We start from the raw sequence: 56,756 nt of genomic DNA, 5'->3' as shown, positions 1-56,756 counted from the left end.
ACCGTCGACGAGCTCGTGGCGGTGCCCGTCATCGGGCATCGCGTCGAGGTCGGCACGGGTCAGCGGTCGGCTCCGCGGCAGCGTCGTCACGGCGTCCATGGTGCCTCCCGGGGGTCACGGCCACACCATCGCCTGCCCCGGTGACCCCGTGCCCGGTTCATCCACAGGGCCGGGAGGGGACGCCGTCGTCCGCCGTGGCACCGGGAAAGGGCCCGCCGCGGCGCAGGGACGAGACGGTACGAATACCGCCGTGGCACGAAAGGGCCCGGCGACCGCGTGGTCGCCGGGCCCTTCACCCGTGGGAGTGCGCTGCGTGCTGGCGGCAGGCCGTCAGCTCTCGGGCTGGAGCTGGCCGCCCCCGCCCGCGCCGCCGCCCTCGGGCGCCGTCGGCATGTCCCGCTGCTCCACGGTGGCGCCGTGGCCCACCTTGACCGGCTCGGGCTTCTCGATCTCCCCGGCGGGCACGCCGGTGAAGATGAACTCGCCGAGCAGGCCCTCGCCCTGGGCGTCGACCATGATCTTCTGGCCGTGCTTGAGCTCGCCGAACAGGATCTTCTCGGACAGGACGTCCTCGATCTCCCGCTGGATCGCGCGGCGCAGCGGCCGGGCACCGAGGACGGGGTCGTACCCGCGCTCGGCCAGCAGCTCCTTGGCGGCCGGGGTGAGCTCGATCGTCATGTCCTGGTCCCGCAGGCGGGTGTCCAGGCGGGCGATCATGAGGTCGACGATCTGGACGATCTCGTCCTCGGACAGCTGCGGGAAGACGATGACGTCGTCCACGCGGTTGAGGAACTCGGGCCGGAAGTGCTGCTTGAGCTCCTCGTTGACCTTCGTCTTCATCCGCTCGTAGCTGTTGGACAGCTCGCCCTGCGCCTGGAAGCCGGTGAGCAGGCCCTTGGCGATGTCCCGCGTCCCCAGGTTGGTCGTCATGATGATGACGGTGTTCTTGAAGTCGACAACCCGGCCCTGGGAGTCGGTGAGGCGGCCGTCCTCGAGGATCTGCAGCAGCGAGTTGAAGATGTCCGCGTGGGCCTTCTCCACCTCGTCGAACAGGACCACGGAGAACGGGCGACGGCGCACCTTCTCGGTGAGCTGGCCACCCTCCTCGTAGCCGACGTACCCGGGCGGGGAGCCGAAGAGCCGGGAGACGGTGTGCTTCTCCGAGAACTCCGACATGTCGAGCTGGATGAGCGCGTCCTCGTCCCCGAAGAGGAACTCGGCCAGCGCCTTGGCCAGCTCGGTCTTCCCGACGCCGGTGGGGCCGGCGAAGATGAACGAGCCGCCGGGCCGCTTGGGGTCCTTCAGCCCCGCGCGGGTGCGCCGGATCGACTGGGACAGCGCCTTGATGGCGGCGTCCTGGCCGATGATGCGCTTGTGCAGCTCGTCCTCCATGTGCAGGAGCTTGGAGGACTCCTCCTCGGTGAGCTTGAACACCGGGATGCCGGTGCTCATGGCCAGCACCTCGGCGATGAGCTCCTCGTCCACCTCGGCGACGGCGTCCAGGTCGCCGTTCTTCCAGGACTGCTCGCGCTTGGCGCGGCGCTCGCCCAGGGTCTTCTCGTCGTCGCGCAGGCGCGCGGCGCGCTCGAAGTCCTGGTCGTCGATCGCCGACTCCTTCTCGCGGCGGACCTCGGCGATGCGCTCGTCGAGCTCGCGCAGCTCCGGCGGGGCGGTCATGCGCCGGATGCGGAGCCGCGCGCCGGCCTCGTCGATCAGGTCGATCGCCTTGTCCGGCAGGAACCGGTCGGAGATGTAGCGGTCGGCCAGGGTGGCGGCCGCCACCAGCGCCTCGTCCGTGATGGACACGCGGTGGTGCGCCTCGTACCGGTCGCGCAGGCCCTTGAGGATCTCGATGGTGTGCGCGAGCGTGGGCTCGGCCACCTGGATCGGCTGGAACCGGCGCTCCAGGGCGGCGTCCTTCTCGATGTGCTTGCGGTACTCGTCGAGGGTGGTGGCCCCGATGGTCTGCAGCTCGCCGCGGGCCAGCATCGGCTTGAGGATGCTCGCCGCGTCGATGGCGCCCTCGGCGGCCCCGGCCCCGACGAGGGTGTGGATCTCGTCGATGAACAGGATGATGTCGCCGCGGGTGCGGATCTCCTTGAGGACCTTCTTCAGCCGCTCCTCGAAGTCACCGCGGTAGCGCGAGCCGGCCACCAGGGAACCGAGGTCGAGGGTGTAGAGCTGCTTGTCCTTGAGGGTCTCGGGCACGTCGCCGCGCACGATGTTCTGCGCCAGCCCCTCGACGACGGCGGTCTTGCCGACGCCGGGCTCGCCGATCAGCACGGGGTTGTTCTTGGTGCGCCGGGACAGCACCTGCATGACCCGCTCGATCTCCTGGGTCCGGCCGATCACCGGGTCCAGCTTGCCCTCGCGGGCGGCCTGGGTGAGGTTGCGGCCGAACTGGTCGAGCACGGCGGAGCCGGAGGGCTGGCCCTCCTGCGGGCCGCCGGCGGCGACGGGCTCCTTGCCCTGGTAGCCGGACAGCAGCTGGATGACCTGCTGGCGCACCCGGTTGAGGTCCGCGCCGAGCTTGGTCAGGACCTGGGCGGCGACGCCCTCGCCCTCGCGGATGAGGCCGAGCAGGATGTGCTCGGTGCCGATGTAGTTGTGGCCGAGCTGCAGCGCCTCGCGCAGGGACAGCTCGAGGACCTTCTTGGCACGCGGGGTGAAGGGGATGTGGCCGGAGGGGGACTGCTGCCCCTCGCCGATGATCTCCGTCACCTGGGCGCGCACGGCCTCGAGCGAGATGTCCAGCGCCTCGAGCGCCTTGGCGGCAACCCCCTCACCCTCGTGGATCAGGCCGAGGAGGATGTGCTCGGTGCCGATGTAGTTGTGGTTGAGCATCCTCGCCTCTTCCTGGGCGAGGACGACCACGCGTCGGGCACGGTCGGTAAATCGTTCAAACATGTGCACTCCTCACGGGCGGCTGCCTCGGCCCGGGCCCGGCGGCGTCCAGGTCTGGGCAGCGTTCACCCAATCTAACGGCGGGGGTGGGCCCGAACTGCCCGTGTTCGCCACAGGCGTGATGCCCCGCGTCGGGGTGCGGGACGGACGCGACGGTGCTGCGCCCGGGGCGGGATGACGCTCAGCCCAGCGCCGCGGCGAAGGCGCGCAGCAGCCGGTCGTTGAACAGGACAAAGCGTACCTCGGCGACGGTGACGGGCCCGACGTCGGTGACGGTCAGGCCGCACACCTGCTGGCCGTCCCGGGCGTCCTGGCGGGCGGCGAAGGCGCGCACCGCCTCGACGCCGGTGCCCGCGACGGCGTCGGCGTCCCACCCGTAGGCGCCGGCGCTGATCGCGGGGAAGGCGACGGTGCGCGCGCCGATCTCCGCGGCCACCTCGAGCGAGCTGGTGAAGCACGCGGCGAGCAGGGCGGGGTCGGTCTCCCCACGGCGGGCGTCGGGCCCGACGGTGTGGATGACCCAGTCCGCGGGTAGGCGGTGCCCGCCGGTGGCGACGGCCCGGCCCACCGGCAGCCCGTCCGGCAGGGTGGTGCGCCGCAGCCGGCGGCACTCCTCGAGCAGGCCCGGCCCGGCGGCGCGGTGAAGGGCGCCGTCGACCCCGCCGCCGCCCAGCAGGGTGGAGTTCGCGGCGTTGACGACGGCGTCGACCGCCTGGGTGGTGAGGTCGCCGAGCAGGGCCTCGATCCGCACGTCTAGACCTCGACCAGCACGGTGACCGGGCCGTCGTTGACGAGCTCGACGGCCATGTCCGCGCCGAAACGGCCGGTGGCCACCTCGAGGCCGCGCCCGCGCAGCTCCTCGACGACGGCGTCGACGAGCGGCTCGGCGACCGGGCCGGGGGCGGCCTGGTTCCAGGTGGGCCGACGGCCCTTGCGCACGTCGGCGTAGAGGGTGAACTGGGAGACGACCAGGACCGGCGCGCCGGCGTCAAGGGCCGAGCGCTCCTCGCGCAGGATGCGCAGCTCGGCGATCTTGCGGGCGAGACGCTCGACCTGCTGGGGGCCGTCGTCGTGGGTCACGCCCACGAGGGCCACCAGGCCCGGTCGGGTGAGGGCGCCGACGACCTCGCCGTCGACCCGCACGCAGGCGGAGGTGACGCGCTGGAGAACCGCTCTCACGCCGTCGTCCTCACCAGCCGCCGGAGCGCGGGGGGCGGCGGCCGCCGCCGTAGCTGGAGACGGCGGGGCGGACGTCGGCGAGGTAGACGCCGGCGGGCACGACGGCGACGAACTGCAGGAAGCCGGTGAACAGGCCCAGGCCGAGCGGGGGCGGGATGGCGATGAACCCGACGGCCGCGGCGGCGCCGGTGAGGATCAGCCAGAACCTCTTCGTGCGCTTGCCGGCGGCGAGGAAGGCGTTGGCCGGACGGCGGGCGCAGTCGACCAGCGCCCAGACCTCCACCCCGAAGAGCACGAGGGCCAGGACGAGGAAGAGGAGCAGCTGGGCGTTGGCGAGCACGATGTGAGCGTAGGTGACGCGTCAAGCCTGGGGCGAGACGTGTCAGCCGAGGACCACCTCGCCGCCCTCGACCTTGACCGGCACCTCGGGCAGCGGCCGCGGGGCGGGTCCCTGGAGCACCTCGCCGCTGGCCGCGGCGAACCGCGAGCCGTGGCAGGGGCAGTCGAGCTCGCCGCCCTTCACCGCGACGGTGCAGCCCTGGTGCGTGCACACGGCGCTGAACGCCCGGACCGTGCCCTGCTGCGGCTGGACGACGACGACCGGCTCGCCCGCGGGGGTCTCGACCAGCACCCCGGAGCCGACCGGCACGTCGCTGACCGCCGTCAGCCGCCCGCCCGTCCCGCTCGAGGCGGACGTGCCCGACGTCGGCGCGGGCTGCTGGGGCGAGCCCGAGCCGCCGCACGCGGCGAGCAGCGGGAGCGCGACGGCTGCGCCGCCCGCGGTCAGCAGCTGGCGGCGGGAGGGCTGGGCGTCCTTGGTGGTCACGCGCCCATGCTGCACCAGTCGGCGCCCGGCGGCAGCCGAGAGGGAGCACGTTCGCCGGAAGCAGGGATCAGGCGAGCTGGTCGAGGGCCTCCCCGCGCGACATGCCGGAGACCTGGAGGGCGTCGACCGCCAGCGAGCGCAGCAGCGAGACCAGGGTCTGCTGGCGCCAGCCGGCGTCGGCGTAGCGCTCCGGGGCGAGCTCGCTGGCGACGGCGGCCAGGCGCCGGCGGGCGTCCTCGGGCGGGTCCCCGCGGCCCACCGCGGCGGCCAGCGAGCCGATCGCCCCGGCGAGGCTGTCGACGTGGACGGCGATCTCGGGCGCCGGCCCGCCCTCCTGGACCGCCGCCACCGACCGGCGGCTGACCACCCGCGCGTTGCGCATCGCCCGGTCCGTCAGGGTGCACGCCCGCGAGAGCTCCGCGACCGTCCCCCGCTCCCCGCGCAGGGAGGGGTTGACCCGCACCACCTCCCGCGCGCTGCGCGCCGCGGTGGCCCACGAGTCGAGGATCGGCTCGGACGCGCGCCCCTGGGCCAGGGCGTCGGCGGCCAGCTGCGGGTTGCCGGTGCGCAGCCCCGTGGCCAGGGTGCCGAGCAGCGCGGCGATCTCCCCCAGCGCTTCCCGGGCCAGCCCGCGCAGCCGCCGGGTGACGCTGATCGGCAGCGCCGCGGTGACGAGCAGCGCCAGCGCCGCGCCGACCAGGGCGTCGGACCAGCGCCCCAGCGCGCCGCCGGCGAGCATCGTCGCCGGCATCGCGACGATGACGATGCTCTGCACGCCCGCCTGGGTGGTCAGCAGCACGCCGCGGTCGAGGAACTTCGCCACCGAGGCCGACAGCAGGAGGACGAGGCCGATCTGCAGCACGCCGGTGCCGAAGACCTGGACGAAGACCTCGCCGAGGAGCACCCCGAGGCTCGCGCCGAAGCCCAGCTCGGCCACGCGCCGCAGCTGCCGGTCGGCGGTGTTGCCCAGCGCGACCCACGCGGCGATCGGCGCGAACATCGGCAGCGGGTGCCCCAGGAGGTGCCCGGACACCCAGTACGCCAGCGAGGCAGTCCCCGCGGCGATGAGGATCGGCACGAAGGAGTCGCGCAGGCGCCGGCCGCCGAGGCGGGCGCGGACCTCGACAAGCACCTTCCAGCGGCCCAGGACGGCCCCGCGCCGGTCCCCTCGGCGCACCGCCCGGTCGGTCATCTGCGTAGGTCGCGCCGGCGCAGCCCGGCGCCCGGCCGCTCGGCGGGGCGGGCGTCCGTGACGCCGTCGGGACGGACGACGACCTCCTGGGCGGCGGCGACCCCGTCGACGTCGAGCGCGGCGTCGGCGGGCACCGACCGCTTGACGACGGCCAGGGCCACCGGCCCGAGCTCCTCGTGCCGCACGGCCGAGGTGAGCCGTCCCACCGCCTTGTCCCCCAGGCGCACCTCGGCGCCCGGGTCGGGCAGGCGGTCGGCCGAGCCGTCGAGGTGGAGCATGACGAGCCGGCGCGGCGGACGGCCCAGGTTGACCACGCGGGCGATGGTCTCCTGACCTCGGTAGCACCCCTTGGACAGGTGGACGCCGGTGCGCAGCCAGTCCAGCTCGTGCGGGATGGTGCGCTCGTCGACCTCGCGGGCCAGGCGCGGGCGCCAGGCCTCCACCCGCAGCGCCTCCCAGGCCCAGGTGCCGGCGAGGCGGCGCCGGCGGGCCGGGGCAGCGGCGGCGGCACCGGCGCCCGCCGCGCCGGGCCCACCGGCGGCCCCGGGCCCATCGCCGGCGGGGGCGACGAAGGCGTCGACGACGTCGGCCAGGGCCTCGCGGCGCACGACGCTCAACGCCCGGTGGATGTCGATGCCCGGGTGGTCGGCGTCGGCGGGCCCGTAGGCGGTCGAGCCGGGGGCGGTGCGCGGCCAGGGGTCCTGCCAGGTGAGCACGTGCGCGGGGTGCTCCGCCAGCCGGGTCCACCCGCCCGCGGCGGTGCCCAGGACGGCGACGTCGTCGGGGCGGGCGACCTCGACGCGCAGCATGAACCGCATCGAGTCGAGGAACGCGGCGAGGGGCGCGGCGTCGGCGGCCTCGGTGAGCAGCCAGGTGCGCTCGCCGTCGTCCTGCACCGCCGCGGCGTGCTCGACGTGCCCGTTGACGTCGAGCAGCAGCAGCTCGGTGCTCGCGCCCGCCTCGAGGCCGAGGAGGAGCTGGGAGCCGAGCGTGTTGAGCCAGCTGATGCGGTCCGGGCCGGTGACGGTGACGACCCCCAGGTGGGAGAGGTCGACCAGGCCCTCCCCGCGGGCGAGCGCCCGCTGCTCGTGCACCGGGTCGCCGTAGTGCAGGGCCACGCCGGCGTCCGGGCCGGAGCCCTCCACCGCGCCCGGCCGGGCCAGCAGCGGGCTCCGGTACGCCGGGACGTCCGGCACGTGGGGTTCCTCGACGACGCTCATCTCACTCCTCCCGGCTCAGCCGGCCCGAGGCGTAGGACTGCAGCTCCCGGCCGAAGGCGGCCAGGTCCATCGCCCAGAGCAGATCGTGCTGGACCAGCCCGTACATCCGCGTGGCGCCCGACATCTCCGCGGCGGTGGCGGTGCGCACGACGGCGTCGGTGCTCAGGTCCACCCGCGGCCCGCGCACGTTGCCGACGTAGACGCTCAGGTGCCCGGACGGGTCGGCGACGATCACCTCGAGCTCGGTCGTGTCCCGCCGTGGGGTGGGCGCGGCGCTGGCCCCCGAGCCGTTGCCGCTGACCCCGGGCACCGGGGCGGCGACGGGGCGCCAGTAGGACGTCTCGGTGGACCACAGCTGGCCGGCGGTCAGCGTCGCGGCGCCCTGGGTGCCGGTCATCTCCTGGGAGATCTCCCCCGACTGGTCCTTGTCCGAGAGCCAGATGGTGGCGATGGAGCGGAGGTAGGGGCCGCCGTCGTGGTCGAAGACGATCTCCTGGACGAACGGGTGCTCGGGCACGCCCGGGTAGCCGAGCATGCCGAACCCGCGCCACCGGCCGAGCAGCCACGCCAGCGGGTAGCACTCGGGCGCGAGGTCCTCGGGGATGGTGAAGGTCATGGCCCCAGGCTAGCTCCCGGCCCGGGACCGGGCAGCGAGGCCTGCTCAGCCGCCGAGCAGGCGGGCGACGAGGTAGATCGCCATGCCGGGCACGAGCAGGGGCAGCGCCGCGGCGGCCAGCGCCGGGCGCACCCGCCGCGAGGCGGGGAAGCGGCCGAAGAGCACGTGCAGCGCCGCGGTGAGGATGCCGACCGCCAACCCGACCAGCAGCCCGGACAGCCCGCCGACGGCGGTGAGCGCCCACCCGGTGACGAGGCCGGCGACGCCGGCGACCACGGTCGCCAGGGCCGCGCCGAGCTCGGTGCGCACCGGCAGGGCGGTGCACACCGCCGCGGCCGCGATGCTGGCCGCCCCGGTGACGGTCAGCGACGCGAGGGTCAGCCCGCCGGCGGGCGCCGACCACCCGGTGGCGGAGACGACCACCGCGCAGCCGGTGACCACCCCGGAGACGGACTCCACCAGCCGGGGCCGGCCGTCGCGGCGGAGCATCTGGTGGACGAACGCGCCGATGACCGCCAGCCCGACGACGACGGCGAGTCCCGCCACCGAGCCCAGCCGCACCACGGCGGTGGCCGCCACCGCCACCACGGCGATGACCACGCCGGCCCCGCGGGTGGTGGGCAGGCCGATCAGCCGGGGCCAGCCGGCGGCGAAGACCAGGCAGAGCAGCAGGATCAGCGCGGTCAGCAGGTCCCGGGAGAGGTACCCGGCGAGCGCGAGGACGGCGGCGCCCAGGGCCGTCACGGCGGCCCGGCTGCCGGCCCCCATCACCGCACGCTCCGGCGGGCGCGCCCCTCGCCTCGCGCGCCCCGGGCCCGGTCGCGGGGCACGGAGAGTCCTCCCGCCCGACGGCAGGGGGCGGTGAAGGCGAGCACGGGCCGATTGTTGCAGATCGGTCGCGACCCGGGCGGACGGCGTCCGGCGCCCACCGCGGGCCGCCCCTCCCGTCCAGGGCCCCCGGCGACAGCGGGCTCCGCCCCGGCCCCAGCGCCCCGGGGCGGCGGGTCGCGCCCGTCCCAGGCACCCCGGACGCCGGCCCCGGTCCGGCGCCGGCGGCCACTACAGTGAGCGAATCGACGGGGGGAGGGAGGGACGATGGCCGAGCTCCTGCTGCTCACCGCGGACCCGGCGGGAGCGGCCCACGTGCTGCCCGCGCTGACCCTCCTCGGCCACCGCGTCACCGTCGCCCCGATGGCCCCGTCGGCGCTCGTCGACCACGCCGAGGCGGCCGCGGTCCTGCTCGACGCGCGCCGCGACCTCGTCGCCGCCCGGACCCTGTGCCGGATGCTCAGCGGCCCCCTCGCGGCGCCGCCGGTGCTGCTCGTGCTCGCCGAGGGCGGGTTCACCGCAGTCTCGACCACCTGGGGCGCCGCCGACGTCGTCCTGGAGTCCGCCGGGCCGGCCGAGGTCGAGGCCCGGCTGCGGATGGTGGCCGAACGCACCCAGGTGCCGCGGGCGCCGGAGGAGCCCGAGCGGGTGGAGGCGGGCGACCTGGTCATCGACGCCTCGGCCTACACCGCCCGCATCCGGGGCCGGGTGCTCGACCTCACCTACAAGGAGTTCGAGCTGCTCCGGCACCTCGCCCAGCACCCCGGCCGCGTGCTCAGCCGCGCCCAGCTGCTGCAGGAGGTCTGGGGCTACGACTACTACGGCGGCACCCGCACCGTCGACGTCCACGTCCGGCGGCTGCGCGCCAAGCTGGGCTCCGAGCACGACCAGATGATCGGCACCGTCCGCAACGTCGGCTACCGCTTCGACCCGCGCGGCCGCGACACCACCATCACCGGGACGGCGGAGCCCGTCGAGGAGCCGGCGGGGGTCGCAGAGTAGGCCCGCCTGGCCGCCGGCGGCGGGCTTTCCTCAGTGCGCGAACGCCCGCCGCCCAGGCCAGGGCCCTGCCGTACAGTGGAGCGCGACGCCGGGCCGCGAAAGCCCCGGGCTCCAACACAAGCCGCTACGAGCGGCCTTCGCGCCGACAGGCGCTCTCCGGTCCGGCGTCCTTCCTTGGCCGCCTCCGGCCGCCCGCGGCGCCGCGGCGGCCACAGCGGCGCCAGGCCGGACGGCGTGACCGGCGCCACGGCACCGGGCGTGAGCCGCGCCACCGTGCCCGCGTGGGGCGGCGCAACCGGGGCGGGGACCCGCGGGTTCTGCTCTAGCCTGAGGGGCGTTCACCCCCTCACCTCTCCAGGAGCAGCTGGTGCGATTCAGCCCGGTCCCCCGTGGCGCTCAGTTCTTCGAGCTCTTCACCGAGTCCGCGGCGCACCTGCTCACCGGCGCCGGGCTGCTCGCCCGCATCCTCGGCGCCGACCGGACCGAGCGGGCCGAGCTCGCCAGCCGGCTCGGCGACACCGAGCACGCCGCCGACGAGGTCGCCCACCAGGTCTTCACCGCCCTGGCCCAGACGTTCGTCACCCCGTTCGACCGCGAGGACATGTACCACCTGGCGACGGCGCTGGACGACTGCATGGACGCGATGGACGAGGCCGGCGAGCTCATCGTCCTGTACAGGCTCGGCGCCCTGCCCGACGGCGTCGGGGAGCTGGTGGCCCTGCTGCAGCGCTGCGCCGAGCTCACCCACGAGGCCATGCCGCACCTGCGCTCCTTCGACGGCCTGCCGGAGTACTGGATCGAGATCAACCGCCTCGAGAACCAGGCGGACCGGGTCTACCGCCGCCTGCTGGCCGGGCTCTTCGAGGACGGCGCCGACCCGCTCGCCGTCATCAAGGTCAAGGGCGTGGTCGACGCCCTCGAGTCGGCGGCGGACTCCTTCGAGAAGCTCGCCAACGGGGTCCAGACGATCGTCCTGAAGGAGTCCTGACCCGCGTGGACCTCGTCGTCGCCCTCGTCGTGGTCGTCGTGGCCGTGGCGCTGTTCTTCGACTTCACCAACGGCTTCCACGACGCCGCCAACGCCATCGCCACGTCGGTCTCCACCCGGGCGCTGACCCCGCGGCTCGCCGTGGCCATGGCGGCCGCGATGAACCTGCTCGGGGCGCTGCTGGGCACCGGCGTGGCGCAGACCATCGGCTCGGGCATCATCAGCCCGCCGTCGGGGGTTGCCGGCCTGGCCGTGGTGCTCGCCGGCCTCGGCGGTGCCATCGCGTGGAACCTCTTGACGTGGTGGTTCGGCCTGCCCTCGTCCTCGACGTACGCCCTCATCGGCGGCCTGGCCGGCGCCGGCATCGCCGCCGGCACCACCGTGCACTGGGACGTGCTGGCCGGGCTGGTCGCGCTGCCGATGGTCCTCTCGCTCGTGCTCGGCCTCGTCCTGGGCTACGTCGGCATGGTCGGCGTGCTGTGGGCGGTGCACCGCCGGGCGTTCGCGCCCACCATGCGCCGGTTCCGGATGGCGCAGAGCGTCTCCGCGGCGGCGATGGCGCTCGGGCACGGGCTGCAGGACGCCCAGAAGACGATGGGCGTGATCACCCTCGCGCTCGTCGCCGGCGGGCTGCACCAGGGCCCCTCCATCCCGCTGTGGGTCACGATCGTCGCGGCGATCGCCATCGCCGCGGGCACCTACGCCGGGGGCTGGCGCATCATGCGGACGCTGGGCCGCCGGGTCATCGAGCTCGACCCGGCCCGCGGGTTCGTCGCCGAGTCGGTCGCCGCGAGCCTGCTCTACGGCGCCGCGTACCTCTTCCACGCACCGGTCTCCACCACCCAGACCATCACCGCGGCCATCATGGGCGTGGGCGCCACCCGGCGCCTGTCGGCGGTGCGCTGGGGGGTGGCCGGCAAGATCGGCGTCGCCTGGGTCCTCACCATCCCCGGCGCCGGGCTGACCGCCGCCGCCCTCGCCGCGCTGTTCGGCCTGCTCGGCGCCTGACGACGACCGCGGTGGCCGCCGAGACCATCGCCGACTGGCCCGCGAGGTTGCCCGCCCGGGCGCGCCCGGCCGCCGTCCTCCACACGACGACGACGGCCCGGCCGGTCAGTGCTGACCGTCCGGGCCGTCGTCGTCGCGGGCACGACGAGCGCCGTCGGCGCGCCGCTCACCTGTGCTGGCGCACCCGCCGGCTCACCGCTGGCGCCCCCGGGGGCTCACCCGAAGCGGCCGGAGATGTAGTCCTCGGTCTCCTTCTTCGCCGGGGAGGAGAACATCTTGTCGGTGTCGTCGAACTCGATCAGGTGCCCCGGCTTGCCGGTGCCGGCGATGTTGAAGAAGCCGGTGCGGTCGGAGACGCGGGCCGCCTGCTGCATGTTGTGGGTGACGATGACGATCGTGTACTCGTCCTTCAGCCGGGACATGAGGTCCTCGATGGCCAGGGTGGAGATGGGGTCCAGGGCCGAGCAGGGCTCGTCCATGAGCAGCACCTCCGGCTCGACGGCGATCGCCCGGGCGATGCACAGGCGCTGCTGCTGGCCGCCGGAGAGGGAGGAGCCGGGCCGGTCGAGGCGGTCCTTGACCTCGTTCCACAGGTTGGCGCCGGTGAGCGCGCGCTCGACGAGCTCTTCGGCGTCGTGCTTGCGGATCTTGCGGTTGTTGAGCCGCACCCCGGCGAGCACGTTGTCCGCGATGGACATCGTGGGGAAGGGGTTGGGCCGCTGGAACACCATGCCGACCTGGCGGCGGACCATGACCGGGTCGACGTCGGGGGCGTAGAGGTTCTGCCCGTCCATGACGGCCTCGCCCTCGACGCGGGCGCCGGGGATGACCTCGTGCATGCGGTTGAGGGTGCGCAGGAAGGTGGACTTGCCGCAGCCGGACGGGCCGATGAGCGCGGTGATGGACTTCGGCTCGATCGTCATGTTGACGTCCTCGACGGCGAGAAAGTCCCCGTAGTAGACGTTGAGGTTCCGGACGTCGATGCGCTTAGACACGGGCGTTCCTTCCTAGAAGGGCGGCGGTGAGGCCGGCGAGGCAGGGGCGGGGGCGGGTGAGCGGCATCAGCGCTCACCCTTCGGGGCGAAGTACCGGCTCACGAGGCGCGCGGCGAGGTTGAGGAGCATGACGATCGCGACGAGGGTCAGCGCCGCGGCCCACGAGCGGTCGAGGCCGACGCCGCCCTGGGCGAACTGCCGGTAGGCGAACACCGGCAGGGTCGCCATCCGCCCCTCGAAGGGGTCGTTGTTGATGTTGGAGATGATGCCCACCGTCATCAGCAGCGGCGCGGTCTCCCCGATGACGCGGGCGATGGCGATCATCACGCCGGTGGTGATGCCGGCGATGGCGGTGCGCAGCACGACCTTGACGATGGTCAGCCACTTCGGCACGCCGAGCGCGTAGGCGGCCTCCCGCAGCTCGTTGGGCACCAGGCGGAGCATCTCCTCCACGGAGCGGATGACGACCGGCGTCATGAGCACGGCGAGCGCGACGGCGCCCATGAACGCCGAGCGGTACGCGGGGCCGACGAGGATGGTGAACAGCGCGAAGGCGAACAGGCCGGCGACGATCGAGGGGATGCCGGTCATGACGTCGACGAGCACGGTGATCGCCCGGGCCAGGCGGCCCTTGCCGTACTCCACGAGGTAGATCGCGGTGAAGATGCCCAGCGGGATCGAGATGACCGAGGCGATCCCGGTGACCCACAGCGTGCCGATGATCGCGTGCGCGGCACCGCCGGAGGTCATGTCACCGAAGACCCCGGTCATGTCGGTGGTGAGGAACTCCCAGCTGAACAGCTTCAGGCCGTTCCTGAGGACGATCCACACCAGGGAGACCAGCGGGACCATCGCCAGCACGAAGGCGCCGGTGACGAGGGACGTCGCCAGGCGGTCCTTGGCCGGCCGCTGGCCCTCGACGCGGCGGTACACCGCCCAGTTGACGACGATGAACAGCAGCGCGCCGAGGAAGGCCACGGAGGCCACGGTGGGCTGGCCGAACAGCACCATGAGGACGAGGACGAGGGCGAACGAGCCAGCGAGGACGGCCCACGGCGTCCAGCCCGGCAGCCGGCCGGCGCGCGTGGTGAGGGTGGAGGTGGTGGCGGTCATCAGTTCGCTCCCGAGAACTCGGCGCGGCGCGCGATGATCCAGCGCGCGACGAGGTTCACGCCGAAGGTGATGGCGAACAGGGCGAGCCCGGTCGCGATGAGGACGTCGGCGCCCAGCCCGGAGGCCTCCGGGAACTGGTTCGCGATGTTCGCCGCGATCGACTGGTGCTGCCCCGGCTTGAGCAGATAGAAGTTGATGAGGAACCCGGGCGACAGGATCATCAGCACGGCCATCGTCTCGCCCAGGGCGCGGCCGAGGCCGAGCATCGAGGCGCTGATGATGCCCGAGCGGCCGAACGGGAAGACGGCCATCCGGATCATCTCCCACCGCGTCGCGCCCAGCGCGAGGGAGGCCTCCTCGTGCAGGCGCGGGGTCTGGAGGAACACCTCGCGGATGGTCGCGGTGATGATCGGGAGAATCATCACCGCCAGCACGATGCCGGCGGTCATGATGTTCTTCGCCGGGGCCTGGAAGCCGCTGAGCGGGGGGATGAAGCCGAGGGTGTCGCTCACCCACGTGAAGGCGGGGTTGAGCACCGGCACGAGCCAGGCCATGCCCCACATGCCGTAGACCACCGAGGGGATCGCGGCGAGGAGGTCGACGAGGTAGCCCAGCCCCTGCGCGGCGCGGCGCGGGGCGTAGTGCGAGATGAACAGCGCGATGGCGATGCTCAGCGGCACGGCGATGAGGAGCGCCAGCGCGGAGGAGAGCAGCGTGCCGAAGATGAGCGGGGCGATGTACTGCCACAGGTTCTCGCCGCCCATGAAGCCGACCTCGGCGTACTCCGCCTGGGAGGCGCTGATCGCGGGCCAGGAGCGCACCAGCAGGAAGCCGGCCACCGCCGCCAGGATGACGAGGATGACGATCCCCGCGCCGGTCGAGATGCCGGCGAAGACCGGGTTGCCCAGGCGGCCCGGGGGACGGCTCAGCCGAAGGCTGGTCTGGTCCCGGGGCGGGGCCTCGGGTGTGCTGGCGGCTACCACGGATCCTCCGCGTTGTGTCGTAGTTCTGGTCGTTCGGTTCACGGGGCCGCGACGGCGATCTGGCCGATGGCGGCGTCCACCCGCTGGCGCAACGCCGCCGAGATCGGGGCGGACCCGGCGACGTCCGGGTCGGCCGCGCGCTGCTGCCCCGGCTCGGAGGCGATGTAGCTCAGCAGCGCCTTGACGTTGGCGACGTCGGGCTCGCTGTCGTAGCGCGAGCAGGCGAGGGTGTAGGAGATGAGCACCACCGGGTAGGTGCCGGCCTGCGTGGTGTCGCGGGCGAGGTCCACGGTCACGCGCAGGTCCGTGGCGTCCGGAGCCGGCGCCGAGACGTCGACGACGGCCGCGGCCGCCTCCGGCGAGACCGGCACGAAGTCCTCGCCCACCCCGACCGCGACGGTGCCGAGGGTGTCCGGGACCTGGGCGGCGTCGGCGTAGCCGATGGTGCCCTCGGCGCCCTGCAGGGTGCCGATCAGGCCCGAGGTCTGGGCGCCGGACTGGGTGCCCGAGCGCGGCCACGTCTGGCTCGGCTCGTGCGGCCAGGCGCCGCCGGCCGCGGCGGCGAGGTACTCGGTGAAGTTCTCGGTGGTGCCGGAGTTGTCCGAGCGGTTGACCGGCACGACCGGCAGGTCGGGCAGCGCCACGCCGGGGTTGGTCGCGGCGATGGCCGGGTCGTCCCACCGGGCGATGTCGCCGTTGAAGAGGGCGGCGATGGTCTCCGGGCGGAGCTTGAGGTGCTCGGTGCCCAGCCCGGGCAGGTTGTAGGCGACGGCGATCGGGGAGATGTACAGCGGCAGCTCGACGACCTCGCCGCCGAAGCACCGCTCCGCGACCCGGGCCAGCTCCTTCTCCTTCATGGCGGCGTCCGAGCCGGCGAAGAGCACGGCGCCGTTGAGGAACATCTCGCGGCCCGTGCCCGAGCCCACCGGGTCGTAGGACGTGACGACGTCCTTGTGGGCCTCCTGGAAGCCGGCGATCCAGGCGGTCATCGCGACCTCCTGGGACGACGCCCCGGCGCCGGGCAGCGTGCTGACGTCGCTGCACCCGGCGAGCCCGAGCGTGAGCGCGGCGGACACGACGAGGCCTGCTCGGCGACGTGTCGCACGCGTACCACCTTCTGTCCGGGATCCCCGGGAGCGACGCACCGCCCGGGCGAGACCGAGGCTAAGCACGCGCGGTGTCCGGAGGGCGGGCAGCAGGTGAACGCGCGGTGAACGAGCCTTGTCGGGTCCCTCACAGGTGTCGCGAAGCTCGGGGCAGGCACGCATTTGGACGGTTCTCCACTCCGACGGGGTGCGGGGCGTCATACCGGACGACATCGCGGTACACATCGGGAGTGAAGATACGGGATGCGGGTCCCGGATGCGCTGGTGGGCCGGTCCCGCAGGACCGGCCCACCAGGCGCTCTGATCAGGAGGATCAGCTCGCGCGGCGCTGATCGAGGATCAGCGCGCGAGAGTCAGCTCACGCGGCGGTGATCTTCTCGATCGCGGCCGTGACCTCCTCGCGGAGGGTGTCGGAGATCGGCGCGGAACCGGCGACGCTCGGGTCGGCGGCGCGCTGCTGGCCCTCCTCGGAGGCGATGTAGGTCAGCAGCGCCTTGACGTTCTCGGCGTCCTGCTCGCTGTCGTAGGTGGAGCACGCGAACGAGTAGGAGACCAGCACGATCGGGTAGGAGCCGGACTCCTGGGTGTCGCGGGCCAGGTCGATGGTCAGGCGCAGGTCCGTGGCGTCGTCGGTGGCCGGGGAGGCGTCGACGACGGCGGCCGCGGCCTCCGGGGAGAACGGCACGAACTCGTCACCCACGCCGACGGCGACGGTGCCGAACCCGTCCGGCACCTGAGAGGCGTCGAGGTAGGCGATGGTGCCCTCGGCCGACTGCAGGGTCTGCACGACGCCGGAGGTCTGCGCGCCGGACTGGCCCCCCTCGATCGGCCAGGTCTCCGCGGCGTCGTGGGCCCAGGCGCCGTTCCCGGCCTTCGCCAGGTAGTCGGTGAAGTTCTTCGTGGTGCCCGAGTCGTCGGAGCGGTGCACCGGGACGATGTTGGTGGCGGGCAGCTCGACGCCCTCGTTCGTCGCGGCGATGGCCGGGTCGTTCCACTTCGTGATCTCGCCGGCGAAGATCTTGGCGAGCGTCTCGGGCTGGAGGTTGATGTTCTTCGCGTCGACGCCGGGCAGGTTGTAGGCCACGGCGATCGGGGAGATGTACAGGGGCAGCTCGACGGCCTCGCCACCGAAGCAACGCTCCTTGGCGGACTCGATCTCCTCGGGCTTGAACGCCGAGTCGGAGCCACCGAAGAGCACGGCGCCGTTGAGGAACATCTCGCGGCCGGTGCCGGAGCCCGTGGGGTCGTAGGAGACCTGCACGTCGGGGTTGGCCTCCTGGAAACCGGCGAGCCAGCCGGTCATGGCCTTCTCCTGGGAGGAGGCGCCGGCGCCGGGCAGCGTGCCGGACAGCGCGGCGGCACCCTCGGAGGCCGAGGCGTCCGCGCTCGCGCCCTCCTCGGCCTTGGTGTCGCTGCTGCACGCGGCCAGGGTGATCGCCAGGGCGCTGATCGCGGCCATTCCCGCCACGCGGCGGCTACCTGCAAGCTTCACGGTCAATTCCATCCTCTGTGTCGGTGGGCCGGCGCGTAGGGGGGAAAGTGGCCGACCACGACGCGACGTTAGGGACCGAGGGTGACCGCATGGCTGTCGAACGGTGAACGCGGGGTGAACCGTGCGCGACGGTTGCGTCACATTTCCGCAACCCCGTCGCGCAGCCACCGTGCCAGCCTGGTCGCAGCCACCGTGGCGGGCTGGTCGCAGCCACAGTGGCGGGCTGGCCGCCGGGTCCGGGTCAGGCCGCGGGCCGGTGCTTCTCCAGCGCGACGACGGCGGCCCGCCGGCCCGGCCGCTGGGCCAGGTGCACCACGAGCATCTCGGCGGTCTTGAGCCAGGGGTCGGACTCGGGCACCTGACGCATGATCCGGTGCGGGGTGCGCCGGGCGATCTCCTCGACCACCGTGGGCAGCACGGGCCGGTGGGTGCACAGCGCCACGGGCACGTCCCGGCGGGTGAGCTCGCCCCGGAGCAGGGCCCGGACCGGCCGGGGGTCGCGGGCGTGGGCGTCCTCGGTCAGCTCGGGCCGCAGCTCCGCGCCGATGCCGGTGGCCTCGAGGTAGGGCCGCACGGTGGCGGCGCACCGCTCCCACGGGGAGGTCATGACGTCCTCGATGCCGTAGGCCGCGAGCAGCGGCACCAGGTGCTCCGCTTGGAGGGTGCCGGCCGGGGTGAGCGGGCGGGTCGCCTCCCCGCCGTTCCAGGCCGAGCGCTTGCGGGCCCGGGCGTGCCGGACCACCGCCATCGTCCAGGTGCGCAGCCGCTCGTCGTGCCACTGGTCCACCAGCGCGCCCAGCGGCTCGAGGTCGTGGGGGTAGGTGAGCAGGGCGGGGGCCTTGCGCACGTCCACCCACCGGGCGTCGTCGATCTCCGAGGCCGGCGCGGGGACGACGTCGTCGCGGCCCATGACGCTCTGGGCGCCGTCGCCGATCACCTGGGCGGCCCAGTAGTGGGCGGCCTTGGTGCGCCCGTCGCCGTTCTTGTACGTCACCACGGGCAGCGGCTGGCCCAGCGCCACGTGGACCCCGGTCTCCTCGGCCACCTCCCGCACCGCGCAGGCGACCAGGCTCTCGCCGTCCTCGACCTTGCCCTTGGGCCAGGACCAGTCGTCGTAGCGGGGCCGGTGGACGGCGAGGACCTCGAGCCGGCGCTTGTGCACGCGCCACACGAGCGCCCCGGCGGCCTGGACGGTGGTCCGGGCGGCCGTCGCCGCGCGCGGGCTCACCGGCGGGCGGCGACGCGGCTGCGGGCGCGCGCCATGAGCATCTCCTGCAGGTCGTCCAGGCGCTGCCCGTCCGGGCCCCGGTTGACCCGGTGCCACCCGTCGGTGCCGAGGTGCCAGGTGGACGTCGTGTCCGCCACCGACACGTCGAGCAGCTCGACGAGGAAGTCGATCTGTCCCGGGTCGACGATCCGGATCAGCGCCTCGACGCGGCGGTCGAGGTTGCGGTGCATGAGGTCCGCGGAGCCGATCCACACCTCGGGGTCGCCGTCGTTGCCGAACGCGTAGATGCGGGCGTGCTCGAGGAAGCGGCCCAGGATGGACCGCACCCGGATGTTCTCGCTCAGGCCCGGCACCCCGGCCCGCAGGGCGCAGATGCCGCGCACGACGACGTCGACCGGCACGCCGGCCTGGCTGGCCCGGTACAGCGCGTCGATGATCGCCTCGTCGACGATGGAGTTCGCCTTGAACTTCACCCACGCCGGCCGGCCGGCGCGCTTGTTCTCGATCTCCCGCTCGATCCGCTCGATGAGGCCGGGGCGGATGGAGCGCGGCGCGACGAGCAGCCGGTGGAACCGGGTGCGCGGGGCGTAGCCGGAGAGCTGGTTGAACAGGCGCGTGAGGTCCTGGCCGACGTCCCGGTCGCACGTGAGCAGCCCGAGGTCCTCGTAGCCGCGGGCGGTCTTAGGGTGGTAGTTGCCGGTGCCGACGTGGCAGTAGCGGCGGAGCCCGTCCGGCTCCTGGCGCACCACCAGGCACAGCTTGGCGTGCGTCTTGAGCCCGACGATGCCGTAGACGACGTGCACGCCGGCCTGCTCGAGCTTGCGCGCCCAGGTGATGTTCGCCTGCTCGTCGAAGCGGGCCTTGATCTCGACGATGGCGAGCACCTGCTTGCCGGCCTCGGCGGCGTCGATGAGGGCGTCGACGATCGGGGAGTCCCCGGAGGTGCGGTACAGCGTCTGCTTGATGGCCAGCACGTGCGGGTCCGCGGCGGCCTGGGCGATGAACTGCTGCACCGACGTCGAGAACGAGTCGTAGGGGTGGTGCAGGAGGATGTCCTGCTGGCGGATGGCGTTGAAGAAGTCCGTGGGGTTGGCCGACTCGACCTCCGCCAGCCCCTGGGCCGTCACCGGCACGAACTTGGGGTACTTCAGGCTCGGCCGGTCCAGGTCGTGCACGAGGTCCAGGCCGGTCAGGTCCAGCGGGGCGGGCAGGTGGAAGACGTCCTTCTCCCCCACCTGCAGCTCGCGCATGAGCAGGTCGAGCACGTGCGGGCTGATGCCCTCGGCGACCTCCAGCCGCACGGCGGGGCCGAAGCGGCGCCGCACGAGCTCCTTCTCGAGGGCCTTGAGGAGGTTCTCGGCGTCGTCCTCCTCGACCTCGAGGTCCTCGTTGCGGGTGACCCGGAAGGTGTGGTGCTCGATGATCTCCATGCCGGGGAAGAGCGCGTCGAGGTGGTGGCCGATGACCTCCTCCAGCGGCACGAAGGCGGTGCGGCCGCCGGCGTCGGCCGGGACGTCCTCGGGCCGGTAGGGGCGGCCCTCGGAGTCGACGGCGATGAACCGCGGCAGCAGCGGCGGCACCTTCACCCGGGCGAAGTGCTCCTTGCCCGAGGCGGGGTTGCGCACGAGCACGGCGAGGTTGAGCGAGAGGCCGGAGATGTACGGGAAGGGGTGCGCCGGGTCCACCGCCAGCGGCGTGAGCACCGGGAAGATCTGCTTGCGGAAGAACTTGTGCAGCCGGTCCTGCTCGCTCTGGCCGAGGTCGTCCCAGTGCAGCAGCTCGATGCCGACCTCGGCGAGCTTGGGCTGGACGTCGTCGGCGAAGACGTGCGCGTGCCGGACGGCGAGCTCCTTCGCCTTGGCGCTGATGGCGTCGAGCACCTGGCGCGGCGAGAGGCCGGACGCCGCGGTGACCGCCATGCCGGTGGCCATGCGCCGCTTGAGGCCGGCGACGCGGACCATGTAGAACTCGTCGAGGTTGGAGGCGAAGATCGCCAGGAACCAGGCGCGCTCGAGGAGCGGGAGGTCCTGGTCCTCGGCCTGCTCGAGCACCCGCTCGTTGAACGCCAGCCAGCTCAGCTCCCGGTCGGCGAAGCGGCCCTCCGGCAGCTCGGCCTCCGACGGCGGCAGGTGGTCCTCGAGCGCCTCGGCGCGGGCCTCCCGGACCTGCCGGGACAGGGAGGACGCCGACGTGGACACCCCGCCGAGCATGCGGGCCATCGCGCGGGCCTGGGCGGCCAGCTCGTCGTCGGCGTCGGTCTCGAGCTGGTCGGCGAGCTCGTCCTCGGCGTCGTCGACGAGCTGGGCCGGGTCCGGGGAGCGCGCGTCCGTGCCGCCGTCGGGCCGGACGTCGTCGACCGTCCCGCCCCCGGCCGGGGCCACGCCGTCCGCGGCCCGGGTCCCGGACTCCTCGGCGCGCGGCCCCACCGGGTCCGCAGCGCGGCTGATGGCGTCGGTGTGCTCGGAGCTCGTCATAGCCCCCATCGTCCCACCAGAAGGTGACGGGCGGGTGTCCGAGACGGCCCGCCGGCACGCCTCACCGGTACTGGACGTCGATGGCGACGCACCGGAAGCCCTCCTTCTGGTACGTGCGCAGGGCGGCGTCGTTGTCCCCCTCGACGTAGAGGGTGGCGCTGCGCAGCCCGCGCCGGGCGAGCTCGACCATGGCCCGGCGGGTGAGCATGCCGCCCAGGCCCTGCCCCTGGGCGCCCGGGTCGACGCCCAGGGCGTAGATCTCCCCCGAGCTCTCCCCGGGCACCACCTTGACCCACATGGACGCCGCCGGGGCGGCGTCCGGCGCGCCGGTGGGGTAGGCGAGCCAGAGCAGGGTCGGGTCGAACCAGTCCTCGGCCTCGCGCGCCTGCAGGTCCGCGACGCTCATCCGGCCCTGCTCGGGGTGGTGGGCGAAGGCGCGGGCGTTGAGGGTGACCCAGTCCTGCTCGTCCCGGCCCGGGGTGAAGGTCCGGACGGTCACGGCCGGGTGCCCGGGCAGCGCGGCGCCGTCGAGCGGGCCCAGCGGCGCCGACATCTGGAGCAGCTCGCGCACCACCCGCAGCCCGGCCGAGGCCGCGAGCGCCTGGGCGCCGGTGAGGTTGCCGTGGGCCCAGATCGCCGCCTGCGGCGCGGCGGCCCGGACCGCGTCGAGCAGGGCCCGGCCCACCCCCTGCCGGCGCGCGGCCGGGGCGACGGCGAGCTCGGCGCTGGCGCTCGGGCCGGGGTCGAGCTGGGCGTAGCCGGCCAGCCGGCCGTCGTCGTCGGCGACGAGGAAGTGGCGCACCGGGCGCACCGGGTGGCGCAGCTCGAGCAGGGTCTGCTCGGAGAGCGCGGGCACCCCGTCCTCGCGGGCGACGTCCTCGGCGAGGGTCAGGACGTCGCTGCACGCCTCGCCCGCCACCTGGTCCAGCTGCCTGATCATGCCGTGTCCTCCCGCTCCCGCGTCCGCGGGTCGGACCCATTTCACCCGGGGTGCGGGGGCGGCGGCAATTCGGACCCGCTACCGGCCCCGTGGGGAGATCATCCGGCGGGAGACGTCGGGGACGGCGGACGGGCCCGGGGCGCCGGGGGCGATCCACGGGCCGGTGCCCTCGGACGGGTCGAGGACGCCCGCCTCCGCCCACGCGTGGGTCCCGGCCAGCACCTCCGCCGCCAGCTGCTCGTCGACGTCGTCGGTGTTCTCCCACAGCTCGGCGAAGAGCCGGTCCACCCGCCGGCGGGAGCGGCGGCACCAGGCACCGGCCAGGCGCGCCGCGCCCTCGCCGGCCGCGCCGCCGTCGGCGCGCTGCATCTGCGCGCGCACGCACACCGCCGCCATGGAGAACAGCTCGGCGCCGATGTCCACGACCCGGCCCAGGAAGCCCTGCCGCTGCTCCAGGCCGCCCTGCCAGCGGACCATCCCGTAGAACGTCGCGCGGGCCAGGCGCCGCGAGGCGCGCTCGACGTAGCGCAGGTGGGTGGCGAGCGGGCCGTACTCGGCGAAGGCGGTGGGCAGCTGGCCGGGCCCGGCCAGCAGCGGCGGGAACCAGGCGGCGTAGAACGCGCCGGCGCGGGCGGCGGCCCGGGCCTTGACGGCGGCGGCCGCGTCGGGGTCGACCAGGTCGCCGGCGACGGCGAGGTGGGCGTCGACGGCCTCGCGGGCGATGAGCAGGTGCATGATCTCCGTCGAGCCCTCGAAGATCCGGTTGATGCGCAGGTCGCGCAGCACCTGCTCGACCGGGACGGCCCGCTCGCCGCGCGCGGCGAGGGAGTCGGCGGTCTCGTACCCGCGGCCCCCGCGCACCTGCACGAGCTCGTCGGCCACCTGCCACGCCGTCTCGGAGGTGAACAGCTTGGCGAGGGCGGCCTCGATGCGGATGTCCGTGCGGCCGGCGTCGGCCAGGTGCCCGGCGAGCTCGAGGACCGCCTCCTGGGCGTAGGTGGCGGTCGCCATGAAGGCGATCTTGTGGGCGACGGCGGCGTGCCGGCCCACCGGCTTGCCCCACTGGACCCGCTCGCGGGCCCACTCCCGGCCGATCTTCAGGCACCACTTGCTCGCCCCGACGCACAGCGCCGGGATGGACAGGCGGCCCGCGTTGAGGGTGGTCAGCGCGATCCTCAGGCCCGCGCCCTCCCGGCCGAGGACGTTCCCGGCGGGCACCCGCACCCGGTCGAAGCGGGTCACGCCGTTCTCCAGCCCGCGCAGCCCCATGAACGCGTTGCGCCGCTCGACGGTGATGCCCGGGGCGTCCCCCTCCACGACGAAGGCGGTGATGCCGCCGCGGTGGCCCTCCGAGGCCGGCACCCGGGCCATGACCACGAGGAGCTCGGCGACGACGCCGTTGGTCGACCACAGCTTCACGCCGTCGAGGAGGTAGTCGCCGTCGTCGGTGGGCGTGGCGGTGGCGTGCAGCCGGGCGGGGTCGGAGCCGACGTCGGGCTCGGTGAGCAGGAACGCGGAGATGGCGCCGGCGGCGCAGCGGGGCAGGAAGGCCCGCTTCTGCTCCTCGGTGCCGAACTGCTTGACCGGCTCGGGCACCCCGATGGACTGGTGCGCCGAGACGAGCGCGCCGATGCTGGCGCTGACCGAGCCCAGCAGCATCAGCGCCCGGTTGTAGTGCACCTGGCCCAGCTCGAGCCCGCCGTACTCCCGCGGGATCTTGATCCCGAAGGTGCCCAGCTCGGCGAGGCCGGTCACGACGTCGTCGGGGATGCGGGCGTCGCGCTCGATCTGCCGGCCGTCGACGTGCTCGGACAGGTACGCGGCCAGCCGCTCGAGGTAGGCGTCCCCGCGGGCCGCCGTCTCGGGGTCGGTGCGCGGGTGCGGGGCGATGAGGTCGGGCCGGAAACGGCCGAGGTAGAGCTCCTTGGCGAAGGACGGCAGCTCCCACTCCGTCTGCCGGGCCGCCTCGGCGACGCGCCGGGCCTCCCGTTCGCTCACCCGGGCGCGCCCCGCGCCCTCGTGCGCCTGCCTGACCTGCGTCGATGCCGCCATCGGGCCCCTCCCCCGCGTCGTTGCCGGTACGGGGAGTATCACCTATTCCGGTGCGGCGAGGAAGGGGAACGGGCGAGTCAGTCCAGCTTGCCCGCGCGGTAGAGCTCGGCCGCCTCCTCCAGCTCCTCGGCGGTGCTCAGCAGCCCGCCGGCCCGCCGGGTGACCCGGAAGGCAAGCTCGTCGTCGTCCTCCTGGATCCAGTCCGCGTCGATCGCGGAGCCGGTGGCGAGGACCCGCAGGAAGGCGGCCGCGCGCTCGAGGGCGACGGCGAGGTCGGCGTCGTAGAGGCCGGCGAGGACCTTGTCGACGAGCACCTTGACGTCCTCCGGTCCCGGCGGGCTCGCCACCCCGGCGACGGCGCCCGCCACCTCCGCGCGCTGCACGCCCAGCCGGTAGCGGTCGGCGACGGTCTGCGGGTCGCGGCGGACCCACTCGCGCAGCAGGTACAGCCGCCACAGCGTGCCGGGCAGGGTGGTGTGCGGGCTGCGCGCCCACAGGGCCGCGATCTCGTCGAGGCCCTCGGTGTCGACCAGGTGCACGAGGCGCTGGACGAGCTCGGGGTCCTCCTCGGCGCCCGCGCGCCCGCCGTGCACGAGGGCCTGGGCGGTGGTGTGGGCGATCTCCGACCGGGTGGCCGGGTCCTCGTCGCCCTGGATCTCCTCCGCCTGCGCGGGGTCGAGCATCGCCGGCCGGCGGAACCGTCGCTCGGTCATCACTGCCTCCCTCGGGCTGTGTCGGGGCCTGGTGGCCGCGGTGGGACGGCGCCGGAGGGGCACCGCCCCGCGATTGTCTCTCACCGCCTCCCCCGGCGCAGGGGGCGGCGGTCGTGCGGCCGCCGGCGGCGGCGGGGGCCACTGGGGCGCCCACGCTCCGGTTCGTCCCTCGCCGCTGCTTGCGGACGGGTTCCGTCAGCGCCGATGCTCGCCTCGTGCATATCGACGTGTGGGCCGCAGCAAGCGCCGATGGGCATGGCCTGAACCCCGGGCTCGTCCTCATCCCGGTCGCCACGGCGATCACCGTGGCAGCCAGGTGGGTCAAGCGCCGCGGCGACGTCGCGAGCAGCACCGCCCTGCAGGCGCTGGCGCACGGGCGCGGCTGGTCCTACCTGGCACAGGGCGACCGCGACTGGGACGACCGGTGGATCTTCGCGCCCTTCGGCACGGGGCAGCACCGCCGCGCCTACCACCTGATCCGCGGGCAGGTCCGGTGCGCCGGCGCCGCCCGCGAGTTCGTCGCCTACGACTACGGGTACTCCACCGGCGGCGGCCAGACCCGGATGCGGCGCCACGCCCGCGTGCTCGCCGTCCGCACGCCCGCCACCGTCCCGCCGGTGCTGCTGCGCCGCGAGGGCGCCGCCGACCGGCTCACCGCGGCGTTCGGGGCCGACGTCCAGGTCGGCGACGAGGCCTTCGACCGGCGCTTCTGGCTGACCGGCACCGACCTCGGCGTCGCCGCCGCCCTCTACCGGCCGGCGGTGGTGGAGGCGGTCAAGGCGGTCGACCCCGACGTCCTGGTCTTCGACCAGGGCTGGCTGGTCTGGGTCGCGGACGGAGCCACGTGGGACGCCGCCGCTCTGCCGGGCGTCCTCGACGGCGTGGCGGCGGTGCTCGACGCCGCCGGCCCGCGCGCGTGACGTCCCTGGCGCGGCCACGGCCGCGTCCGACCTGGATCTGAGGGTCAGGCGCCCTCACCGGGACGGACCAGCCCGGACTCGTAGCCGAGGACGACGGCTTGCACCCGGTCACGCAGGCCAAGCTTGGCGAGGATGCGGGTGATGTGCGTGCGGACGGTCGTGGCGGAGATGACCAGCCGGTCGGCGACCTCCTGGTTGTCCAGGCCCCGCGCCATCAGCGTGAACACCTCGAGCTCGCGCGCCGTCAGCCGGGAGAACGCCGCCGGAAGTCGGCCCGGCGGCGGACTGGCGAGGAACCGTTCGACAAGCCGCCGGGTGATGGCCGGAGCGAGCAACGCCTCGTCACGGACGACGGTCCGGCAGGCATGGACGAGGTCCGGAGGATCCACGTCCTTGAGGAGGAACCCGCTCGCTCCGGCGCGCAGCGCGTCGTGGACGAGGGCATCGTCGTCGAAGGTGGTGAGCACCAGCACCTTGGCCGTGGCGCCGGCCCTCGCCAGCTCACGGCTCGCGCCGATCCCGTCGAGCACCGGCATCCGGATGTCCATGAGCACGAGGTCCGGTCGGAGCTCACGGGTGGCGGCGACCGCCTGCCGCCCGTCGGCGCTCTCGCCCACGACCTCGAGATCTTCCTCGGTCTCGAGGATGAGCCGGAACCCGGCACGGACGAGCGACTGGTCGTCGGCCAGCAGGATCCGGATCACGCCACGCTCACGGCCCGCACCAGGGGCAGCCACGCCCGGACGGCGAAACCTCCGCCCGGCCGCGGCCCGGCCTCGAGGTCGCCTCCGCACAGCCGGGCCCGCTCCGTCATCCCGACCAGGCCGTAGCCGGCCCTCCCGGGCGCCCCGGGCGGATGCGCCGGAGCGGAACGGGTGGCCCCGTCGTCCTCGACCGTGAGGCGCACGGCGTCCGCGTCCACCATCACCAGGGCACGGGCGGATGCGCCGGTGGCGTGGCGCATGACGTTCGTGAGGGACTCCTGGACGATCCGGTAGACGGCCAGGTCGACCGCCGGCGGCAGCCCAGCGACCGCCCCGCTGACCGTCAGCTCGACCGGTACACCGGCGGCGCGCATGTCGTCGGCGAGGTCGCCGAGCCGGGCGAGGGAGGGACGAGGCCCGGCCGTGGAAGCGCCGTCGAGCCCCAGCAGGAACCGCAGCTCGGCGAGCGCGGACTTCGCGGTGGCGCGCACCGACGCGACCACCGAGCGCGCCGTGGCCGGGTCGGACTCCACGATGCGCTCGACGGCGCCGAGCTGGACCACCACGACGCTGACCGTGTGTGCGAGGACATCGTGCATCTCCCGGGCGATGCGGGAGCGCTCCGCATCCCTCGCCTCGTTGGCCCGCTCCTCCCGCTCGCACTCCAGCTCCCGGGCCAGGCGGCGCAGCTCGGCGATGCGCAGCTGCCGGTCCCGGATGGTGCGGCCCGCGAGCCAGGGCGCGAGCGTGATCAGAGCGGTGAACGCGAAGTCGGCCACCGTCTGCGACGCGGCGAACGGGATCGCACCCCACACCAGGGCCAGCGCCGCGACCAGGCCGGCCAGCGCCCGGCGGAGCGGGGCGTGTACGGCGACCGAGTAGACAGTGAGGACGAGCGCGATCACGGCCGCATAGCCCTGGCTCGTGACGTCCGCGCCCAGGCCCTCCGCGACGAAGAGCGCTGACCACCCGACCAGGACGGCCGCCAGGGGCCGTCGGCGCCGCCACACCACGGGCGCCGTCATGGCCACGGCGGCGATCAGCGCCGTCGCCCCGCCGCCCGCCGCCACGACCTGACCGGCACCGAGCGCGACGAGGACCGCACCCACGGTGGCGTCCACGAGCCGCGGCCGGGCCCGCAGCCACTGCCCCAGGGCGCCGGCAGCGTCGTCGGTCATGGCACGAACCGTAGCGGCGTGCCGTCCCGTGCGGCGTCGACCCGTGGTGGGAGGCGCATACGAGCAGGCTCGTATGCGGTTCGGCGTGATCTCCGACGATTCCGGCGCCGGCCGTCCCTAGCGTCGGCAGCACCAACCCCTGCTCCCTTGGAGGCCCAGATGTCGCGCCGAGGCACCGCCGTCGCACTGCTCACCGCCCCGCTTGCCGGCCTGGTCGGCACGGTCCTGCTCCCTGCGTCCGCCGACGCCGGCGCGCAGCTCGTCCTGATCCAGGCGGAGCCCTCGCGCTGGCTGGGTGCGAACGTGCTCCTGGTCGTCTCGTTCCTGTGCTTCGCCGGTGCCCTGCTCGGGCTCACCGAGTGGTTCTGCGCCCGGGGCTCACGCCTCGGCGTCGTGGCGACGGTCGTCGCGGCGTTGGGGTGGGCACTCCACATCGGTCCCGTGGCCTACGTGCTGGCCCAGTACCCGCTCGCCCACCAGCCGGACCGGGCGGGCGCGGCCGAGATCGCCGCGGCGATGTTCACGGCACCGTCCTTCGTGCTGCTCATCGTCCCCGTGCTGGTGGCGACGGTGGCGGGCACCCTCGCCCTCGCCGTCGCCCTCTGGCGGACGCGGCTGGCACCGCGGTGGGCGGCAGTGACGCTGGTGGCGGCGCTGGCCGCCGACTTCGCGGCGCCCGACGCCGTGTCCGGGATCCTGATGTTCGCTCTGACGTGCGTCGCGCTGGCCCCGCTGGCCGCTCGGCTGCTCGCGCCGGAGACGCCGGCCCGAGCCCGGGTGGCCGCCCGAGTCTGAGCGGGCCCGGGCGCCGCCGGACGGATCGGGCGCGTCGGGCGACCGCCGGACGCTGGCATACTTCCGGGGAGGGTTCCGCGGAGCGTTTCGTGGATCAAAGAGTGGAACCCCCGGGCCTCTAGCTCAATCGGCAGAGCAGCGGACTTTTAATCCGCGGGTTGTGGGTTCGATCCCCACGGGGCCCACCTTGTGACCTGCGGTTCGCGACGCAGCGCAGCACCTCAGCGACCCCGCCGCAGATGACCGAGCACCGCGGCGGCGAAGTCATCGGGCTTCGCGGCGTGCACCATGTGCCCACCGCCGATCTCCACGAAGCGAGCACCCGGGATCGTCGCCGCCATCCCGCGGACGTGCTCTTGGGGCAGGTGGCTCGACGGGCCCCCGCCGAGCACCAGGGTGTCAGCCTGGACCTTGGCCAGCAGCGAGGGCCACTCGGGAGTCGGGGTGTCCAGCTCCGCGCGGAGCTCGCCGACCATCTCCCAGTCGAAGTCGAGCTCGCCCTCGGGCCTGACCAACGACCCCGGCTCACGGGGGTAGGGCATGGGCACGTCCTCGAGCACCAGCTTCCGCACCCGGTCCGGTGCCGCCGACGCCGCCAGGCACGCCACCAACCCGCCGAGCGAGTGCCCGACCAGGTCCACGCGACCGAGACCAAGCGCATCCAGGAACGCGATCACGTCGGCGGCCATAACGCTGAGCGCATAGCGGCCGCTCCAGGCGCTCCGGCCATGCCCGCGCAGGTCGAGCGCGTAGACATCGGCCGCCTCGGCACACCGGGGCACGAAGTCGGCCCAGCTCGCCGACGTCTCGCCCAACGCGTGCAACAGGACGACCGGAACCGACGCCCGGGGCCCGTCCGCCAGGAGGTACCCGAACTGGTGGCCGCCGACGGCGAGGAAACGGGCGCTCGACATCTGCCCAGCCTTGCACGCCATCCCGCCCCTTCGTGACCGCCCTGCCGAGCCGACGCGGGGCGCCGCTAGCGGCCCTGGACCGCCCGCACCTGCTCGTTGATCCGCAGGGACGTCTGGTGCACGTGCGGGATGTCGACGAACGTGAGCGTGCCCTGCTCGCTGGCCGCGGAGATCTTCAACGTGCCGGCCCCGACCAGCCGGTCGACGATGCCTTGCTCGAAGGCCACATCGTTGATGCGCGTGAGCGGGATGTCCCGGCCCGACCGGCGCAGCACCCCGGCGCGGGTGGCGAGGCGCTCGGTGGTCAGCGTGTAGGTGCGCCTGCTCCAGGCGAGAAGCGGCCAGTCCCCGAAGACGGCGACGACGACGACGCACGCGGCCCAGGCGGCGGCGTCCAGCCAGGCGAGGAGCCCCTGCTGCGGGCGGCGGCGAGGACGACGACGAGCCCCACGACCGCCGCCAGGCAGATCAGCCCGGGCCCGACCAGGTGCCGCCGGTGCTCGTGCGTCTCCAGGACGATGCGCTCGCCCGCGGAGAGCTGGGCGGCGGGCAGACCCATGCGCCCCATGGTGGCACCGGGTCGCCCGGCGCGGGCCGGACCCGGCGACGCACCTCAGGCGGACGTCGGGGCCCCGGCGGGCCGGTTCGCCGGCAGCATGGCGCCGGCCACCGCGCCGATGATCCCCACCACCGCGAGCACGATCATGGCCAGTGCGTAGTTGCGACCCGGGGTCGCCGCGAGCCCGGCGACGAGCACCGTGCCGGCGATCGCCGTGCCCAGGGAAGACCCGAGGTTGGACACGCTGCGCGAGAGGCCGGAGATCTCTCCCTGCTGCGCCTCGGGGAAGGCGGACTGCACGACGTTGACGGACGGCGTGATCATGATGCCGACGCCGAGCCCGATGACGAAGAGCCCCGGGGCGAGGGCCCACGCGCTGGGCGAGACCCGGACGAGGGCGATGAGCAGCCCGATGCCGAAGCAGGTCACGACGAAGCCGGTGACGATGAGCGTCCGCTGCTCGTAGCGCTGGGCCAGCCGCTGCGCGGCGAACGACGCGAGCAGCACGCCGACGGTGGCCGCGGTGAAGATCACTCCCGTCTGGATCGGGTTGTACCCCCGGGCCACCTGGAGAAAGGCGGCGACGACGAACGAGGTGCCCATGAGCATGAGCCACTGGGCGTTCTGCGTGACGAGGCCGAGGTTCGACGTGCGGTTGCGGAACAGCCGTGTGGACAACAACGGCTCCTGCCCTGTCCGCTCCTCGGCGCGCACCCAGGCGAAGAACCACACCAGCACGAGGCCGCCGGCCACGATGAGAGCGAGCATGAGGAGCAGGTTCGTGCTGGCCGCCAGGATCCCCATGACGAGCAGGATGAGGCCGACGGCGGACAGGATCGCCCCGCGGACGTCGAAGTGCCGCGTCGGGTCGGCCGGGAGCGGATCCTCGAGGCTGCGCCGGCTGAGCAGCACGATCACGCCGATGACCAGCGCCTGGAAGACGAACGCCGCCCGCCAGCTGATGGCCGTGGCGATGAGCCCGCCGATGAGCGGCCCAGTGGCCGCGCCGATGCCGGCCGCGGCGTTGATGGCGCCGAACGCCCGCGCCCGGGAGGTGACCTGGGTGAAGAGCATCGTCGCGAGGATGTACACGGGCGGGATGAGCAGCGCGGTGCCGATGCCCTCGAGGAGGGAGTTCCCGAGGATGAGGATCCCAAGGCCGGGAGAGGCGGCACTGATGAGTGCGCCGACGGCGTACACGACGAGCCCGACGTTGAAGCACCGCTTGCGGCCGTAGCGGTCGGTGAGCTTGCCGCCGGGGATCATGAACGCCGCCATGACGAGCAGGAAGGCCGTGATCGCGACCTGGATGCCGTGGACCGTCGTGTTCAGGTCCCGGCTCATGTCGTTGATCATGACGTTCATGTTCGAGCCGGCGAAGCTGCAGATGAACTGCGCCAGCGCGAGCGGCAGCAGCACCCCGCGCGCGACGGACGCCCCGGTCACTGCTGGCTCGGCCATCCCCCCACGGTGCTGGCCACGTCTCGGGACTCGCATCATGCGCCGGGGATGAGAGCGCCACGCCGCCCCGCCGGCCGCCGGGGCGCCCCGGCGACGCAGGCGGCCGCCGTCACGCGGGCCGGGCCGCCGCCCAGGCCGCCGGGACGTCCCCGCCGCCCTCCTCGGAGACCCGCCGGCCCATCTGGACGTACGCCGCCTGCGGCAGCACCTTGCCCGCGACGAGCGCCTGCCCGAGCCCGAACGACGTCGCCCCGGCGAACAGGCCGGGCGGCACGAAGGAGAACAGCCGGCCCAGATCGGCGAGATCGGCGGCCGAGTTCATCCGCATGAGCACCAGGTTGTCGCACTGCGACACCACGTTCTGGTCGACCCTGTGCGGCCGCTGGGTGGCGGTCAGCAGGTACAGCCCGTACTTGCGGCCCTCGGCGGCGATCTGGACGGCCCGGTCGGTGGCCAGCCGGCTGACGTCGTCGGGCGGGTCGGCCGGGCAGATGTTGTGTGCCTCGTCGAGGACGACGAGGCAGGGCCGCCGGGCGAGCCGCGTCTCCCACAGCGTCGACAGGACGGCCTCGGCGACCAGGCGCTGCTCCTGAACCGTGTCGAGGGAGCCGAGGTCGACGACCGTGCACCGGGCGGCCGGCTCGCGCAGCTCCGCGACGAGCGAGGGCAGGTCCGGGCCCCACAGCCGCCACCCGAGGACACCGAGGTTGACCGCGCGCAGACCCAGCTCTCGCGCCCCTCGGGTCTCCGCCCGCAGCAGCTGCTCGGCGTCGGTGAGGAGCGGCCGGCCCGCCTCCTGGGAGCCCACGATGTCGCTGAGCACGGCGTACTCCTCGCGGTCGCGCACCGGGTCCAGGCCGAGGACGGCGGCCCGCACCGCGAGGTCGAGGTCGGCGAAGCGCAGCCGGAGCTGATGGTCGGCGGTGGGGTCGTTGCGCCACACCGCGACGTCGCCGAGCACGGGCGCGTAGCGGGCGGCCAGCGCCGGGTCGGCCCCCTCGCGCAGCCGGCCGAGGCCCACGTAGTCGGAGTTCGGGTCGAGGACGATCACCCGCAGGGTCGTCTCGGCCAGCAGCCGCTCGAGGAGCACCCCCAGGGAGTAGGTCTTGCCCGAGCCGGACTGCCCGCACAGGAAGGTGTGCCGGCCCAGCCCGCCGCTGTCGAGCGTCACCGGCACCCCCGGGGCCAGCAGGAGCTCACCGACGGTCAGGCCGGCGCGCCGCGCCGGGCCGTGGCCCAGCCGGTCCCCCACCTCCGCCGGCGCGGCGGGGCGCACCGCGGCGTCGTGGAAGGGGGTGCCGTCGCCGTCGAGGACGACGCCGGAGCCGGTGGCGAGCCGGACGGTGACGGCGTCCGCGCCCGGCAGCCCGGCCCCGCCCGCCGTCTGCGAGGCGACCGCCAGGTCCGTGACCTGCCCGAGCCAGGCGCGGCCGGCCTGCTCCAGCATGACGTACCCGCCGCGACGGAGCGTGAGGTCGTACAGGGAGGCCTGGACGTCGAACGCGTCACCGTCGATCGACGTCGCCAGCGGCAGGAGGTGGCGCTCGATCTCCGCCCGGGCGGTGCGGTACTCGGCCATCCGGGCGGCCATCCCCGCCGCGGCGGCGCGCGGCCCGTCCGGTGGGACCGGCGCGGGTGCCCTGCCGTCTCGGCCGTGTCGTGACGTCGCCGCGTCGTCGAGGGTCATGGCGATCTCCCTGGTTGCCGCTCGGGGATCCGGTCGGTGAAGAAGAGCGCGACGAGCGCAAGGAGGGCGAGCGTCGCGAGCGACCAGCGCAGGGCGTCGAGCCGGGCCCGGGTGTTCTCCTGCATGATCGCGGCCGCGGTCGGCCCGATCACCCCGGCGTCCGCGAGCCTCTGGCTCAGCTGTGCGTCGGAGATGAAGGGCGCCCCCGCGGCCAGGCGGACCTGCGCCTGTGCCGTCACCTGGGCGGGGACGGCCGGGTTGTTCTGGATGCCGGTGAGGAACGTGCTGGTCAGCGCGAAGATGAGCACCGCCCCGGCCAGGGCGGTGCCGATGGAGGCGCCGAGGTTGGTCAGCGTGTTCTGCAACCCGCCCACCTCGCCGGTCCGGGTGTCGGGCACCGCGGAGACGGTGACGGCACCCAGCTGGGAGGCCAGCGCGCCGATGCCTAGCCCGGCGAGCAGCAGCGGCCAGGTGACCACCTCGGCCCCCACCCCGACCTCGAGCAGGGCGAGCAGCACGACGATCCCGAGGAAGAGGCACGCGAAGCCGACCCGGACGACCCGCCGCGGCGAGGCGTGGGGGAACAACCGCGGCACCCCGATCGCGGCGAGCAGCAGGGTCAGCGACAGGGGCATGATCCGCAGCCCGGTGGCGATGGCGGAGAGCCCGAGAGACACGGACAGGAACAGCGGCACCACGAAGAAGAGGCCGGCCTGGAGCAGGTACTGGAAGAAGAACGCGGTCAGCCCGCCGCGCAGCACCTTGTTGGCCAGCATCCCGGGGTCGACCAGCGTCGCCCGCCCGGCGGCCAGCCGGCGGCGCTCCCAGGACAGGAACACCCGCAGGACGACCCCGCCGAGGACGACGAGCCAGATCGCGGGCGAGAGCCCCATGATCGCCGGCGCGCCGGGCTTGGGGGTGACGAACCCCCAGGAGCCGGCCTGGAGGATGCCGAGGACCGCGAGGCTCAGGCCCAGCGCCGACAGGATCGTCCCGCCCCCGTCCAGGCGTCCGGACCGCTCCCGCCCGACGTCGCTGACCCGGCGGGCCAGCACGAGGATGCCCGCGACGAGGACCACCTCGCCGGCGAAGACCCACCGCCACGAGGCGTAGGTCGTCAGCAGCCCGCCGATCAACGGCCCGACGGCCACGGCGATCGCCGCGGAGGCCGCGACCAGGCCGTAGGCGCGAGGCCGGTCCGGCTGGGCGAAGTTCGCGGCCACGAGCGCCACGATCGCCGGCAGGATGAGCGCCGCCCCGATCCCCTCGAGGAACGACCAGCCGACGATGAGCACCGGGAGGGTCGGAGCGAGCGACGTGGTGAGCGACCCGGCCCCGTAGATCACGCACCCGACGGCGAAGGCCCGCTTGCGGCCCACCAGCTCGCCCACCTTCCCGCCGGTGATCATGAGCGAGGCCATGACGAGGGTGTAGAGCGTGATCGCGGCCTGGATGCCGGTCACCGTGGTCCCGACGTCGTGCGCGACCGTGGCGATCGACACGTTCATGACCGAGGTGTCGAGCGTCATGAGGAACTGGGCCGACGCCAGGGTGAGCAGCACCGTCCCGGGGGTGGTCGCAGGCCGCGCGACGGGCACGGACACGGCGTCTCCCATGGCCACCCCCCGCGGATCGCTGGGGACGAGGGTGCCTGACCGGCCGGCCGGGCGGGTCATCCCGTCGGGGTGATGCCCCGGTCCCCCGGCTGGCCGACGGTGGACGGTGACCATCCCGGCGCGAGGACCGCGCACGGCGCGAAGGGGCGAGGACCATGGCCGACTACCCGCTGATCGCCGACCACGGGCTCATCGGTGACCTGCAGACGGCGGCACTGGTCGCCACCGACGGGTCCGTCGACTGGTTCTGCTCGCCGCGGTTCGACTCGCCGAGCATCTTCGGCGCCCTGCTCGACCACACCCGCGGCGGCCACTTCCGGATGCGCCCCACCGCGGACATCGTCACCAGCAAGCAGCTCTACTTCCCGGACACCGCGATCCTCGTCACGCGGTTCATGACCGAGGAGGGGGTCGGAGAGGTCGTGGACTTCATGCCGGTGTCGGCCTCCGCGGCACCCACAGGCCGGCACCGCCTGGTCAGGATTCTGCGATGCGTCCGTGGCCAGATCACCTTCGCGGTGGAGATCGCCCCCCGGTTCGACTACGGCCGCGAGAACCACGAGGCCCACCTGAGCGACGACGGCGTCGTGTTCCGCGGCCCGCGCACCTCCTTGGCCGTCCACCTCGTGCGCGAGCCCGGGGATGAGCGTCTGGCCGAGGGAGCGCTGGACGAGGAGGGCGACGTGCACGCCCGCGCCACGCTCACGGCGGGCATGGTCCGCGGCGCCGTCCTCGAGACGGGGGCCACCGAGGCGCGGGCGGTGCGCGCGGCCGAGGTCCAGCAGCTCTTCGACGAGACCGTCCGCTTCTGGAAGTCCTGGCTGAGGCAGTCGACCTACTCCGGCCGGTGGCGCGAGACGCTCCACCGGTCCGCCATCACCCTCAAGCTCATGACGTACGCCCCGACGGGCGGGCTCGTGGCCGCGCCCACGGCCGGGCTCCCCGAGCAGGTCGGCGGCGAGCGCAACTGGGACTACCGCTACACCTGGGTCCGGGACGCGTCCTTCTCCGTCTACTCGCTGCTCGGCCTGGGCTTCCGGGAGGAGGCCGCCGCCTTCGCCACCTGGTTGCGCGACCGGGTGCAGGACCAGCGCGCGGACGGGGCGGCGCCGCTGCAGATCATGTACCGGGTCGACGGCTCCAGCGACCTGTCCGAGGAGATCCTCGAGCACTGGGAGGGCTACCGCGGGTCCAGTCCCGTCCGCATCGGCAACGGCGCGGCGGACCAGCTCCAGCTCGACATCTACGGCGAGGCGATCGACAGCGTCTACTTCGCGGACCGGCACGGCATCCAGGCCGGCCACCCCGGCTGGCTCAAGCTGGTGGAGGTGCTCAACTGGCTCGCCGACAACTGGGACCAGCCCGAGGAGGGCATCTGGGAGACCCGCGGCGGGCGGCAGGACTTCACCTACGGCCGGCTGATGTGCTGGGTCGCCTTCGACCGCGGCATCCGGCTCGCGGCCAGCCTCGGCCGCCCCGCCCCCGTGGACCGCTGGCGCCAGGAGCGGGACGCGGTCTACAACCAGATCATGGAGAAGGGCTGGAGCCACGAACGCCAGGCGTTCGTCCAGCACTACCGCACCGACGTCCTCGATGCGTCGCTGCTGAGGATGTCCAACGTCGGCTTCGTCTCCCCCACCGACCCGATGTGGGACTCCACGCTCCGGGCGATGGACGGCGAGCTGGTCACCGACAGCCTGGTGTACCGCTACGACCCCGCGGCCTCGCCCGACGGCCTGCGGGGCTCGGAGGGGACCTTCTCCCTGTGCACGTTCTCGTACGTCGACGCCCTTGCCCGCGCCGGTCATCTGGACAAGGCACGAGTGACCTTCGAGAAGATGCTCACCTACGCGAACCACCTGGGGTTGTACTCCGAGGAGATCGCCCTGACCGGCGAGCAGATCGGCAACTTCCCCCAGGCCTTCACGCACCTCTCCCTCATCGACGCCGCGCTACGCCTCAACAAGATCCTCGACCAGGCCACCCCGACGTTGCGGGCGCAGCCGCTGAGCACGATCCCGGGGCGGCAGCCGGCGATGGCGGCGGCGACCGCCGCCGGCACCGCCGGGGAGGGGGCGGGCGCCGCCGCGACCAGCCGGCCGACCGCCGCGCCCGGCGACCCACCCGCCGGCTGAGGTGCCGGCGCCGCGACCATGCCGCAGGGCCGGCCGCACGAGGTGCGACCGGCCCTGCGGGCGTGGGCGGGATCAGTGCATGATCCCGCGCTTGCGTCCGCCGCCGCGGATGCCGATGTAGATGGAGATGAACACGACCGCCGCGATGACGGAGATGATCCAGCGGATCCAGTCGATCCCACCCGTCTGAGCCACCCCAAGGAGGCCAGCCAGCCAGTAGCCCACCAGCGCGCCGAGCGCACCCAGGATGATCGTCCAGATGATGCCGATGTTCTGGTTGCCCCTCATCACGAGTCGGGCGAGAGCGCCGATGACGGCGCCGAAGATGATGAGGCCGATGAGCTCACCCAACATGGGACTCCCTCTCTTTCCTCCGGGCCGGGCCGCCGCGGGGATCTTCCCGGGCCGTCCGGCGGTACGTAGGGAAGCGTGGCAGGTCGGGGAACGGCCCGCACGTCGAGGGGGGTTGTGCGCGGAGGCACAAGTGTGGTAGAGGCTCGCCGCCGGTCAGGCGTGCCGGCCGCTCGCCGTCGCCCGGCGCCGCCCGCGGGGACGCGACGCCGGCTCGGCGCCGCCCCGGAGACCACTACCCGCCGGCGCCTCCCCCGTCGTGGAGCTGTAGACCGGGCGGGAGCCGCCCCCGGCGCTGCCGGACCGGGCGGTCGCGCCGGCGCCGCGGCCGCGGCGCGACCGGGACGAACGGGCGGCGGGGGCCGCCGCGGCGACGTCACCCGTGCGGTGCCCGCCCGCCGCGCCTCCGCGCTGGCGGCCCGCCGCGGCGGACCGGGCGGCCTTCGGCTGCTGCGGCGCGGGCTTGCGCGAGGCGGCCACCGGGGCCCGGTCGGGGGCGACGGTCGGCGCGACGTCGCCGACCAGCGTGAGCACGCGCGGGTCGGTGGCCGTCACGCGCGCCGGGGTGGCGTGGATCTTCGCGGCCCGGGCCAGCTGGCGGAAGTCGCCGCGCTGCTCGGGCAGGACGACGGTGACGACGTCGCCGCCGTGCCCGGCGCGGGCGGTGCGCCCGGAGCGGTGCAGGTAGGCCTTGTGCTCGGCCGGCGGGTCGACGTGGACGACGAGCTCGACGTCGTCGACGTGGATGCCGCGGGCCGCGATGTCGGTGGCCACCATCACCCGGACCTCGCCGGAGGCGAAGGCGTCGAGGCTGCGCTCGCGGGCGTTCTGGGAGAGGTTGCCGTGCAGCTCGACGGCGGGAATCCCCGAAGCGGTGAGCTGGCGGGCGAGCTTCTTGGCCTGGTGCTTGGTGCGGGTGAACAGCATCCGGCGGGAGGTCCCCGAGGCGAGGGTGCGCACGAGCTCGTTCTTCTCCTCGGTGCCGGCCACCTCGAAGACGTGGTGCACCATCGCCGCCACGGGCGAGGCGGCGGAGTCCACGGAGTGGTGCAGCGGGTTGCGGAGGAACTGCCTGACGAGCTTGTCCACGCCGTTGTCGAGGGTGGCGGAGAACAGCAGCCGCTGGATGCCGGCCGGGGTGGCCTTGAGGATCCGGGTCACCCCGGGCAGGAAGCCGAGGTCGGCCATGTGGTCGGCCTCGTCGAGGACCGTGACGGCCACGGCGTCGAGGTGGACGAGCTTCTGGTGCATGAGGTCCTCGAGGCGCCCGGGGCACGCGACGACGATGTCGACACCGCGCTGGAGCGCCTCGACCTGCCGGCCCTGCTTGACCCCGCCGAAGATCGTGGTGACGCGCAGCCCGGCGGCCTCCGCGAGCGGGGTGACGGTCTCGGCGATCTGGGTGGCCAGCTCGCGGGTGGGCGCGAGGACGAGGCCGCGCGGGTGGGACGGCGCGCTGCGCCCGGGGATGGGCTCGCCCGAGGGCACCAACGCGGCCAGGCGGGCGACGAGCGGGAGCGCGAAGGCGAGCGTCTTGCCCGAGCCGGTGCGGCCGCGGCCGAGCACGTCGCGCCCGGCGAGGGTGTCCGGCAGGGTGGCGGACTGGATGGGGAACGGCGCGGTGATCCCGCGCGAGGACAGGGACCGGACCAACGGCGCGGGGACGCCGAGCGCCGCGAAGGAGGCGCCGTCGGTGGGCAGGGTCGTACGAGGTGTGGTGGTGTCGAGCACGAAGGGGCACTTCTCTCAGCAGGAGGTCACCGCAGGCATCTCCGCCGTCCGCGTCATCGGCGGCCGGGCCGCCGGCGCTGTAGCCGTGCTGTGCGATGTCGGGACGCCGGTCACGGCGCGCCCTGGGAGGAGTATCGCACGGGACGGGCGGTTGCGGGGCTGGCGCGTCCGGTGAGGAGGCGCACGCGGGACGCGGCCCGGCCCCGTTAAGGTCGGGGCGTGGCCGAGCAGTGGACGCAGCGGGACCGGGCCCTGTGGCTCACCTGCGAGCTGGCCCTGGCGGGGGCGCGCGGCCTGCCGGTGCGGCCCCCCGACCCGGTCGCGTCCGCGGTGCGCCCCCAGCTCGCCGACGGCGAGACCCTCCTCGCCGCCGGGCCGTTCACCCGGTACGTGCTCCGCGCGGGGGACGGCTCCTACCGGCGCAGCTCGGGCTTCTTCTTCGCCACCGGCGCGGTGGGCCTGGCGGCGACCGCCGCCGTCGCGGCCGGGCAGCTGGTGGGCAACGCCCGCCGCAAGCGCGCCGCCGAGCGCGACGCCGCGCCCCGCTGGGAGGCGGCCGGCACCGGCCTGCTCACCGTCTCCACCCACGGCTTCTACCTCTCCGCCCCGGGCGGGCTGGCGGCGTGGTCCTACGCCGCCGTCGGGGCGTGCGAGGTGGGCCGGCCCGGGCTGGTGGACCTGTCGGGGCAGTCCACCACGGGGCCGGTGCGCTGGCTGCTCGAGTCCGACTGGGCCGAGCTGCTCTTCGCGATGTGGGCCCTCGCCGCCCACCCCGGCCACCCGCAGCTCGCGTCCGGGGCCTGGCTGCCGCCGGGCTGGCTGGCGCGCGCCGCCTCGGTGCGCGCCGGAGGCGAGGGCGTCGCACCGGGGCTCCCGGGCGCGCCGTAGCCTGCCGGGCCGCGCGGGTCAGCGCCGCCCCGGCCCGCCCTCGCCCCGGGAGGCCAGGGCCACGGCGACGCTGACGAGCACGAGGCCGAGGAGCTCCCCCGGGCTCGGCACCTGCCGCAGCACGACGAGACCGACGAGCAGCGACGTCGTCGGCAGCAGGGCCGTCAGCAGTGCGAAGGTGGGCGCGCTCAGCCGGGTCAGCGCCACCTGGTCGACGGCGTAGGGCACCGCCGAGGAGAGCAGGCCCACCCCGACCACCGCCAGTGCCAGCCCCGGGGACGCCAGCGCCGCCCCGGCCGTGCCGGCCGCGAGCGGGGTGTAGACCAGCGCGCCGACGGCCATGCCCACCGCCAGCGAGTCCAGCCCGCTGCGCGCCGTGGCGATGCGCCGGCCCAGGACGATGTAGCCGGCCCACGCCGCCCCGGCCGCGAGCGCGAAGGCGACGCCCACCGCCGTCCCCGGCGCCGCCCAGTCCAGCCCCAGCCCGGAGATCGACACCACGCCGAGCAGGGCGAGGACCACGGCCACGCGCGCCCGGGCCCCGCGCCCGCCCAGGGCGGCCACCGCGACCGGCCCGAGGTACTCCAGCGACACGGCGGTGCCCAGCGGCAGGTGCGCGATCGCCCCGTAGAACAGCAGGTTCATCCCGGCGAGCACCACCCCGAACAGCCCGGAGGTGGCCAGGTCGCGCGGCGTCCAGCCGTGCCGCCACGGCCGCCGCCACAGCACCAGGAACACGGCCGCCACGACCACCCGCCACCACGCCACGGTGGCCGCCGGCATGAGGACGAAGAGCTCGACGGCGATGGCGGCGCCGAGGTACTGGCTCACCCCGGAGGCCATGAACAGGGCGGGGGCGGGCACCCGCGACGCGGGCTGGCGGCTCACGCGAGCACCCCGGCCAGGGCGACGACCACGGGGATGCACACCAGCGTGCTGAGCAGCACGGCGTCGCGTGCCAGCGGCACCGCCCGGCCGTAGCGCATGGCGTAGACGAAGACGTTCTGCGCCGTCGGCAGCGCGGCGACGATGACGGTGGCGAGCAGCTCGGTCCCGCTCAGCCCCAGCGCCTCGCGGGCGAGCAGGTACGCCACCGCGGGCGCCACGACGGTCTTGATCCCGACGGCGGCCCACAGCGGCCCCCGCTCGCGGCCGGTGCCGGGCAGCGGGGCGCCGTGCAACGACAGCCCGAAGGCGATGAGCATCGTCGGCACGGCCATGTGGCCGAGCATCTCGATCGGCGCGAGGACCGGGTCGGGCAGCCGCCAGCCGGTGACGGAGAACAGCAGCCCGAGCGCGACCCCGATGACCAGCGGGTTGCGCACCGGGGTGAGGAGGACCTGGCCGACGGAGATGCCGTGGCGCCCGGTCTGGACGTCCAGGACGGCGAACCCGATTGGCACCATGACGAGCAGCTGCAGGAGCAGGATCGGTGCGATGGCCGCGGCCGAGCCGGTCGCGAAGACGAGGATGGGGATGCCGAGGTTGCCGGCGTTGACGTAGCTCGCGCTCAGCGCCCCGAGCGTCACCTCGGCGCCGCGGCGGCGCAGCAGCACCCGGGCCACCAGCGCGTAGAGCAGCGCCGCCACAGCCACCGCGACGATGTTGGCCAGCGCGCCGGCGGAGAAGATGTCGCTCACCCGGGCGCCGGCGACGGTGAGGAACATCAGCGCCGGGGTGGCGGCGTAGAAGGTCAGGCGGGAGAGGACGTGGTCGGCGCCGGTGCCGAGGATGCCCAAGCGGCCGAGCCCGTAGCCCAGGGCCACGACGACGGCGAGGGACCCGAAGCCCGTGAGGACCGCTTCCACTCCTCACCTCCCTGTCCGGCGCCCCCGACATCCTCCCACCGGACGCTCACCGCCCTGAACCGGGGTCCAGGGCGAGGATCGGGCCGCAGACGGTCCCGGCGGGCGCGCCGGCCCCCGCCCGTCCCGGCCGGCGGGCGCTCAGCCGGCGGCGGCGACGTCGACGCTCAGGCCCGCGTGGTCGGAGACGGAGAAGTGGTGGGCCCGGCCCGCCCCGGCGGCCGCGACACCGGCGCCGAGCAGGTGGTCGAGCTGCATGCGCGGGCGGGCGTTGCTGAAGGTCCGTGCGCTCGCGAGCGCCGTCCAGCCGGGCAGGGCGACGGCGTCGGGCGGGAGGTTGAGGTCGCCGCCGAGCACGCGGGGGCCCGGCAGGGTGGCGACCGCGGCGGCGCTGCGCGCCAGCTGGGCGCGGGCGACCTCCGGGATCGTCGACAGGTGGGTCACGGCGACGGTGAGCGGGCCGTCGGGGGTGCGCAGCACCGCGGCCAGGCAGACCCGGCTCTCGTCGAAGGCGGGGAACCAGCCGCCCAGGGACCAGCCGAGCAGGTCCCCGCCGCGGCGCAGCCGCAGCCCGGTGCCGCGCAGGGGCAGCACGTGCCAGGAGCGGACCGGGAAGCGGCTGAGCAGGGCGACGCCGAACCCGCGGCCGGCGTCGCTGCGCCGGGCGCGCACGTGCAGGCCGGAGGCGGAGCCGGCGAGCGCGGCCGCGAAGCGGTGGGCGCGCAGGCCGAGCGCGTCGGCGAGCAGCGCGGCCTGGTCCACCCGCCCCGAGCGGGCCTGGTGCCGGTCGACCTCCTGGAGCAGGACGACGTCGGCGCCCACCGCCGCGATCTCCTCCGCCGCCGCGGCGAGGACCTCGGCGCTCGCGGGCCGGCCGTTGCGGGGCGAGCCCACGGCCGGCAGGCCGTGCTGGAGGTTGAGGGTGAGCAGGCGCAGCGCCGTCACGGCGCCTCGGCGCCGTCGGGCCGCTCCTCGAAGGTCAGCGAGACGGAGTTCATGCAGTAGCGGTCGCCGGTGGGCGTCTGCGGGGCGTCGTCGAAGACGTGGCCGAGGTGGGAGCCGCAGGCGGCGCACCGGACCTCGGTGCGCACCATGCCGAGGGTGCGGTCCTCGAGGAGCTCGACGGCGTCGGTGTCCTGCGGGGCGTAGAAGCTGGGCCAGCCGCAGTGGGACTCGAACTTCGTGGTGGACCGGAACAGCTCGGCGCCGCAGGCGCGGCAGCGGTAGACGCCCACCCGGTGCTCGCCCAGCAGCTCGCCGGTGTAGGGCCGCTCGGTGCCGGCCTCGCGGAGCACGTGGTACTCGACCGGGGTGAGCTCGGCGCGCCACTGCTCCTCGGACTTGGTGATCTTCATGGCTCCATCGTGCGCCAGATCCGGACGCCCGTCACGTGCGGCGGACCCGAGCCCGCCGGCGCGGAGGTCCCGCGCCCGGCCGGCGGTGCCGGTCAGTCGCCCTCGCCGCCGCCGCCGTCGCCGTCGCCGCCGTCGTCGGGCGCGGCGTCCCGACCGTAGAGCTGCTCGGCCCGCTGATTCTCCACGCGCTTGCGGTCGGCGGTCAGCTCGCGCTCGTCCAGCGCCTCCTGACCGGGCCCGGCGAAGGCCTGGGCGCGTTCCTCCGCCTCGGGCGAGCCGGAGAAGATGCTCGCCTCGTGGCCGGCCCGGGCGGTGGAGCCCTCGTGCGCGGCGGGCTCACCGGCGCCGGGCAGCACGGCCGTCCCGTGCGGGTCCGTGATCGGCAGGCGGCTCGCCCGCTCGCGCAGGGACGTGCGCGTCGGCCGGTTCTCGGTCTCGACGGGCGGGGTCCCAGACCGCCCGGTGTCGCCGCGGCGGGCGCCGTCCCCGGACGCACCGGCGCCCTCGGGGCCGGCCGCGCCGTCCCGCTCCGACGCGGGCTCGTCGGCCCGCTCGGACGCGGCCGCGGCGGCCCGCTCGGCCTCGAGGGCGAGCGCGCGCGGGTCCAGCCGCTGGGTCTCGTCCTGGGAGGGGTAGCGGTGGTGCAGGGCCTCCTCGCGGTGGTGCAGCCCCTCGAAGCGGGAGCGGCGCCGGTCCTCCTTCTCCGCGCGCCGGCGCGCGCGGCGGGCCGCCGCCTGCCGCTCCCGGCGCTCCTGGGGGCTCTCGTTCGCGGCGGGGACGACCAGGGTGTCGTCGGCGGGCCGGCGGGCGCCGTCGAGCTCGGCGAGCTCCTCCATCTCCTCGGCGGCCTCGGCGTAGCGCGGGTCGCGGCTGTCGTCGAAGAGCCGGGTGACCTCCTGCTGCTCGAACCGGCGGAACGGCAGGGCGTAGGGCACCTGGGTCTGCAGCCAGTCGACCAGGTTCTCCCGCAGGAAGTACTTCAGGTCGGTGAGCGTGGGGGCGTCCTTGCCCGAGACGAGGGCCCGCACGAGCAGCGACCCGCCGGTGGCGTTCTCCACCTGGAGGATGCCGACCCGGCCGTCCCACAGGTCCGTCAGGCGCAGGAGCCGCTCGAGCTCCAGGCGCATCCGCGGCACCGGCACGCGCCAGTCCACCTCGAACTCCACGGTGCCCAGCAGGGCCGGCGCCTGGCGGGTCCAGTTCTCGAAGGGCTGGGTGGTGAAGTACGTCGAGGGCATGATCATGCGGCGGTCGTCCCACAGCCGGACGACCACGTACGTCAGGGTGATCTCCTCGATGTGCCCGAACTGCTTCTCGACGATGACGACGTCGTCGACGCGGATGGCGTCGGTCATGGCCAGCTGGAAGCCGGCGAAGACGTTGCCGAGGGTGGTCTGGGCGGCGAGGCCGGCGACGACGGACAGCACGCCGGCCGAGGCGAGGATGCTGGCGCCGGCGGCCCGCATGCCGGGGAAGGTCAGCAGCACCCCGGCGATGCCCAGGACGACGATGATCGCCACGCCCACCCGGCGCAGCACCTGCGCCTGGGTCTGCACCCGGCGCGCCCGCGCCGTCGCCCCCACGCGCTGGATCCGCATGAGCGCGGCGTCCTCGATCACGCGGATCAGCGCGGCGAGGAACCAGGTGCAGGCGGCGATGAGGACGATCAGCAGGCCGTGCTGGGTCACGGCGAACCAACGGCTACGAGGTTCCGGGACGCCGAGCAGGAGACCGGTCCAGGCGCCGAGCACGACGAGGATGGCGCGCACCGGCCGGCGGGCGCGGTGGACGATCATCGCGGCGAAGGGCCGGCGGTGCCCGATGACCCGCAGGACGCCGGTGAGCAGGAAGCTGCCGACCAGACCGGCCAGGACGCCCCCGACGAACCAGAGGACCAGGGTCAGGATGTCGACGGACTTCTCGACGGTGTGGGCCAGCTCGGCGGGGGTCATGGCTCCAGGCTAAGGTGGCGTCCCCGGAAGGTTCCTGGGGATCGGCGGGACGAGCCGGGCGGGGACGAGCCGGGCGCGGTCAGAGGTCCTTGCCGAGGAACACCGTGACGTAGGGGTTGTCCTCGAACGGTTCGGTGGCGGCATAGCCCGCCGACTTGTACAGGGCGATGGCCTCGGTCAGCGACTCGTTGACGCTGAGCACCACCCGCCGGCCGCCCAGCGCGCGGGCCCGGTTCTCCAGGGTCCGCAGCAGGAACCGGCCCAGCCCCTTGCCGCGGGCGTCCGGCACCAGCCACATCCGGCGCAGCTCGACGTCCCCGCCGGGCAGCACCCGCACCCCGCCGCACCCGAGCACCTTCCCGGTGGTGAGCTCGGTGAGCAGGAGGAAGTCGCCCTGGGGCGGCGTGACGTCGTCGGGGTCGACCTGCTCGGTCAGCGCGGGGTCGAAGCCGCCGGCGATGCGCTCGTCGAGCTCGTCGAAGTAGGCCTCGAGCGCCCGGGCGGCGCGCTCGCTCGCCGCCTGGCCCTCGATGATGCGCACGGGGGGCGTGCTCGTCGCCGGCTTCGGGCTCGTCATCCCCATATGGTGCCCCGGGTCGAGGTGCCGTGCCTAGACGTGGCGGGCGGCGCCGCCGTCCGCCGCTCGCGGGCGCCGGACGGCGCACCTACGCTCCGCTCATGGACGGCGCCCCCACCGGCTTCTCCGGGCTGTTCCCGCGGGACGGCGAGCCCGGCGGCCGCCTGCCGGTCGCCCGGACGCCGGGCCCGTCCCCCGACGGCGCCCCGCGCCGGCCCCGCATCTGCGTGCTCGCGCCCACCCCGCTGCTCGTCGTCGAGATCGCCGACCACCAGGGCGTCGCGGGACGATCGGCGCAGCAGGCGGACGTGCACCTGCACCCCGGCGGCCAGGGCCTGTGGGTGGCCCGCATGGCGGTCTCCCTGGGGGCGGAGGTGACCGTGTGCGGCCCCTTCGGCGGGGAGATCGGCCCGCTGGTGGCCCAGATGCTCACCACGGACAAGCTGACGATCCACGGCGTGACCTACGGCGGGGGCAACGGCGCCTACGTGCACGACCTGCGCGGCGAGGACCGCGAGACCGTCGCCCACATGCCGCCCTTCGCGCTCAACCGGCACGAGCTGGACGACCTGTACGGCACCGTCCTGGTCGACGCCCTCGAGGCCGACGTCCTCGTCGTCACCGGCGCCGAGCCGGCCGGCGTCGTCCCCGCCACGTTCTTCGGGCGGATCGTGCGGGACCTGCGCCAGGCGGGGCGCACCGTGGTCGCGGACCTGTCCGGCGAGGCGGCGCTGTCGGCGGCCAAGGCCGGCCCGCACGTGCTGAAGCTGAGCCACGAGGAGGTCTGCGCCGCCGGGCTGGCACCCGACGCGGAGCCGGCGTCCCTGATCGCGGCGGGCCGGCGGCTGGTGCAGATGGGCGTGCGCGCCATGGTCATCTCACGGGCGCAGGACCCCTCGCTGCTCATCACCGCCGACGGCGTGCGTCAGGCCGAGGGGCCGGTGATCACGCCGCTGGAGCACCGCGGGGCGGGCGACTCGATGACGGCCGGCATCGCCGTCGGCCTCGGCCGCGGCCTCGACGTCGCCGACGCCGTCCGGCTCGGCGCCGCCGCCGGGGCGCTCAACGTCACCCGCCGCGGGCTGGGCACGGGCCGGCGCGACCAGATCGAGCGGTTCGCCCAGCGCATCACGGTCCGCGAGACCGGGTAGGGCCGCGAAGAAGGTGACGGGGGCGCCGTCGCCTCCGGCCGCCGGCGGGGAGGGCGACGGGTCGGGTCCACTCGTGCGCCGGGCGAGATCCGGGCCGGACGGGAAAGATGGGAACCGGCACTCGACACGAAGGAGATGATCCCGGTGCGGGTTCTCGTCACCAACGACGACGGCATCGCGTCCCCCGGTCTGACCGTCCTGGCCCAGACGGCCCTCGACGCCGGCCACGAGGTCGTCGTCGCCGCCCCGCACCGGCAGTACTCCGGCGCCAGCGCCTCGCTGACGGCCCAGGAGGAGGACGGGCACCTCGTGCTCGTCGACGAGCGGCCCCCGGGCCTGCCGGAGGAGGTGCAGTCCTTCGGGGTCAAGGCCGCCCCCGCGCTCATCGCGTTCGTGGCGGCCTTCGGCGCGTTCGGCCCCAAGCCCGACGTCGTGCTCAGCGGCGTCAACCTCGGCGCCAACACCGGCCGGGCCACGCTGCACTCCGGCACGGTCGGGGCGGCACTGTCCGCCTCCTCCCACGGCATCCGCGGGATGGCGGTCTCGATCGCCTCCGCCAAGCCCCAGCACTGGGCCACCGCCCAGCAGGTGGCCGCGCACGGGCTGCACTGGCTCGTGCAGGAGCCCTGGCACGACCGGGTGCTCAACATCAACGTCCCCGACGTCGCGCCCGACCGGCTCCGCGGGCTGCGCCCGGCGACGCTGGCCAGCTTCGGTGCCGTGCAGGCGCGGGTGCGGGAGATGGGCAGCGACTACGTCCAGCTGACCTACTCGGGCGTGGAGGCCGAGGAGGAGCCGGGCACCGACCACTACCTGCTCGCCCGCGGCTGGGCCACGGTGAGCATGGTCCGCGCGCCGGTCGACGACGAGAGCGGGATCGTGCTGCCCGCGTTCGACGGGGCGGTCGCCGCCGACACCGGCATGGTCGAGGTCAGCACCGGCACCGTCATGTCGAGCGGCGCCGACGGCGTGACCGGCGAGATCACCGAGGGCGAGGCCGGCTGAGCTCAGGCCCACCCGGCGGGGCGCCGGCCGGGCGTGCGGCCGCTCAGGCCCAGCCCAGCTCGTGCAGCCGGTGGTCGTCGATGCCGAAGTGGTGGGCGACCTCGTGGATGACCGTGACGGCGACCTCCTCGACCACCTCCTCGGCGGTCTCGCACATGCGCAGCGTGGGGCCGCGGAAGATGGTGATGCGGTCCGGCAGCGAACCCGCCCACCAGGAGTCGCGCTCGGTGAGCGGGGTGCCCTCGTAGATGCCGAGGAGATCCTCCTCGGCGTCCTGCAGCTGCTCGGGGGTGGGCTCGTCCTCGACGAGCACGACGACGTTGTCCATCTTGTCGGTCAGCTCGGCCGGGATGAGGTCCAGCGCGTCCGCGACGGCCTCCTCGAACGCCTCGCGCGTCATCTCCACCACGGGTCCATCCTGCCTGCTTCCCCCGGACACCGGCCTCCCCTCGCCCGTCGCGACCGATGCGCGAGCGCGCGCTCTCGCGACCGACCTCCGCCTGCAGCGGTCGCGGCCGGAGATCGGCGTGCGCGCCAGCCTCCGGGGTACGTGACGGGAAGCACACCCTCCCGACTTTGCTCCGGGCGCCTCCTTCCCCCTATGCTGTTCGAGGTCCAGGGGCGCCACGGCGTCACGGGAAGTCCAGAAGCAGTTCACGGGCCCCCATCGTCTAGCGGCCTAGGACCCCGCCCTTTCACGGCGGTAGCACGGGTTCGAATCCCGTTGGGGGTACGCACCGCCAGCAGGACGACAACTTCATAGAAGTACCAGGCTCCACAGCCTCACACGAGGCCCCGTAGCGCAGTTGGTTAGCGCGCCGCCCTGTCACGGCGGAGGTCGCGGGTTCAAGTCCCGTCGGGGTCGCCGGTACGGACGCCCAGTCCCTCGGACTGGGCGTTCGTGTCAAGGCTCTGTAGCTCAGTTGGTAGAGCGTTCGACTGAAAATCGAAAGGTCACCGGATCGACGCCGGTCGGAGCCACCGCCGCAAGGCCCCGCACGCGAGTGCGGGGCCTTGCTCGTTCCGCCAGCCGTTTGTCCTGGTCAGGCGCCGTTTCCGGAGTGGCCGCCGCCGGCTCGGAGCCTCGGCACCGTGGCGCTGACGGCGCTCACAGACCGGGCCCCGCGGGGCGCTGTGCCATATCCGTGCCATATCCGTCGCCGGTGAGGCGGTCGAACACCGCACCCGCTCGTCGGGCGACACCCTCGCGTGCCCGCGAGTAGCGCTCGGTGACCTGGAGGCTGGAGTGCCCGAGCACCGCTTGGACGTCCGGTGCCGACGCGCCGGCGTCGAACAGGATGGTGGCGAACGTGTGGCGCAGATCGTGCACGCGCAGGTCGGGGCGGGCGAGCGCCGTGCGGATCGTCGCCCAGTCCACCGCCCGGCGGAAGTTCGCCGCGACGAGCCGGCCGCCGCTCGGCCCGGAGAACAGCAGATCGTCGGGTCCCTTGCCCGTCATGGCCTCGTCCACATACGGCAGGAACGCCTGGACGATCGGCACCTGTCGTTCCTTGTGGCTCTTCGGGCTCTGCTCGATGAGTTCCCCGTTCAGGCCGGGCGAGAAGCTGCGGCTGACGCGCAGCACGCCTTGCGCCAGGTCGACGTCGCGCACCCGGATGGCGGTCGCCTCCCCCGCCCGCATGCCGGTGAAGACGAGCGCGGCGGCGTAGCGGCGATAGACCCCGGCCGGGATGAGCTCGAGCATCCTCGTCACCTGCGGCATGGTCAGCGCCCGCGAGGTGGGAGAGGTCGAGGCGTCCTGGGTCGGGCGCTTGATCTCGCGCGCCGGGTTGTAGTCGATGATCCGCGCGCGGCGCGCCGCGTCGAGCAGTCGGCTGATGAGGGCGAGCGCGTCAACCTTGGTCGAGGGCGAGCATTCCCACCCGACCATCGCCGTCTCGATGAGGGGTGAGGTGATCGCCTCGAGCTTCAGGTGTCCGAGCGTCGGCCGCACCCGCCTGCGCCACGCCACGGCGTAGGCGCGTGCCGTGCCCGGTCGCACCGACGCCTCGATCGCCGACCAGTGCCGCTCATGCCACTGCGCAAGCGTCATCGCGCCGTTCGGGTTCTTCCCGGCGACGGCCTTGGCGAGCTCCTTCTTCGCCTCGCTCAGCGTGCGGAAGGTGCGTGCGCGCTCGGCCCAGTTGCCGTACAGGTCGGGCACCAGCACGCGAATCTGATAGCGCTGCCGATCCTCGCGCCAGCGGATGCCCTCGGGCAGGGGCCTGCCGGTATGCGGGTCGAGACGCAGCGGGGAGTTCTTCGACGGTCGCCCAGCCATCAGCGCCTCGTCCCGCCGACTTCGAGGAACTCCTCGATCGTGTCCGCGCGCCACAGCTTGTGCTTGCCGACCTCCGCGTCCGGTTGGGGGATCAGCCCCTCGCGGCGCAGCTTGTCGAACGTTGGCAGAGGCACGCGGCAGCGGGCGGCGGCCTCGGCACGCGTGAGGTAGTCCGTCTTCGTCGCTTCCGTCATGCCCTTTCCCCTCCTCGGGTCCGGGGGAACGTCACCAGCAACTAGCGTTTGTGCCACTACCTGACATCTAACACCGGCACCCGCGTCCTTGCAACCACATGAGATGGGGGCCCGTTCCCGATAATCTCGTGCGCATGGCACTTCCGACGCCCCGCCCCTGGGATCAGGCCGCAGACGGCTTGCTCACCCAGGCCGACCTGCCTGCCGGTTGGCACCTCGCCACCCGCTTCCCTGGCGAGCGCGCCGACGATGCCAGCGACGAGATAGACCGTGTGCTCGGCTACGACGACCAGGCGCCGGGCGGCGGCGACGGCGCCTCCGAGCAGAACGAAACCGCCGAGGGGCGCTGGCGTTACATCGAGCACGAAGCGACCGCCACGCGCGTGATGATCCGCTTGCAGCGACAGCTCTACGCCACCCCGGAAGAAGTGCGCATCACCGGCGTGATCTACCTACCCTGGCGGCCAGGCGACCCCATCACCAGCCACCTCCTGCGAGAACTCCCGACCGCGAAGATCGAGGCAGCGATCAACAAGCGCCTCTTCGCCATGAAGCGCGTCACCACCGTCACCGGCAACCAGGTCGTCCTCCCGAGCGGCCGAAAGATCAGCGACCGCGAACTCTTGAAGCCGCTCGGCAACCCCAAGCAGGTGCCCGACTTCTACGAACTCGTCGCGCTCCAGCACGGCAAGCTCTCCGGCCAGGGTGACGACAATCCGTCAGCGACGATGGCACAAGTCAATGGCGTCGCCCTCAGCACCGCACAGGGTTGGGTCGCGAAGGCCCGCAGCCGTGGGTTGCTCCCGCCGGGACGCCGCGGTCGCGCTGGGTAGCAACGGATTCGAACTGTTCGCCAGCCCCTCGCCGGCAAGATCTGGGAACGTCGTCTTGGCGCATAAACGCTGGGATTTGGGCGGGTCGGTCGGGAGATGACAACGTCGTGATTCACCGATCTACAGGGCCGGTAGCACATGAGTTAGCACATGAAGGCCGCCGCCCAGGGCCGCGAACGCGCCGGCGGTCTCGCGGGCGACGCGTGCCGGGTGTCGCGCTCCTCGAATTGGCACAGTGCGGGAGCTGCGTGCGTAGTTGCGTGACCTCGGCGCCGTGGGCGGCGAAGTGTGACCGAGAAGCTCGGATGTAACGGACGGCGGTGTGCCGGCGATATAGAAGGTGACGGGGCTGGTTCGCCGAGCACGAGGTGGTGTGGGTTGTCCGACGCAGAGAAATTCACGCGCCTCTATCGCGAGCACCGCGCGGAGCTCGAGCGCTTCGTGCGCCGGCGACTGCCTCCCCCACAGGTAGAAGACGTCATCGCTGAGGCGTTCCTGGTGGCCTGGCGCCGCCTCGACGCGGCGCCGGCAGAGCTGCGCCCGTGGTTGTTCGGCATCGCCCGCAACCTCATGCTCACGGCGGCCCGCACGCACGGGCGCTGGCACGCACTCCACGTCCGCCTGGCGGCCGAACCGGAGCCGGCGGACCTCGAGCTCGCTGCCGACGTCGCCTCGCGCACCGACCTCGTCCGCGCCTGGGGCATGCTCACCCCCGGCGAGCGCGAGGTGCTCACCCTCGTCGCTTGGGACGGCCTGACCGCCCGGGAGGCCGCGACCGTGCTCGGCTGCGAGGCCGGAACGTTCCGGGTCCGGCTCCTGCGGGCCCGCCGCCATCTCCTGCGCATCCTCGACCGCCTGCCCCAGATCGACGCCTGGCCCGAACGCCCACTCACCGAGGAAGGAGCACGCCAATGACCGCCGAGCACACCGTCCTTGCCCAGCTCGCCGACCTCGACCCCACCCGCCACGAGCCGCTCGCTGGCCCAGAGCAGGCCGATGCCACGCTCAGCTGGGTGCTCGCCCACGACCGCGCCCAACCCGCTGAAGTGGCCCCTCCGCGCCGGCGGCGTGTGGCCCTGGTCAGTGCCGCCGCAGCCCTTGTCCTGGGCCTGGCCGGCGCGAGCACCCTGCCGGGCATCTTGTCCGGCAACGGCACCACCGCACCGGCCGCGGCGACCGTCCCGATGCTGACGTACAGCGAACCCGCCGGGACTACCGGCAATGCCGAGCTCGCCGAGCTCGCCGACAAGATCCGGTCGGCCGGTCTAGACCAACCGCCCCCCGCGACCGGCCCCTACCGGTACCTCCGCCACGAGTCGGAGCGGTGGTCTTTCACGCTCATGGCCGATGGGACGATGCGGCAGGACGCAATCTCGTCCCAGCTCGAGCGGTGGGTCGCCGCAGACGGGTCCGGACGCCAACTGCAGACCGACAACGGAGTCGCCCGCTACGGCTACTACGACTTCCAACCTGGCGAACCCGAACCGCCGTTGGACCTGACCGGCAGTGCTCAGGAGATCGTGCGACGGCTCGTCGGCGATGCACCCAAGGATGACGCCGCATCAACGATGCTTGGCGCGTACGTCCGCACCATCGGCCTCTACGGTCAGTACACCGCTGAGGAGCGGGCGGCCTTCCTCGACGCCTTGGCCACGTTGGACGTGACCAGCTACGGCGTCGTGGAGGACCGGGCCGGTCGCGTGGGAGTCGCTTTCGGCACTACCCACCACGTCGACGACCCCCGGCCATTCAACCCGGCACAATCCGGGCCGGCCCCCGTCGATCAGCCGCCTCTGGACCCCGACGGCCACACGGACGAGACGCGGGTCATCCTCGCCCCCGACACCGGCGAGCTGCTCGCCGTCGAGAACATCACCTCCGGCATCGACTACCTCCCCGCGGCGACGGTCACCGGGTACACCCTCCACCTCGACGACACCTACGTCGCGACCATGCCCGGCGAACCCACCCAGACGACAGGGCCCCCGCAGACGACCGCACCCGCGCCGACGGCGGAACCCATGCAGACGGTAGAGCCGCTCACTGCCCCGGAGGCGGCACCGTACAAGGCCCTCGTCGAGGGGACCGGCTTCGTCCCCGTCCGTATCGACCGAAACACCGTCGGAGGCACGCCCTTCATCGACGCCGCGTTCGAGGACCGCACCAACGGGACCCTCCTCACCTTCGCCCTCCACTTCGACGACGGAGCCCAACTACAACGCGACGCCATGAAGGACCCCACCTACCAGCCCTTCGCCGTCCCCGGCGGCGCCGGCGTAATCCGGGCCACCGAGTGGATGGTCGACATGCGGGTGCAGTCCAACGACGGAACCCGCATGGCGTACATCGGTATCAGCGAGTCGAGCCCCGCGGGATCTGTGCCTGCCGAAAGCGTCGAATTCGTCCGCGACGTCCTCGCGCCCAAGCTCCTCACCAGATGACCACCCACCCATGCGACGATCCGCGCCCATCGGCCCGCTGCACCGTCGGGCGACAAGCACACGAAAGACTAGGGGCGATATTGCAATCCTCCGATCGTGACTTGAGGTCGCAGTGCCAGGGCTCCGGCCCCTCTGACGGGTCTGGCTTCGCCGCCCACGGCATCCTTACCCTCCAGACATGAGGTGGCGGAGGTGGCTTATCGGCGGCATCGTCAGCGTCACAATTGGCACTGTCCTCGCCTTCTTCCTTGCCCATGGCGGGCCGATCCGCGCCTGCAGCACGGTCGCGCATCTCTACATCGGCCCGGTCGAGGTCCAGGCCGTGCCCGGCGTCGACTCCCTCGCAGCGTGCATGGGCCCGAATTGCACCCCGATGGACGTCCCCCACGAGAAGGACGGCGTCTGGCTCGTCCCTCAGGATGCCCCTTACCTGCAGGGCGATGACGAGCTTCGTGGAAATCTCCACGAGATCACCATCCGGGCACAGGCGCGAGGAACCGTTCTCGCGGACGGCAACTTTGAAGTCGAGCGCGTACGGCTGCCAGGTTCAGAGTGGCCCGAATGTCCCGGACGATACGGGTACAAGCCCATAACCATCAGATGACGTTTGTCGACGGTGCGGCTGTGGAACCTTCACCACTTCCTCACCCACCCGCGCACCTTTCCCCCGCTCGGCGCGCGTACGGTGCGTTCCGAGCCACTGTGTGGATGGGAAAGAAATGACCGATACCGCCGACAGTCCGGCCGTCACCTCTACCAACCGTTGGCTGGTTCGGGTGGCGGGCACTTTCGTCGCCCTCGGCGGGCTCGTCATTGCCGTCCTCCGTGTCCTCAGCGCCCGCGGGTGGACCGTCGTTGTCGGGCCCGTACCGCAGTTCGCCTTGGAGATCCTCGCGTGGGGGATCGTCGGTACCGGCACGTGCGGGCTCACTGCTGTCGCCGCCCGCAAGCTCTACGCCCAGAGCGACCGGCTCGCCCGGCTCACGGCCATCTTCCTCACGCTCGTCGCCGTTGTTGGTGGCATCCTCGCCGCCCTGGTCATCTTCGGCTCAATTACGTGGGTCGCCCTCGAGGGTGTTACCCGCCTGCACACCCCCGGCACCGATCGACACTGGGCCGTAGAGGCGACCTCGGGCCTCGGCGACACCAGCTACACCTTCTACGTCGCCACCAACCCCTTCCTCTTCCGTGAGGCGGGCCAGAGCCTCTCCGGCGAGATGTACAACCCCTTCGATGACGGTCAGTACCGGGTGCAGACCGACCCCGATGATCACCTCACGCTGCGCTACCCCACCCTCCCCGGCGGCCCTTATGACGCACCCCTCCAGCTGGAGCGATAAGGAGACGCACGTGCCCACATTCTCAGCGCGCCCCCTCGGGGACCGCACAGCCGGCCGCCTCCAAACACGGATGGCTCTAGCCGCCGTGGCACTGCTCTGGTTCACCGCAGCGTTCATCGGAGCTTGGATGATGCTGGCGGCAGCAGGGCCGTACGCTGCGTGCGCCGCTCACCCGGACGTAAGACCCGGAATCTGGGGCTCGATCTTCCTTGCCGCTGGTGTGGGGGTCACGTGTGCTGCGTTGATCGCGTATCTGGTGGCCGGAGATGATGAGCCACCGTGGGATCATTCGTCGTTGGCCGTGCTCGCCACGGGAATGGTGCTCCTAGCCACCTTGGCGTCGGTGATGGGGCTCTTCTTTGCGGCACTGGGCCCATTCGACGAGCCCGCGTCTGAAAGTGTCGGGCAGTTCTTGACGTTATCGTCAGCGACCATTCCAGCAGTCGCCGCGCTCGTCACCCTAGCGTTGCTGAAACGAACGACCCAAACAGCCACTACGCCCGGTCGTGCCGCACTGACCAGCGCCGGCATCTTCATCCTCACCCTGATCGTGCTGACAGCCTGCATCGCCTCAACAACGCTGAACCGCTGTTCGTGACCTCCGCCTGGTCAGCCTGGTGGAACCACACGGCCTGCGGCAGCGGTATCACTTCCTCAACAGCCGAGGCATCCGCAAACCAACTAGTCAAGGCGGACCTCAGCGACATCCTCCTGCTCTGGTCCTGTGCGGTAGCGCAGCAACACCTCCCCCTCTTCTTCGGTGACCTGGTAATCGCCCTGCGAGAACGGGTCCCACTCCGCGCGACTATGAGACATGGCGCGGCTGAATCGGTAACGGAGACCGTCAGGGGAAACGTAGAGGTTGTAACTGACGTCCCCGAGCGCGGGCCCTCGCTCGACGGCCCAGTGGTTGTTGTTCGCCGGCGTTTCGAGACGGTGGTAACCGCCGGCGTTCGTGATGAAAAGAGCCACCAAGCTCGCCGCAGCCGCAACGCACCACAAGATGATGACGAGCACCGTGAAAGCGACCCTGTCCGCGCGGCCGGTCGCAGACGCGCCGGTAGCGGCGATGCGGCCGGCGGCGAGGAACAGCCCGGAGATGGCCACCAGAAGGAGGGCCCAACCAGCAAGGTCGACGAGGTAGTCATACCCGCCGACGAGGATCTTCCAGCCGTCGGATCGAGACTTGATGAGAAGCCCGACTACAACCAAGCTCACCGCGGTGAAGGACGCCCACGATCCCAAAAGGAAGCGAATTCGTCGCCGTGGCCAGGTCGTCTCGGTGGTCATCTTGTCCCCAACTGGTCGTCGGGTCTCCAACCTAACGGGCATTTTGCACCCGGAGCTCCCGCTTCCTGCAGAACGACGACGGCAGGGCCCTTTTCGGTTACATCGACGAACCGCCCGGCTCCTCCGAGCCGCACCCGGACCTGTCACTCTCCCCTGGGACTACCTCCAGTTCGCCGAACGCGCACGAGCGAAAGGGCAGGCCCCCGACCCCGACGGCACGATCGAGGAGCTCCGCGTCACCCTCGACCCCGTCACCGGAGCGGTGCTCGCCTCCGAAAACATCTCGTCTAGCGGCCAAGCAGCTCTCCCGTTTGACACCGCCACGCTCCTACTCGACAGCGGCTACGCCGGCGCGCTGCTCGAGTGCGGCGACATCGGCTGCGGCCCCATCGGCAGGCTGGCGGAGGACGCCCCACTGCCCGCCACCGCCTTGGGCTGCCACCTCCGACAACGCCCAGTGACAGTCACCCACTACGCCGAGGCACGCGGAGAGCGATGGAGTCCACCGCGGAAGACCGCGCAGAAAGAGAGCACTTCCACAGAAGCGCTGCGACTTCACATTGAACCATCACAACCGAATCCCCCCTTGGCACGCATTGCACATTAAGGGCTCTTCAGAATTGAGGGTGTAGTCGGGGTCTGAATCCGCCGGCCTCTAGCAGGGATCTGGCGATGTAGTTGGTGAGGTTGCGGAAGCCGAGGGCGGAGCCTCGGAGGTGCTCGAGTCGGCCGTTC

General features: G+C 73.4%; 54 protein-coding genes and 4 tRNA genes (1 of these 58 running past the window's edge). 19 read left to right on the top strand and 39 right to left on the bottom strand.

What is annotated here, in order from left to right; genetic code table 11:
* From GD880_RS08005 to GD880_RS07960, 10 genes are all read right to left on the bottom strand, one after another.
* Positions 1-99 carry the 5' end (the start) of a Uma2 family endonuclease gene (locus GD880_RS08005; protein ID WP_152231102.1) on the bottom strand. It extends 450 nt beyond the left edge of the window, so the window shows 99 of its 549 coding nt (coding positions 1-99); it begins with the start codon at positions 97-99; the stop codon falls past the left edge of the window.
* A 231-nt stretch (positions 100-330) separates the two neighbouring features.
* Complete coding sequence (locus GD880_RS08000) at positions 331-2,907, bottom strand: ATP-dependent Clp protease ATP-binding subunit (protein WP_152231101.1); 2,577 nt, start codon at positions 2,905-2,907, stop codon at positions 331-333.
* A gap of 178 nt (positions 2,908-3,085) precedes the next feature.
* On the bottom strand, positions 3,086-3,655 hold the full coding sequence (locus GD880_RS07995; protein ID WP_152231100.1) for an O-acetyl-ADP-ribose deacetylase: 570 nt from the start codon (positions 3,653-3,655) through the stop codon (positions 3,086-3,088).
* 2 nt (positions 3,656-3,657) lie between these two features.
* On the bottom strand, positions 3,658-4,083 hold the full coding sequence (dtd, locus tag GD880_RS07990) for a D-aminoacyl-tRNA deacylase (protein ID WP_152231099.1): 426 nt from the start codon (positions 4,081-4,083) through the stop codon (positions 3,658-3,660).
* Between the two features lie 10 nt (positions 4,084-4,093).
* Positions 4,094-4,423, bottom strand: coding sequence for a DUF2516 family protein (locus GD880_RS07985; RefSeq protein ID WP_152231098.1), 330 nt, complete (start codon positions 4,421-4,423; stop codon positions 4,094-4,096).
* Positions 4,424-4,465: 42 nt separating this feature from the next.
* Positions 4,466-4,909, bottom strand: a complete 444-nt coding sequence (locus GD880_RS07980; RefSeq protein ID WP_152231097.1) for a QcrA and Rieske domain-containing protein — start codon at positions 4,907-4,909, stop codon at positions 4,466-4,468.
* Positions 4,910-4,976: 67 nt separating this feature from the next.
* Entirely contained in the window at positions 4,977-6,101 is a 1,125-nt protein-coding gene (locus tag GD880_RS07975; protein WP_152231096.1) for an FUSC family protein, read from the bottom strand.
* Positions 6,098-7,321, bottom strand: a complete 1,224-nt coding sequence (gene ygfZ, locus GD880_RS07970) for a CAF17-like 4Fe-4S cluster assembly/insertion protein YgfZ (RefSeq protein ID WP_152231095.1) — start codon at positions 7,319-7,321, stop codon at positions 6,098-6,100. Before ygfZ ends, GD880_RS07975 begins: the two co-directional genes overlap by 4 nt.
* 1 nt (position 7,322) lies before the next feature.
* The gene (locus GD880_RS07965) at positions 7,323-7,937 is read right to left on the bottom strand and encodes an FABP family protein (protein WP_152231094.1); all 615 of its coding nucleotides are present in this window, start codon (positions 7,935-7,937) and stop codon (positions 7,323-7,325) included.
* A gap of 45 nt (positions 7,938-7,982) precedes the next feature.
* Complete coding sequence (locus GD880_RS07960; protein WP_152231093.1) at positions 7,983-8,705, bottom strand: hypothetical protein; 723 nt, start codon at positions 8,703-8,705, stop codon at positions 7,983-7,985.
* 327 nt (positions 8,706-9,032) lie between these two features.
* Here GD880_RS07960 and GD880_RS07955 point away from each other — a divergent pair, with 327 nt between their 5' ends.
* The 3 genes from GD880_RS07955 to GD880_RS07945 all read left to right on the top strand — a co-directional run bounded on the left by GD880_RS07955 (position 9,033) and on the right by GD880_RS07945 (position 11,762).
* Positions 9,033-9,767 carry a winged helix-turn-helix transcriptional regulator gene (locus GD880_RS07955; RefSeq protein WP_152231092.1) on the top strand — a complete coding sequence of 245 codons (735 nt, stop codon included), beginning with the start codon at positions 9,033-9,035 and terminating at the stop codon, positions 9,765-9,767.
* Positions 9,768-10,134: 367 nt separating this feature from the next.
* On the top strand, positions 10,135-10,755 hold the full coding sequence (locus GD880_RS07950) for a DUF47 domain-containing protein (RefSeq protein WP_152231091.1): 621 nt from the start codon (positions 10,135-10,137) through the stop codon (positions 10,753-10,755).
* Positions 10,756-10,760: 5 nt separating this feature from the next.
* A complete protein-coding gene (locus GD880_RS07945; RefSeq protein WP_152231090.1) occupies positions 10,761-11,762 on the top strand; it encodes an inorganic phosphate transporter in 1,002 nt (333 codons plus the stop codon).
* A 215-nt stretch (positions 11,763-11,977) separates the two neighbouring features.
* Here the strand turns inward: GD880_RS07945 and pstB are convergent, their stop codons facing one another.
* The 10 genes from pstB to GD880_RS07895 all read right to left on the bottom strand — a co-directional run bounded on the left by pstB (position 11,978) and on the right by GD880_RS07895 (position 24,858).
* Entirely contained in the window at positions 11,978-12,757 is a 780-nt protein-coding gene (pstB, locus tag GD880_RS07940) for a phosphate ABC transporter ATP-binding protein PstB (RefSeq protein ID WP_152231089.1), read from the bottom strand.
* 66 nt (positions 12,758-12,823) lie between these two features.
* Positions 12,824-13,870, bottom strand: a complete 1,047-nt coding sequence (gene pstA / locus GD880_RS07935; RefSeq protein ID WP_152231088.1) for a phosphate ABC transporter permease PstA — start codon at positions 13,868-13,870, stop codon at positions 12,824-12,826.
* A complete protein-coding gene (gene pstC / locus GD880_RS07930; RefSeq protein WP_152231087.1) occupies positions 13,870-14,853 on the bottom strand; it encodes a phosphate ABC transporter permease subunit PstC in 984 nt (327 codons plus the stop codon). The genes pstA and pstC overlap by 1 nt, the downstream gene beginning before the upstream one ends.
* A 38-nt stretch (positions 14,854-14,891) precedes the next feature.
* Complete coding sequence (locus GD880_RS07925) at positions 14,892-15,929, bottom strand: phosphate ABC transporter substrate-binding protein PstS (protein ID WP_226909470.1); 1,038 nt, start codon at positions 15,927-15,929, stop codon at positions 14,892-14,894.
* A gap of 388 nt (positions 15,930-16,317) precedes the next feature.
* Positions 16,318-17,451 carry a phosphate ABC transporter substrate-binding protein PstS gene (gene pstS, locus GD880_RS07920; RefSeq protein WP_226909469.1) on the bottom strand — a complete coding sequence of 378 codons (1,134 nt, stop codon included), beginning with the start codon at positions 17,449-17,451 and terminating at the stop codon, positions 16,318-16,320.
* Between the two features lie 241 nt (positions 17,452-17,692).
* Positions 17,693-18,679, bottom strand: coding sequence for an NUDIX hydrolase (locus GD880_RS07915; RefSeq protein ID WP_152231084.1), 987 nt, complete (start codon positions 18,677-18,679; stop codon positions 17,693-17,695).
* Positions 18,676-21,153, bottom strand: coding sequence for an RNA degradosome polyphosphate kinase (locus GD880_RS07910; protein WP_226909468.1), 2,478 nt, complete (start codon positions 21,151-21,153; stop codon positions 18,676-18,678). The genes GD880_RS07915 and GD880_RS07910 overlap by 4 nt, the downstream gene beginning before the upstream one ends.
* Before the next feature lie 61 nt (positions 21,154-21,214).
* A complete protein-coding gene (mshD, locus tag GD880_RS07905) occupies positions 21,215-22,093 on the bottom strand; it encodes a mycothiol synthase (protein WP_152231083.1) in 879 nt (292 codons plus the stop codon).
* A 78-nt stretch (positions 22,094-22,171) separates the two neighbouring features.
* Complete coding sequence (locus GD880_RS07900) at positions 22,172-24,145, bottom strand: acyl-CoA dehydrogenase family protein (RefSeq protein ID WP_152231082.1); 1,974 nt, start codon at positions 24,143-24,145, stop codon at positions 22,172-22,174.
* Between the two features lie 77 nt (positions 24,146-24,222).
* The gene (locus tag GD880_RS07895; protein ID WP_226909467.1) at positions 24,223-24,858 is read right to left on the bottom strand and encodes a hypothetical protein; all 636 of its coding nucleotides are present in this window, start codon (positions 24,856-24,858) and stop codon (positions 24,223-24,225) included.
* Positions 24,859-25,073: 215 nt separating this feature from the next.
* Between GD880_RS07895 and GD880_RS07890 the strand changes: the two genes are divergently transcribed.
* On the top strand, positions 25,074-25,778 hold the full coding sequence (locus tag GD880_RS07890) for a hypothetical protein (protein ID WP_152231081.1): 705 nt from the start codon (positions 25,074-25,076) through the stop codon (positions 25,776-25,778).
* A 44-nt stretch (positions 25,779-25,822) separates the two neighbouring features.
* On the opposite strand, the gene GD880_RS07885 is transcribed toward GD880_RS07890, so the two are convergent.
* Positions 25,823-26,482 carry a response regulator gene (locus GD880_RS07885; protein WP_152231080.1) on the bottom strand — a complete coding sequence of 220 codons (660 nt, stop codon included), beginning with the start codon at positions 26,480-26,482 and terminating at the stop codon, positions 25,823-25,825.
* Positions 26,479-27,660, bottom strand: a complete 1,182-nt coding sequence (locus tag GD880_RS07880) for a sensor histidine kinase (RefSeq protein WP_152231079.1) — start codon at positions 27,658-27,660, stop codon at positions 26,479-26,481. The genes GD880_RS07885 and GD880_RS07880 overlap by 4 nt, the downstream gene beginning before the upstream one ends.
* A 159-nt stretch (positions 27,661-27,819) precedes the next feature.
* On the opposite strand from GD880_RS07880, the gene GD880_RS07875 reads away from it, so the two are divergent.
* On the top strand, positions 27,820-28,455 hold the full coding sequence (locus GD880_RS07875; protein ID WP_152231078.1) for a hypothetical protein: 636 nt from the start codon (positions 27,820-27,822) through the stop codon (positions 28,453-28,455).
* 112 nt (positions 28,456-28,567) lie between these two features.
* A tRNA-Lys gene (locus tag GD880_RS07870) sits at positions 28,568-28,640 on the top strand.
* Positions 28,641-28,676: 36 nt separating this feature from the next.
* Here GD880_RS07870 and GD880_RS07865 read toward each other — a convergent pair.
* The 5 genes from GD880_RS07865 to GD880_RS07840 form a co-directional block, all read right to left on the bottom strand.
* The gene (locus GD880_RS07865) at positions 28,677-29,369 is read right to left on the bottom strand and encodes an alpha/beta fold hydrolase (protein WP_152231077.1); all 693 of its coding nucleotides are present in this window, start codon (positions 29,367-29,369) and stop codon (positions 28,677-28,679) included.
* Positions 29,370-29,434: 65 nt separating this feature from the next.
* Positions 29,435-29,767 (bottom strand): PH domain-containing protein, encoded by a 333-nt coding sequence (locus GD880_RS20655; protein ID WP_226909481.1) that lies wholly within the window; start codon positions 29,765-29,767, stop codon positions 29,435-29,437.
* Between the two features lie 215 nt (positions 29,768-29,982).
* Positions 29,983-31,389 (bottom strand): MFS transporter, encoded by a 1,407-nt coding sequence (locus GD880_RS07850; protein ID WP_152231076.1) that lies wholly within the window; start codon positions 31,387-31,389, stop codon positions 29,983-29,985.
* Between the two features lie 109 nt (positions 31,390-31,498).
* Entirely contained in the window at positions 31,499-33,076 is a 1,578-nt protein-coding gene (locus GD880_RS07845; protein ID WP_226909466.1) for an ATP-binding protein, read from the bottom strand.
* Complete coding sequence (locus tag GD880_RS07840; protein ID WP_152231075.1) at positions 33,073-34,692, bottom strand: MFS transporter; 1,620 nt, start codon at positions 34,690-34,692, stop codon at positions 33,073-33,075. Before GD880_RS07840 ends, GD880_RS07845 begins: the two co-directional genes overlap by 4 nt.
* A gap of 155 nt (positions 34,693-34,847) precedes the next feature.
* Between GD880_RS07840 and GD880_RS07835 the strand changes: the two genes are divergently transcribed.
* On the top strand, positions 34,848-36,827 hold the full coding sequence (locus GD880_RS07835) for a glycoside hydrolase family 15 protein (protein ID WP_152231074.1): 1,980 nt from the start codon (positions 34,848-34,850) through the stop codon (positions 36,825-36,827).
* A 72-nt stretch (positions 36,828-36,899) separates the two neighbouring features.
* Here the strand turns inward: GD880_RS07835 and GD880_RS07830 are convergent, their stop codons facing one another.
* Together GD880_RS07830 and GD880_RS07825 are read right to left on the bottom strand one after the other, a co-directional pair.
* Complete coding sequence (locus GD880_RS07830) at positions 36,900-37,181, bottom strand: GlsB/YeaQ/YmgE family stress response membrane protein (protein WP_193314408.1); 282 nt, start codon at positions 37,179-37,181, stop codon at positions 36,900-36,902.
* A gap of 153 nt (positions 37,182-37,334) precedes the next feature.
* Positions 37,335-38,909: a DEAD/DEAH box helicase gene (locus GD880_RS07825; protein ID WP_226909464.1), complete on the bottom strand. Its 1,575-nt coding sequence runs from the start codon at positions 38,907-38,909 to the stop codon at positions 37,335-37,337.
* Positions 38,910-39,128: 219 nt separating this feature from the next.
* Here GD880_RS07825 and GD880_RS07820 point away from each other — a divergent pair, with 219 nt between their 5' ends.
* Positions 39,129-39,797, top strand: coding sequence for a hypothetical protein (locus GD880_RS07820; protein WP_152231073.1), 669 nt, complete (start codon positions 39,129-39,131; stop codon positions 39,795-39,797).
* Positions 39,798-39,815: 18 nt separating this feature from the next.
* Here GD880_RS07820 and GD880_RS07815 read toward each other — a convergent pair whose 3' ends face one another.
* From GD880_RS07815 to GD880_RS07790, 6 genes are all read right to left on the bottom strand, one after another.
* Positions 39,816-40,685, bottom strand: a complete 870-nt coding sequence (locus GD880_RS07815; RefSeq protein ID WP_319593257.1) for an EamA family transporter — start codon at positions 40,683-40,685, stop codon at positions 39,816-39,818.
* Positions 40,682-41,605: an AEC family transporter gene (locus GD880_RS07810; protein WP_152231072.1), complete on the bottom strand. Its 924-nt coding sequence runs from the start codon at positions 41,603-41,605 to the stop codon at positions 40,682-40,684. The genes GD880_RS07815 and GD880_RS07810 overlap by 4 nt, the downstream gene beginning before the upstream one ends.
* A 138-nt stretch (positions 41,606-41,743) precedes the next feature.
* Positions 41,744-42,547 carry an endonuclease/exonuclease/phosphatase family protein gene (locus GD880_RS07805; protein WP_193314407.1) on the bottom strand — a complete coding sequence of 268 codons (804 nt, stop codon included), beginning with the start codon at positions 42,545-42,547 and terminating at the stop codon, positions 41,744-41,746.
* Positions 42,544-42,957: a peptide-methionine (R)-S-oxide reductase MsrB gene (gene msrB, locus GD880_RS07800; RefSeq protein WP_152231070.1), complete on the bottom strand. Its 414-nt coding sequence runs from the start codon at positions 42,955-42,957 to the stop codon at positions 42,544-42,546. Before msrB ends, GD880_RS07805 begins: the two co-directional genes overlap by 4 nt.
* Positions 42,958-43,049: 92 nt before the next feature.
* A complete protein-coding gene (locus GD880_RS20295; RefSeq protein ID WP_226909463.1) occupies positions 43,050-44,909 on the bottom strand; it encodes a mechanosensitive ion channel family protein in 1,860 nt (619 codons plus the stop codon).
* 79 nt (positions 44,910-44,988) lie between these two features.
* A complete protein-coding gene (locus GD880_RS07790; RefSeq protein ID WP_226909462.1) occupies positions 44,989-45,486 on the bottom strand; it encodes a GNAT family N-acetyltransferase in 498 nt (165 codons plus the stop codon).
* A gap of 101 nt (positions 45,487-45,587) precedes the next feature.
* Between GD880_RS07790 and GD880_RS07785 the strand changes: the two genes are divergently transcribed.
* Positions 45,588-46,637 (top strand): 1-phosphofructokinase family hexose kinase, encoded by a 1,050-nt coding sequence (locus GD880_RS07785; RefSeq protein WP_152231068.1) that lies wholly within the window; start codon positions 45,588-45,590, stop codon positions 46,635-46,637.
* Positions 46,638-46,781: 144 nt separating this feature from the next.
* Positions 46,782-47,642: a 5'/3'-nucleotidase SurE gene (surE, locus tag GD880_RS07780; protein WP_152231067.1), complete on the top strand. Its 861-nt coding sequence runs from the start codon at positions 46,782-46,784 to the stop codon at positions 47,640-47,642.
* A 43-nt stretch (positions 47,643-47,685) separates the two neighbouring features.
* On the opposite strand, the gene GD880_RS07775 is transcribed toward surE, so the two are convergent.
* Positions 47,686-48,051, bottom strand: coding sequence for a metallopeptidase family protein (locus GD880_RS07775; RefSeq protein WP_152231066.1), 366 nt, complete (start codon positions 48,049-48,051; stop codon positions 47,686-47,688).
* Positions 48,052-48,302: 251 nt separating this feature from the next.
* Here GD880_RS07775 and GD880_RS07770 point away from each other — a divergent pair.
* The 3 genes from GD880_RS07770 to GD880_RS07760 all read left to right on the top strand — a co-directional run bounded on the left by GD880_RS07770 (position 48,303) and on the right by GD880_RS07760 (position 48,623).
* Positions 48,303-48,375, top strand: a tRNA-Glu gene (locus GD880_RS07770).
* 58 nt (positions 48,376-48,433) lie between these two features.
* Positions 48,434-48,507, top strand: a tRNA-Asp gene (locus GD880_RS07765).
* A gap of 43 nt (positions 48,508-48,550) precedes the next feature.
* A tRNA-Phe gene (locus GD880_RS07760) sits at positions 48,551-48,623 on the top strand.
* 127 nt (positions 48,624-48,750) lie between these two features.
* Here GD880_RS07760 and GD880_RS07755 read toward each other — a convergent pair.
* Both GD880_RS07755 and GD880_RS07750 read right to left on the bottom strand, forming a co-directional pair.
* Positions 48,751-49,923 carry a tyrosine-type recombinase/integrase gene (locus GD880_RS07755; RefSeq protein ID WP_152231065.1) on the bottom strand — a complete coding sequence of 391 codons (1,173 nt, stop codon included), beginning with the start codon at positions 49,921-49,923 and terminating at the stop codon, positions 48,751-48,753.
* Positions 49,923-50,117 (bottom strand): MerR family transcriptional regulator, encoded by a 195-nt coding sequence (locus tag GD880_RS07750; protein ID WP_152231064.1) that lies wholly within the window; start codon positions 50,115-50,117, stop codon positions 49,923-49,925. The genes GD880_RS07755 and GD880_RS07750 overlap by 1 nt, the downstream gene beginning before the upstream one ends.
* Positions 50,118-50,251: 134 nt before the next feature.
* Between GD880_RS07750 and GD880_RS07745 the strand changes: the two genes are divergently transcribed.
* The 6 genes from GD880_RS07745 (at position 50,252) to GD880_RS07720 (ending at position 55,329) form a co-directional block, all read left to right on the top strand.
* Positions 50,252-50,950: a hypothetical protein gene (locus GD880_RS07745; RefSeq protein ID WP_152231063.1), complete on the top strand. Its 699-nt coding sequence runs from the start codon at positions 50,252-50,254 to the stop codon at positions 50,948-50,950.
* A gap of 378 nt (positions 50,951-51,328) precedes the next feature.
* Positions 51,329-51,865 (top strand): RNA polymerase sigma factor, encoded by a 537-nt coding sequence (locus GD880_RS07740; protein WP_152231062.1) that lies wholly within the window; start codon positions 51,329-51,331, stop codon positions 51,863-51,865.
* Entirely contained in the window at positions 51,862-53,391 is a 1,530-nt protein-coding gene (locus tag GD880_RS07735; protein WP_152231061.1) for a hypothetical protein, read from the top strand. The genes GD880_RS07740 and GD880_RS07735 overlap by 4 nt, the downstream gene beginning before the upstream one ends.
* A gap of 178 nt (positions 53,392-53,569) precedes the next feature.
* Positions 53,570-53,995 carry a hypothetical protein gene (locus GD880_RS07730; RefSeq protein WP_152231060.1) on the top strand — a complete coding sequence of 142 codons (426 nt, stop codon included), beginning with the start codon at positions 53,570-53,572 and terminating at the stop codon, positions 53,993-53,995.
* 172 nt (positions 53,996-54,167) lie between these two features.
* Positions 54,168-54,731: a hypothetical protein gene (locus GD880_RS07725; protein ID WP_152231059.1), complete on the top strand. Its 564-nt coding sequence runs from the start codon at positions 54,168-54,170 to the stop codon at positions 54,729-54,731.
* Positions 54,732-54,816: 85 nt separating this feature from the next.
* Positions 54,817-55,329, top strand: coding sequence for a hypothetical protein (locus GD880_RS07720; RefSeq protein WP_152231058.1), 513 nt, complete (start codon positions 54,817-54,819; stop codon positions 55,327-55,329).
* 83 nt (positions 55,330-55,412) lie between these two features.
* Here GD880_RS07720 and GD880_RS07715 read toward each other — a convergent pair whose 3' ends face one another.
* The gene (locus tag GD880_RS07715; protein ID WP_152231057.1) at positions 55,413-56,021 is read right to left on the bottom strand and encodes a hypothetical protein; all 609 of its coding nucleotides are present in this window, start codon (positions 56,019-56,021) and stop codon (positions 55,413-55,415) included.
* Positions 56,022-56,756 lie beyond the last annotated feature (735 nt).

It is taken from the genome of Georgenia ruanii (assembly GCF_009193175.1).
GTDB lineage: Bacteria > Actinomycetota > Actinomycetes > Actinomycetales > Actinomycetaceae > Georgenia > Georgenia ruanii.
This window is presented reverse-complemented; position numbering and strand designations above follow the sequence as displayed.

Coding starts and splice junctions, on each gene's coding strand:
- GD880_RS07745 (WP_152231063.1), top strand. CDS start 50,252: ATGGCACTTCCGACGCCCCGCCCCTGGGATCAGGCCGCAGACGGCTTG.
- GD880_RS07975 (WP_152231096.1), bottom strand. CDS start 6,101: ATGACCGACCGGGCGGTGCGCCGAGGGGACCGGCGCGGGGCCGTCCTG.
- GD880_RS07830 (WP_193314408.1), bottom strand. CDS start 37,181: ATGTTGGGTGAGCTCATCGGCCTCATCATCTTCGGCGCCGTCATCGGC.
- GD880_RS07750 (WP_152231064.1), bottom strand. CDS start 50,117: ATGACGGAAGCGACGAAGACGGACTACCTCACGCGTGCCGAGGCCGCC.
- GD880_RS07960 (WP_152231093.1), bottom strand. CDS start 8,705: ATGGGGGCCGGCAGCCGGGCCGCCGTGACGGCCCTGGGCGCCGCCGTC.
- GD880_RS08000 (WP_152231101.1), bottom strand. CDS start 2,907: ATGTTTGAACGATTTACCGACCGTGCCCGACGCGTGGTCGTCCTCGCC.
- GD880_RS07955 (WP_152231092.1), top strand. CDS start 9,033: ATGGCCGAGCTCCTGCTGCTCACCGCGGACCCGGCGGGAGCGGCCCAC.
- GD880_RS07895 (WP_226909467.1), bottom strand. CDS start 24,858: ATGACCGAGCGACGGTTCCGCCGGCCGGCGATGCTCGACCCCGCGCAG.
- GD880_RS07875 (WP_152231078.1), top strand. CDS start 27,820: ATGTCGCGCCGAGGCACCGCCGTCGCACTGCTCACCGCCCCGCTTGCC.
- mshD (WP_152231083.1), bottom strand. CDS start 22,093: ATGATCAGGCAGCTGGACCAGGTGGCGGGCGAGGCGTGCAGCGACGTC.
- GD880_RS07845 (WP_226909466.1), bottom strand. CDS start 33,076: ATGACCCTCGACGACGCGGCGACGTCACGACACGGCCGAGACGGCAGG.
- GD880_RS07730 (WP_152231060.1), top strand. CDS start 53,570: ATGAGGTGGCGGAGGTGGCTTATCGGCGGCATCGTCAGCGTCACAATT.
- GD880_RS07865 (WP_152231077.1), bottom strand. CDS start 29,369: ATGTCGAGCGCCCGTTTCCTCGCCGTCGGCGGCCACCAGTTCGGGTAC.
- GD880_RS07755 (WP_152231065.1), bottom strand. CDS start 49,923: ATGGCTGGGCGACCGTCGAAGAACTCCCCGCTGCGTCTCGACCCGCAT.
- ygfZ (WP_152231095.1), bottom strand. CDS start 7,321: ATGAGCGTCGTCGAGGAACCCCACGTGCCGGACGTCCCGGCGTACCGG.
- GD880_RS07900 (WP_152231082.1), bottom strand. CDS start 24,145: ATGGCGGCATCGACGCAGGTCAGGCAGGCGCACGAGGGCGCGGGGCGC.
- GD880_RS07880 (WP_152231079.1), bottom strand. CDS start 27,660: ATGACCGACGACGCTGCCGGCGCCCTGGGGCAGTGGCTGCGGGCCCGG.
- GD880_RS07835 (WP_152231074.1), top strand. CDS start 34,848: ATGGCCGACTACCCGCTGATCGCCGACCACGGGCTCATCGGTGACCTG.
- GD880_RS07910 (WP_226909468.1), bottom strand. CDS start 21,153: ATGACGAGCTCCGAGCACACCGACGCCATCAGCCGCGCTGCGGACCCG.
- GD880_RS07840 (WP_152231075.1), bottom strand. CDS start 34,692: ATGGGAGACGCCGTGTCCGTGCCCGTCGCGCGGCCTGCGACCACCCCC.
- GD880_RS20295 (WP_226909463.1), bottom strand. CDS start 44,909: ATGACCCCCGCCGAGCTGGCCCACACCGTCGAGAAGTCCGTCGACATC.
- GD880_RS07790 (WP_226909462.1), bottom strand. CDS start 45,486: ATGACGAGCCCGAAGCCGGCGACGAGCACGCCCCCCGTGCGCATCATC.
- GD880_RS07735 (WP_152231061.1), top strand. CDS start 51,862: ATGACCGCCGAGCACACCGTCCTTGCCCAGCTCGCCGACCTCGACCCC.
- msrB (WP_152231070.1), bottom strand. CDS start 42,957: ATGAAGATCACCAAGTCCGAGGAGCAGTGGCGCGCCGAGCTCACCCCG.
- GD880_RS07850 (WP_152231076.1), bottom strand. CDS start 31,389: ATGGCCGAGCCAGCAGTGACCGGGGCGTCCGTCGCGCGCGGGGTGCTG.
- GD880_RS07785 (WP_152231068.1), top strand. CDS start 45,588: ATGGACGGCGCCCCCACCGGCTTCTCCGGGCTGTTCCCGCGGGACGGC.
- GD880_RS07715 (WP_152231057.1), bottom strand. CDS start 56,021: ATGACCACCGAGACGACCTGGCCACGGCGACGAATTCGCTTCCTTTTG.
- GD880_RS07965 (WP_152231094.1), bottom strand. CDS start 7,937: ATGACCTTCACCATCCCCGAGGACCTCGCGCCCGAGTGCTACCCGCTG.
- pstA (WP_152231088.1), bottom strand. CDS start 13,870: ATGACCGCCACCACCTCCACCCTCACCACGCGCGCCGGCCGGCTGCCG.